38 protein-coding genes and 1 other RNA gene (1 of these 39 running past the window's edge) are annotated in these 57,671 nt (G+C 48.0%); 22 read left to right on the forward strand and 17 right to left on the reverse strand.

The genetic code is table 11. The features are described 5' to 3' along the window. Together KVT36_RS09210 and KVT36_RS09215 are read left to right on the forward strand one after the other, a co-directional pair. On the forward strand, window positions 1-993 hold a 993-nt coding region (locus KVT36_RS09210; protein ID WP_217603207.1), incomplete at its 5' end, for an aldehyde dehydrogenase family protein. A gap of 845 nt (window positions 994-1,838) precedes the next feature. Next, window positions 1,839-3,509: a S8 family peptidase gene (locus KVT36_RS09215; protein ID WP_217603208.1), complete on the forward strand. Its 1,671-nt coding sequence runs from the start codon at window positions 1,839-1,841 to the stop codon at window positions 3,507-3,509. Window positions 3,510-3,587: 78 nt separating this feature from the next. On the opposite strand, the gene KVT36_RS09220 is transcribed toward KVT36_RS09215, so the two are convergent. The 10 genes from KVT36_RS09220 to bioD all read right to left on the reverse strand — a co-directional run bounded on the left by KVT36_RS09220 (window position 3,588) and on the right by bioD (window position 13,700). Beyond that, window positions 3,588-4,001 carry a DUF4870 domain-containing protein gene (locus KVT36_RS09220; RefSeq protein ID WP_217603209.1) on the reverse strand — a complete coding sequence of 138 codons (414 nt, stop codon included), beginning with the start codon at window positions 3,999-4,001 and terminating at the stop codon, window positions 3,588-3,590. 54 nt (window positions 4,002-4,055) lie between these two features. Next, an RNA gene (gene rnpB, locus KVT36_RS09225) (RNase P RNA component class A) lies at window positions 4,056-4,428 on the reverse strand. A 23-nt stretch (window positions 4,429-4,451) separates the two neighbouring features. Beyond that, the gene (locus KVT36_RS09230) at window positions 4,452-5,477 is read right to left on the reverse strand and encodes a Smr/MutS family protein (protein ID WP_217603210.1); all 1,026 of its coding nucleotides are present in this window, start codon (window positions 5,475-5,477) and stop codon (window positions 4,452-4,454) included. A 211-nt stretch (window positions 5,478-5,688) separates the two neighbouring features. After that, the gene (locus KVT36_RS09235; protein WP_217603211.1) at window positions 5,689-6,126 is read right to left on the reverse strand and encodes a DoxX family protein; all 438 of its coding nucleotides are present in this window, start codon (window positions 6,124-6,126) and stop codon (window positions 5,689-5,691) included. 381 nt (window positions 6,127-6,507) lie between these two features. Beyond that, the gene (locus KVT36_RS09240; RefSeq protein WP_217603212.1) at window positions 6,508-8,139 is read right to left on the reverse strand and encodes an amino acid permease; all 1,632 of its coding nucleotides are present in this window, start codon (window positions 8,137-8,139) and stop codon (window positions 6,508-6,510) included. Between the two features lie 47 nt (window positions 8,140-8,186). Next, on the reverse strand, window positions 8,187-9,158 hold the full coding sequence (locus tag KVT36_RS09245) for a polyprenyl synthetase family protein (protein ID WP_217603213.1): 972 nt from the start codon (window positions 9,156-9,158) through the stop codon (window positions 8,187-8,189). A 47-nt stretch (window positions 9,159-9,205) separates the two neighbouring features. After that, window positions 9,206-11,392, reverse strand: coding sequence for a ribonuclease R (gene rnr, locus KVT36_RS09250; RefSeq protein WP_256449956.1), 2,187 nt, complete (start codon window positions 11,390-11,392; stop codon window positions 9,206-9,208). Continuing rightward, window positions 11,392-12,471 carry a tetraacyldisaccharide 4'-kinase gene (lpxK, locus tag KVT36_RS09255; protein ID WP_217603214.1) on the reverse strand — a complete coding sequence of 360 codons (1,080 nt, stop codon included), beginning with the start codon at window positions 12,469-12,471 and terminating at the stop codon, window positions 11,392-11,394. The genes rnr and lpxK overlap by 1 nt, the downstream gene beginning before the upstream one ends. Further along, window positions 12,468-13,052, reverse strand: a complete 585-nt coding sequence (locus KVT36_RS09260) for a 5-formyltetrahydrofolate cyclo-ligase (protein ID WP_217603215.1) — start codon at window positions 13,050-13,052, stop codon at window positions 12,468-12,470. Before KVT36_RS09260 ends, lpxK begins: the two co-directional genes overlap by 4 nt. A 24-nt stretch (window positions 13,053-13,076) precedes the next feature. Further along, entirely contained in the window at window positions 13,077-13,700 is a 624-nt protein-coding gene (gene bioD / locus KVT36_RS09265; RefSeq protein ID WP_217603216.1) for a dethiobiotin synthase, read from the reverse strand. A gap of 100 nt (window positions 13,701-13,800) precedes the next feature. Between bioD and KVT36_RS09270 the strand changes: the two genes are divergently transcribed. The 9 genes from KVT36_RS09270 to KVT36_RS09310 all read left to right on the forward strand — a co-directional run bounded on the left by KVT36_RS09270 (window position 13,801) and on the right by KVT36_RS09310 (window position 24,074). After that, entirely contained in the window at window positions 13,801-15,159 is a 1,359-nt protein-coding gene (locus tag KVT36_RS09270) for a pyridoxal-phosphate dependent enzyme (protein WP_217603217.1), read from the forward strand. 61 nt (window positions 15,160-15,220) lie between these two features. After that, window positions 15,221-16,063 carry a helical backbone metal receptor gene (locus tag KVT36_RS09275; protein ID WP_217603218.1) on the forward strand — a complete coding sequence of 281 codons (843 nt, stop codon included), beginning with the start codon at window positions 15,221-15,223 and terminating at the stop codon, window positions 16,061-16,063. 111 nt (window positions 16,064-16,174) lie between these two features. Further along, the gene (locus KVT36_RS09280; RefSeq protein ID WP_217603219.1) at window positions 16,175-16,576 is read left to right on the forward strand and encodes a ubiquinol-cytochrome c reductase iron-sulfur subunit; all 402 of its coding nucleotides are present in this window, start codon (window positions 16,175-16,177) and stop codon (window positions 16,574-16,576) included. 329 nt (window positions 16,577-16,905) lie between these two features. Beyond that, window positions 16,906-17,973: a class II fructose-bisphosphate aldolase gene (fbaA, locus tag KVT36_RS09285; RefSeq protein ID WP_217603220.1), complete on the forward strand. Its 1,068-nt coding sequence runs from the start codon at window positions 16,906-16,908 to the stop codon at window positions 17,971-17,973. A 340-nt stretch (window positions 17,974-18,313) separates the two neighbouring features. Beyond that, complete coding sequence (accD, locus tag KVT36_RS09290; RefSeq protein ID WP_217603221.1) at window positions 18,314-19,162, forward strand: acetyl-CoA carboxylase, carboxyltransferase subunit beta; 849 nt, start codon at window positions 18,314-18,316, stop codon at window positions 19,160-19,162. Window positions 19,163-19,241: 79 nt separating this feature from the next. Further along, window positions 19,242-19,679, forward strand: a complete 438-nt coding sequence (gene smpB / locus KVT36_RS09295) for an SsrA-binding protein (RefSeq protein WP_089916960.1) — start codon at window positions 19,242-19,244, stop codon at window positions 19,677-19,679. A gap of 33 nt (window positions 19,680-19,712) precedes the next feature. After that, window positions 19,713-20,846: a tetratricopeptide repeat protein gene (locus tag KVT36_RS09300; protein ID WP_217603222.1), complete on the forward strand. Its 1,134-nt coding sequence runs from the start codon at window positions 19,713-19,715 to the stop codon at window positions 20,844-20,846. A 165-nt stretch (window positions 20,847-21,011) separates the two neighbouring features. Beyond that, entirely contained in the window at window positions 21,012-22,475 is a 1,464-nt protein-coding gene (locus KVT36_RS09305; protein WP_217603223.1) for a M48 family metalloprotease, read from the forward strand. Window positions 22,476-22,478: 3 nt separating this feature from the next. Further along, window positions 22,479-24,074, forward strand: a complete 1,596-nt coding sequence (locus KVT36_RS09310) for a DUF6770 family protein (protein ID WP_217603224.1) — start codon at window positions 22,479-22,481, stop codon at window positions 24,072-24,074. Between the two features lie 647 nt (window positions 24,075-24,721). Here the strand turns inward: KVT36_RS09310 and KVT36_RS33150 are convergent. Further along, window positions 24,722-24,880, reverse strand: a complete 159-nt coding sequence (locus KVT36_RS33150; protein ID WP_217603225.1) for a DUF2185 domain-containing protein — start codon at window positions 24,878-24,880, stop codon at window positions 24,722-24,724. Window positions 24,881-25,272: 392 nt separating this feature from the next. Between KVT36_RS33150 and KVT36_RS09320 the strand changes: the two genes are divergently transcribed. From KVT36_RS09320 to KVT36_RS09360, 9 genes are all read left to right on the forward strand, one after another. Further along, entirely contained in the window at window positions 25,273-29,934 is a 4,662-nt protein-coding gene (locus KVT36_RS09320; protein WP_217603226.1) for a hypothetical protein, read from the forward strand. Window positions 29,935-29,953: 19 nt separating this feature from the next. Continuing rightward, complete coding sequence (locus KVT36_RS09325; RefSeq protein ID WP_217603227.1) at window positions 29,954-32,035, forward strand: fibronectin type III domain-containing protein; 2,082 nt, start codon at window positions 29,954-29,956, stop codon at window positions 32,033-32,035. A gap of 99 nt (window positions 32,036-32,134) precedes the next feature. Further along, complete coding sequence (locus KVT36_RS09330) at window positions 32,135-36,952, forward strand: T9SS type A sorting domain-containing protein (protein WP_217603228.1); 4,818 nt, start codon at window positions 32,135-32,137, stop codon at window positions 36,950-36,952. Window positions 36,953-36,969: 17 nt separating this feature from the next. After that, the gene (locus tag KVT36_RS33155; RefSeq protein WP_217603229.1) at window positions 36,970-39,249 is read left to right on the forward strand and encodes a fibronectin type III domain-containing protein; all 2,280 of its coding nucleotides are present in this window, start codon (window positions 36,970-36,972) and stop codon (window positions 39,247-39,249) included. 7 nt (window positions 39,250-39,256) lie between these two features. Beyond that, complete coding sequence (locus KVT36_RS09340; protein WP_217603230.1) at window positions 39,257-43,258, forward strand: hypothetical protein; 4,002 nt, start codon at window positions 39,257-39,259, stop codon at window positions 43,256-43,258. 1 nt (window position 43,259) lies between these two features. Continuing rightward, window positions 43,260-44,291 (forward strand): PQQ-binding-like beta-propeller repeat protein, encoded by a 1,032-nt coding sequence (locus KVT36_RS09345; RefSeq protein ID WP_217603231.1) that lies wholly within the window; start codon window positions 43,260-43,262, stop codon window positions 44,289-44,291. 28 nt (window positions 44,292-44,319) lie between these two features. After that, window positions 44,320-45,669, forward strand: coding sequence for a PKD domain-containing protein (locus tag KVT36_RS09350; RefSeq protein ID WP_217603232.1), 1,350 nt, complete (start codon window positions 44,320-44,322; stop codon window positions 45,667-45,669). After that, window positions 45,662-47,386 (forward strand): hypothetical protein, encoded by a 1,725-nt coding sequence (locus KVT36_RS09355; protein WP_217603233.1) that lies wholly within the window; start codon window positions 45,662-45,664, stop codon window positions 47,384-47,386. Before KVT36_RS09350 ends, KVT36_RS09355 begins: the two co-directional genes overlap by 8 nt. Window positions 47,387-47,443: 57 nt before the next feature. Then, window positions 47,444-47,950 carry a hypothetical protein gene (locus KVT36_RS09360; protein WP_217603234.1) on the forward strand — a complete coding sequence of 169 codons (507 nt, stop codon included), beginning with the start codon at window positions 47,444-47,446 and terminating at the stop codon, window positions 47,948-47,950. A gap of 95 nt (window positions 47,951-48,045) precedes the next feature. Here the strand turns inward: KVT36_RS09360 and rnhA are convergent, their stop codons facing one another. Further along, window positions 48,046-48,504, reverse strand: coding sequence for a ribonuclease HI (gene rnhA, locus KVT36_RS09365; protein ID WP_217603235.1), 459 nt, complete (start codon window positions 48,502-48,504; stop codon window positions 48,046-48,048). A gap of 145 nt (window positions 48,505-48,649) precedes the next feature. Next, complete coding sequence (locus tag KVT36_RS09370; protein ID WP_217603236.1) at window positions 48,650-50,287, reverse strand: acyl-CoA carboxylase subunit beta; 1,638 nt, start codon at window positions 50,285-50,287, stop codon at window positions 48,650-48,652. A gap of 135 nt (window positions 50,288-50,422) precedes the next feature. Between KVT36_RS09370 and KVT36_RS09375 the strand changes: the two genes are divergently transcribed. Beyond that, window positions 50,423-50,893 carry a DinB family protein gene (locus KVT36_RS09375; RefSeq protein WP_217603237.1) on the forward strand — a complete coding sequence of 157 codons (471 nt, stop codon included), beginning with the start codon at window positions 50,423-50,425 and terminating at the stop codon, window positions 50,891-50,893. Between the two features lie 11 nt (window positions 50,894-50,904). Here the strand turns inward: KVT36_RS09375 and KVT36_RS09380 are convergent, their stop codons facing one another. From KVT36_RS09380 to KVT36_RS09390, 3 genes are all read right to left on the reverse strand, one after another. Further along, window positions 50,905-51,477: a dihydrofolate reductase family protein gene (locus KVT36_RS09380; RefSeq protein WP_217603238.1), complete on the reverse strand. Its 573-nt coding sequence runs from the start codon at window positions 51,475-51,477 to the stop codon at window positions 50,905-50,907. 593 nt (window positions 51,478-52,070) lie between these two features. Continuing rightward, on the reverse strand, window positions 52,071-53,009 hold the full coding sequence (locus KVT36_RS09385) for a helix-turn-helix domain-containing GNAT family N-acetyltransferase (protein WP_217603239.1): 939 nt from the start codon (window positions 53,007-53,009) through the stop codon (window positions 52,071-52,073). Window positions 53,010-53,099: 90 nt separating this feature from the next. Continuing rightward, window positions 53,100-53,660 (reverse strand): sugar O-acetyltransferase, encoded by a 561-nt coding sequence (locus KVT36_RS09390; RefSeq protein WP_217603240.1) that lies wholly within the window; start codon window positions 53,658-53,660, stop codon window positions 53,100-53,102. Between the two features lie 69 nt (window positions 53,661-53,729). On the opposite strand from KVT36_RS09390, the gene KVT36_RS09395 reads away from it, so the two are divergent. Beyond that, window positions 53,730-53,984 carry a hypothetical protein gene (locus KVT36_RS09395; RefSeq protein WP_217603241.1) on the forward strand — a complete coding sequence of 85 codons (255 nt, stop codon included), beginning with the start codon at window positions 53,730-53,732 and terminating at the stop codon, window positions 53,982-53,984. Window positions 53,985-54,042: 58 nt separating this feature from the next. On the opposite strand, the gene KVT36_RS09400 is transcribed toward KVT36_RS09395, so the two are convergent. Beyond that, window positions 54,043-57,671, reverse strand: the 3' portion of a protein-coding gene (locus tag KVT36_RS09400; protein WP_217603242.1) for a hypothetical protein. 745 nt of this gene lie beyond the right edge of the window; only the last 3,629 of its 4,374 coding nucleotides appear in the window; the start codon falls outside the window, past its right edge — the gene reads right to left on this strand; it ends in the stop codon at window positions 54,043-54,045.

Raw genomic sequence — 57,671 nt, forward strand, 5'->3', positions numbered from 1 at the left:
GTATGCATCTGGAAGCCATCTGAAAAAACACCGGTTACCGCACTGGTATGCCAGCATATTGTACAAAGCGTATTTGCCGCCAACCAGGTACCGGAAGGGGTTTGTAACCTGGTAACCGGTGGCCGCGAGGTGGGCGAATGGTTAACGCATGATACCCGTATACCGCTGGTATCCGCCACAGGATCTACCCGCATGGGTAAGGCCGTGGGCAGCGCAGTAGGCGCCCGTTTAGGCAGGGCTTTGCTGGAGCTGGGTGGTAACAATGCCATTATTATCTCTGAAGCAGCCGACCTGGATATGTCGCTCATAGGATGTGTATTTGGCGCCGTGGGTACTGCAGGACAACGCTGTACCTCCACCCGCCGCCTCATTATCCATGAAAGCGTATATGATGCTTTTACACAAAAGCTGGTGAATGCCTACAAACAGCTTCGTATAGGCGACCCCTTAAATGAAAATAACCACGTAGGCCCGCTGATAGATAAACAGGCCGTGCAGGCCTACCAGCAGGCCCTGGAACAGGTAACAAAACAGGGCGGCCGTTTCCTGGTAGAAGGCCGCGTGCTGGAAGGCAAAGGTTTTGAATCCGGCTGTTATGTACAGCCTTGCATTGCTGAAGTACAGAACTATTTTGACATTGTGCAGCATGAAACGTTTGCGCCTATATTATACGTGATCAAATATCAAACCCTGGCAGAAGCTATTGATATACAGAATGGTGTACCACAGGGGCTTTCCTCTGCTATTATGACGCTGAACCTGCGGGAGGCGGAGCAGTTCCTTTCCAGCGCAGGTTCTGACTGTGGTATTGCCAATGTAAATATTGGTACTTCTGGTGCGGAAATAGGCGGCGCTTTTGGCGGTGAAAAGGAAACCGGCGGCGGGCGCGAAAGCGGCTCCGATGCCTGGAAGAACTATATGCGCCGGCAAACCAATACGATCAATTATTCCAACAGTTTGCCACTGGCACAGGGTATTTCCTTTGACCTGTAATGATATGTTTTTTAATGGCCTGGCGCCGGGTTATGTGTTGCAAAAGCACCTGACTCCGGCGCCGGGCTTTTATGGAAGCTGTTGTCACAGACTACCGGTAAGCCCTATACGGGAATAAAATGCCCTTCTCTTATCAATATGCTGCTTTGCAACAAAACTGCAATTGCATTAAACTAAATAATATATATAATATTTTTGATTTTGTAAGCTATTTAGCAACAATAGCACAAGCTCAACAATAAAGTAGTGATCCTGGGCGTTTTAGATGTTTGATTTTTTCCCTTTGTATATAAAAAAGAAGCGAGGTTAGAGAACCTCGCTTTTTCGTTAAACGGAAACCATGCTTATGAGAAAAACGTCTGTCAGCCTGAGATGGCTTTCAAACATTCTTCTAGCAATAAATATTATACTTTTTTCCGACAATTCATATTCTACTTTTGTGCTATAATCCTTCCTTGTGGGTTCTATTAATCCTATTTTTTCACCCCGCATTTAATATTAAGTTAGCTGGTAAATCTATCCATCTTTTTAATGCATTGATTATTAACTTTTTGTTTATATCTACCTGAGGTATTGCATGAATTTAACAGCTGCTGATGTGGGAAAAAAAAGCAAGAATTTTTGCAATCAAAAAGCGCTGTTGCAATTCGCTGCTCAGTGATCAGCTTTTTTGAACGCTCGTCAGAATGTTGTCTTGTAGTAATTCCATTTTACATATCTTTAACCAAATATGGTATTTAAATTGTTTATGATAAGACGTTTATTTACCTGTATTATATTACAAGTGTTTTTCATTGAGAACCTGTTTATAATGCAAGGTTCCATCTGACTTAAAATAAATTTAAATGATTGTACGCAGAGCAGTGGCCGTACTGGCGGGAAGTGTTGTGCTAATGACAGCCTCGATCAGCACATTTGCACAAGGCACATCAATTCCCAGGAACTGGCACTTATTAAGCTATGACAAGGACAGTGTGTTGGGGATTAGCGCAGAAAAAGCTTACAAAGAGCTATTAAAAGGCAAAAAGAGCACACCGGTAGTAGTGGCCGTAATAGATTCAGGCATTGATACTACCCATGAGGACCTCAAATCCATACTTTGGACCAATCCAAAGGAAATTCCCGGTAACAACATAGATGATGATGGTAATGGTTATGTGGATGATATTCACGGCTGGAATTTCCTGGGCGGCAAAGATGGCCGCAGCATAAAGGAAGCCTCTGATGAAGCTACCCGCGAATACCTGCGTTACCGCCGCATTTATGGCAACCCGGATTCTACCATGGACCGTACCTCCCGGGAATACGCCTACTGGCAAAAGCTGGTGGAGAAGGTTGTAAAACCTACCAGCCAGTATAAAGCCTCTTACCGCACTATGACCAAGCTGCATGATAACATGCTGAAGTGCGCCAACATCCTGACCACTTACCTGAAACAGGATGACTTTAACGGTCCGCGCCTGGATAGTATAGAAACTACCGACCAGGATGTAATGGTGGCTAAGAACTTCATGACCCGCCTGCTGCAAAGTACCGGCGAGCAGAACGTAGCCTACCTGGACTTTAAATCAGAGTTTGAAGAGTACATTGATGATCTGAAAAAGAAAGCTGAAAGAGCAGACGAAGGCGAAGTAGATAAACGCAAGGAAATTGTAGGCGATAATACAGACGATATTAACGACAAATACTACGGCAATAATGACGTAATGGGCGAATTTGCCTTTCACGGCACCCACGTATCCGGCATTATTGCAGCTGCCCGCAATAACGGCCTGGGTATTGATGGTGTAGCGGATAACGTACGTATTATGGCGGTAAAAGTAGTACCGGACGGTGATGAGCGTGATAAAGATGTAGCCCTGGGTATCCGTTATGCGGTGGACAATGGCGCCAAGGTTATTAACATGAGCTTTGGTAAAGGATTTTCCCCGAATAAGGACTGGGTGGATGATGCTATCAGGTATGCTGAATCAAAAGGCGTATTGCTGATCCATGCAGCAGGTAACGATGCCAGTGATAATGATGTGGTGGACAACTTCCCCAGCGCACATTATAACGATCATAGCCGGGCTACCAACGTGATCACGGTAGGCGCTTCCGGCGCCGGACGCAAGACTTCCAAAGTGGCCAATTTTTCCAACTACGGCAAAACAGAGGTGGACCTGTTTGCACCCGGCGTGCAGATCTACTCTACCGTACCAGGTGGTAATAAATACGGCAGCGCCAGCGGTACCAGCATGGCCGCCCCGGTTGTAACCGGTGTAGCAGCCCTGGTACTCTCCTACTACCCCAGCCTGACTGCACAGCAGCTGAAAATGGTATTGGAAAAAAGCGTATCGCCTTTAACGGACAGCATGGTAACCAAACCCGGTACAGAAGAAAAAGTACCATTCAGCAGCCTGTCTGTAACCGGTGGTATTGTAAATGCTTACAATGCCCTGCAGCTGGCAGACAGCATGGTGAATGGCGATAAAAAGAAGGGCAAGCCAAAGCTGCAGCCCGTGAAGAAAGGATAAACAATTAATAATTAATAAGAGAAGCGCTAAATGCGGTGAGTTGATCACTACATTTAGCGCTTCTCGTTTTATAAAACATTATTTAACGATACGCAGGCAAAGCGGGTACCGGTACCGGATACCTTTATTGGCGCGTACGGCTGCAATAATAGAGAAAATGATATTCAGAAGTGATACAATGCCGTACAAGCTGATGGCGGAACCAAAGCTATGCCAGCCATCAAAATCATGATCGCGCCAGATGGAGCGGAAGGCCCAGATGCCGTGCCGCAGGCTGATCAGCAGGCCAATAGCTACATTTACCAGGCTTAAAGTGATCTGGAAGTTAAGGGCTTCTTTACCCTGATCATCAATGAAGGCGGATTCATTACGTTTAATGAGCCACATTACCAGGGCCCCTATAATATTTCCCACAAACGATAAGATGAACATCCCTATTAGTCCGCCCAGGTGTACCAGGGCGCCCCAGGTTCTTTCTTGATTCTGATCCATAAAAGTATATGCGTTTTAGTTTGGTTGCTGCGGTATAGGTACAAACAAATAACATAAAACTACAAACCTGTAAGCCGGATTCTGTTTCCCGGTTTGCACCGGAACTGCTATCATTTATCTGCGGTAACGCTCACACGTTACCTGTATCTGCCTACCCTCGGTCATCGGGCGGGCAGCCCTCAAACGACCGTATACATGGCATTTCAGCACGCAAGGTTTACCCTTCCAACATGTTGCCATATCAGAACGTGGGCCCTTACCCCACATTTTCACCCTTACCCCGGCAAGCCGTGGCGGTTATTTTCTGTGGCACTGTCTGTATCCCGGCCTGCGCCGGGATCCCACCCGTTAGGTGGTGCGTTGCCCTATGCTGTCCGGACTTTCCTTCCTTCCGTTTAACGGGAAAGACGATAGCACGGTTTGTAGTTTACGTTATTTGCGTTAAAGTTACTAATATTTAAAGGATATCTCCGTGGCCCCATATCCGTACCGGGGATGGTACTCGTTCACAAAATTACCTGCTTCCGGGGTTTGCCGCAGCAGCTGATGAATTTCATCGCGCAGCTTTCCTTTGCCCAGGCCGTGTATCACGATCATGCTTGGTTGTTTGTGCGCAATGGCCAGGTCCAGATAACGCTGAAATTCATTTAACTGAATGGCCAGGATAGCTATATTGCTTAAACCCCTCCACTCGTCAATGAGCTTTTCTATATGCAGATCTACTTCATACTTTGGCTCCAGGGGCGCATCGGGCGCCAGCTGTATCTTACTGTATAAAGGCGATAGTTTGCTGATATCCTCTGCTTCAAAACCGTAACGGGTATCGGGTTGTTTGTCCGGGTACTTCTCAAACAGCGGGAAGCTCAGCATGGCATCCCGGCGTATATGCAGCTCATTGAGCTGCTGGAATAACTGTTTAGGCTTTATTTTCCAGACCTTATTAAATGAAGGCGCCAGCCTGGGATCTTTATCCCTTGGGTAAAAAGTAAATTCAAAACGCGGGCTGTCGTTCAGAGATTCAAATAACAGGTCCGACAGGTAAAAGTGGCTGAAGGGCTGCAGATCATTCTTAATTTCCAGGTCCAGCTGTTGTTTAAGCCACACGCGGAAGTGTAAGGTGTAGCTGCGCTGGGTTTCATTGAGCAAATGGAATTTCAGCAGCTGTATATTTTCCTCATAACCATCTGCCTGGTATACCGGCAGTATGGAAAGGAACATGCCTTTATCTGTTTTGAAAGTTTCGTGCTTTTTCTTCTCTACGGGCAGCTCGTCGCCAGGTATTTTACGGGGTGCTGCTGCAGGCAGCTTCTTTTCCGTAAACCGGTAAAAATAAGGGAAGTCTATCTGGTCAAGGTATACAGGGAAAGTGGTCTTACCAACTTCCACCATTACCATTTCCCGGTTCACAATATCCACTACGGTCCCCTCCTCCTTTGAATGGAGTAAGATGATCTTATCGCCTATTTCATATTTCATGATTGCATTCTCTCCCCTGACAATTTAGATTACGATGTTTTTGGAATGTAAAATGTAAAATTTTAATCTTAAATGTAAAAGTTAAATACACTGATGTGCTGCATATTGACTTTTACATTTGAAATTTTACATTTATGATTTTACATTCTCTTAATCCGAACCTCAAATCTAAATGGTAAAATCGTAAATCTAAAATCGGATTTCCCGTATGTCAGGCAGGATGCCGCCGCATGTATTCATCCACAGAAAGAGGGCCGCTGCCTTCTATCAGGAAAAACACCAGTAATAGCAGCACTGCAATGGAAAGGCCGGGAATGCTGTGTACTGCAAACAGCCCTGTGCGGGAGTGCTCAAAAAACAGGGCTCCTACTAACACCGGTATGTTCACTAATACTGCCAGCCGGGTTAACGAACCTAACATAATGAGCAAGCCCCCGGCCAGGTGGGCAAATACAATGTAATGTGCCAGCGCGAAGGATATTACTGTTAGTGTTGGTTTTTCGTTGATCATTGCTGTTAGCGCATCCCGGTTCTGTACGAACAAAACGCCCATCCAGAATAGAAAAATGCCTAAGCAAATGCGCACAGCATCCAGCCACTTGGGATGATGCCTGTCGCCCCAGATCTCAATTTTCTGTAGCAAAGTCATAACATTCAGTTTTAGGATCAAAGAACTACTATACTGAAGTTACGAAAAAAGGAGCGCATTCAGGGCAGGCTTGGCGGTTGGGGGATAATCTTTGTTTTGCTTGGTTCATTGGATTGTGTTTCCTCCTTGCAGCTCCAACTCCGGACTGCGCCCGCCTGTTTGGATAATGATGAGGCATGAGGAAGCGTGGCAGCGTTGGTGTGTTATGGTGCTTTGTCAAGCGTGTGGCGCCGGGCAAAGGTCCGTCATTTGGACCTGCAAGGAAGAAGCGGATGAAGGCCCACTTAGGGGAACTACGAATTGTCAATTACGGATTACGAGTTGAATGCACCGGATGAACGCCGAAGCCATTGTCCTGCCTTATGCTTTCTGCTTTGCGCTTTATGCTTTAGCCGTGCTGAGTTTACTATTACGGTAGCTGTAGCTGAAATAGATCACCAGGCCGGTGAGGAGCCATATGGCGAAAACGATCCAGTTCTTGAGGCCCATCTCCGTCATGAGATAAAAACAGCTTAAAAGGCCTAAAACCGGTATCAGTGACAGTTTACGGAGGAATGAGAATATAGTGATGAGGATTGCTACGATGGTAAATAAATAGAAAGGTATGTTATGCTTCCAAACATCCCAGCCGCCGGCAAAGGACCACTTATCCCCGATCTGGGTATGGAACAGGATAATGAAAAGCACAATAAGCCCTGGTACTATCCATTGCCCGTTAATATAAGGCAGCTGAAAACGCTGGGTATTACTCTCCTCACGGGGCAGCAGCAATACGCCGCCGCATACCAGTATGAAGGCGAACAAAGTACCAATGCTGGTAAGGTCTGTTACAATAGTAAGGTTCAGGAACAGGGCCGGTACGCCTACCAGTATGCCGGTGATGATGGTGGCAAAAGAAGGCGTTTTAAAGCGCGGGTGTATTTTGCTGAAACGCTTTGGCAGCAGGGCGACGCGGCTCATGCTCATCCAGATGCGGGGCTGCCCGATCTGGAATACCAGCAATACAGTGGTGGTGGCAATTACAGCGCTGACAGAAATAATATAGCTGACCCATTTCAGGTTCACCGCATCAAACACAAAAGCCAGCGGATCCGATACCTTCAGCTGGGTAAAAGGCACCATGCCGGTAAGCACCAGTGAAATAAGAATGTATAGTATGGTACAAATGATCAGAGAGTAGAACATACCCCGGGGCAGATCGCGCTGCGGATTCGTACATTCCTCGGCGGTAGTGCTTACCGCATCAAACCCAATATAGGCAAAGAACACCGCGGACACGCCTTTTAACACACCGGAAAAACCGTTGGGCATAAAGGGATGCCAGTTATCTGTATTCACATAAAAAGCGCCCAGCACTATCACAAAAAGGATAACCAGGATCTTAAACGCCACCATGAAGTTGGCGCTGCGCTTACTTTCCTGTATGCCCACATAGGCCAGCCAGGTAATGAACACCACTATCAGGAAAGCCGGCAGGTTCAATATAATGGGAATGCTACCGATATGCGGGGCTGCCGCCAGGATCTCCGGGGTAGCATTGTCGTAATTGCTGATCAGCCAACCGGGCAGCGGCAAACCTATACCGCTCAATAAATTATTAAAATAGCCGCTCCAGGAAATGGCAACGGCTATGTTTCCAATAGCATATTCCAGTATCAGCGACCACCCGATAACCCAGGCAGCCAGCTCACCAAACGTTACATATGAATAAGTGTATGCGCTGCCGGATACCGGCACACGCGATGCAAATTCCGCATAACAAAGTGCAGAGAAACCACAGGTTATAGCCGTGATAATGAACAGGACAGATACGCCAGGTCCGCCATGGAAGGAGGCCTCCCCAATGGTGGAGAAGATGCCTGCGCCAATTACGGCGGCAATACCCATAGCGGTGAGGTCTTTTACTTTTAGTACCCTGTGCAGAGATCCTGTTCCATGCGCGTCTGTTAACCCTTCCCTTGCATCCTTCAGTATAGTGGATAATGACTTCCTGCGGAATAACGACTTAGACAAAGCAAGTTCAATTTTGGTGATCTGCGAATATAATGAGATTTACGATGTTAATGCTGGCGGCTTAAAAGGAAATCAGCCAGCTCCATCAGGGGCTTTTTACGGGAGGATAATACGGCGATGCTTTCCAGGTTATCAAATGCCTTTTGCTGAAAACGTTCTTTTTCCTTTTCAGCCCAGCTATCAATACTACAGTCGTGGAAGAGCTCCAGCACCTGCGCTACCTTATCGTCCGGGGCGGTATCCAGCAGCTGCTGCAGGCGGGTACGCTGTGCAGGGTTGCACAGCTCCAGTGCTTTCAGCAGCAGGAAGGTTTTTTTATTGGCCAGGATATCGCCGCCCTGCTGTTTGCCAAACTTTTCCGGATCGCCAAAAGCATCCAGGTAATCGTCCTGGATCTGGAAGGCAATACCTATGTTCTTACCAAACTCATATAAATAACCCTGGTTGCCTTCGCTGCCACCGCCAATAATGGCGCCCATTTGCAGGGAAGCAGCCAGCAGCACGGAAGTTTTCAGGGCTATCATGCTTACATAATCATCATACTTCACCTGCGAAGGATCCATGCCTTCCATATCCATATCCAGCTGCTGCCCTTCGCATACCTGTATGGCTGCACGGTTAAATACGGATACGATCTTTTGTTTGTAGCGCGACTGCACCCGGTTCAGGCATTCATACACATATATAAGCATGGCATCGCCCGCCAGGATAGCGGCCGGTTCGCCATAAAGAGTGTGCACGGTAGGGTTGTTCCTGCGCAGCGGGGCCTTGTCCATAATATCATCGTGAATGAGGGTGAAATTATGGAACAGCTCTACGGCATTGCCTACCTGCCAGGCATCTGCATGAATGGTATCAAACAGCTCATTGCCCATAAGGGCCAGTACCGGGCGTATGCGCTTACCTCCTATTTTCAGTATGTGGGAGGCTGCGTTGTACAGCGTAGAAGGCTGGTCCGGGAAATGTTGCTGATCAAATTGCTGGATAAATTGTGCTATAAGTTCCTGAAAAGAGTGCATGGTATAAAATGAAGTCTGAAGTCGGATATACTTTGATCAAAGCAAAATTATAATTCCTTTTTACGGGAACGTGGTTTGGCTTTAGCAGGTTTGTTGGCGTTATTATTATCGGCAGCTGCTTTAGGTTTAGGTTTGGACCCGGGCTTATTAGGCTTAGGTTTTTTACCTGGTCCCTGCTGCACCCGCTCCCCTCTTTCCTTTTCTTTCTCTTTGCGTTTGGGCTTGCCGATGTTTCCGGGCCTGGAGGTTGGCTGTTCTTCCAGATCTTCTACCAGGTCATAATCCAGCTGGCGTTTGGTGAGGTTGGCCGACATTACGCGGATCTTCACCTTATCGCCTATACGGAACCGGCGGCCGGTGTGCAGGCCTACCAGGGCATATTCGCTTTCATCATGCTTAAACTCATCACGGGCGGTCATGTTGTGAATGCTTACCAGACCTTCGCACTTGGTATCAATGGTCTCTACCCAGAAACCAAAGTGCGCAACACCGCTGATAACGCCGTCAAAAGTATCGCCAATAAATTGCTGCATATACTCCACCTGCTTGTATTTGTTGGCAGCGCGCTCTGCTTCCATGGCCTTACGTTCCATTTCTGAGCAGTGGCGGCACTTCTTTTCCATATACTTATCAGGGTGTATATCTTCAGCCAGGCATTGCGCCAGCACACGGTGTACCAGCACATCCGGGTAGCGGCGTATGGGGGAGGTAAAGTGGCAGTAATGCGCAAATCCTAACCCATAGTGGCCAATGTTATCCGGTGTGTAAATGGCTTTGGCCATGGTACGGATGCCGATGGTTTCCAGCACATGCTGCTCCGGTTTACCCCTGGCCAGCTGCAGCATCTCGTTAAAAGAGCGGGCAATATGGTCCGGGTTATCCAGGTCAAACTTATGTCCGAACTTGCGGGCAAAGATGGAGAACACCTGCAGCTTTTCCTCGTCCGGCGTGTCGTGCACGCGGTAAGGGAAAGGCACGGATTGTTTGTTAACCTTTATCTTAGATACATACTCCGCCACCGTACGGTTGGCCAGCAGCATGAATTCTTCTATCAGCTGGTGCGCTTCCTTGCTTTCTTTAATAACAATGCCAATGGGCTTGCCATCAGGATCCAGCTGGAAGCGTACTTCCTGTGAGGAGAAATTAATAGCACCTTCATCAAACCGGCCTTTACGCAGAATGCGGGCTATTTTATTCAGCAGCATCACTTCTTCTTTATGCGGCCCTTCGCTGTTACCTTCAATGATCTCCTGCACCTCTTCATACGTAAAGCGGTGATCGGAATGGATCACTGTGCGGCCCAGCCAGTGCTGTTTGATCTCGCCTTTTTCATTCATATGGAAAACGGCGGAGAAAGTGAGCTTATCCTCATTCGGGCGCAGGGAGCACAGCTCATTGGAGATCTTTTCCGGCAGCATAGGCAATACACGGTCCGGCAGGTATACGGAGGTAGCGCGTTTATCGGCTTCCTTATCCAGCGCGGTATCCGGCAGCACATAATGGCTTACGTCGGCAATGTGCACGCCTATCTCATAACTACCGCCTTTTATTTTGCGGATGGAAATGGCATCGTCAAAGTCCTTGGCATCTACGGGGTCAATAGTAAAGGTGAGCTGTTTGCGGAAATCTTTTCTTTTTCGTACTTCCGCGGCCGTTATCTTCTCCTTGATCTCTGCCAGCTCCGCTATCACCTCATCCGGGAACGACAACGGGAAACCGCTTTCCACCAGTATTTCCTTCATGGCCAGATCGTTGGTATCGCTGGCGTCCAGTATTTCTATGATCTCACCTACCGGCTTGCGGGTCTTTTCGCCCCAGGCTACTACGCGTACCACGGCTTTATCGCCGGTTTTGGCTTCGCCCAGTGAATTGGCAGGAATATAAATATCCGGTAAAAAAGCGCCTTTTTCAGGTACCAGGAAGGCAAAGCCTTTATTAACCTGCAGGGTGCCTGTAAATTCTGTTTTCTTTCGTTTAAGGATGTCCGTTACCACGCCTTCCATACGGCCGTTATTCTTATTGGAGTGGTCTTTAAGCACATCCAGCAGCACTTCATCGCCATCCAGCGCGGTATTCAGGTTCTTCTGTTTTACCAGTATATCTTTTGTTAATCCTTCTACTATTACAAAGGCCATTCCCGAACGTGTCACTTCAATCATCCCGCGAAAAGTCTTCTTCGGGCCACTATGACTGCCTTTTTTTTGTTTTTTCTTTTTATTCATCTCATGTCCCATTAAGTTCTAATATATGATGTTCCAGTCCCCACGATATAGTCAAAAATATAATTATTAAATGAATTCCCTTCCCCGAAGAGCAAAGATATTTCCACGGGTATCACCGCTATGCGCAGGTTCAGCTCCTGCAAACGCTCCTGTAACAGGTGCAGGCGCACGGCATCCTTTTCTGTGGTGATCACCACCTTTTCCGCACCGGGTAAGTCTTTCAGCTCTTTGTTTATCTTTTCCAGGTCGTTATTGCTATAGTAATAATGATCCGGGAAAGGCAGCAGGAACACCTCTTTAAAACCCTCTTTTAAATGTTGCACCAGGGGGGCCGGGCGGGCAATACCGCATACCAGCAGCAAAGTAGCATCCGGGCTTATGAGCATGGGCGCCTGGGTAAACAGGTCATAGGGCTGCCCGTATTGCAGGCTGGTAAAGAAAAGGCGCTGGTGTGGCAGAGGGTTTATTTCCTGCTGCAGGGCCTGTTTTTCCGTTTCTGACATATCAGGCGGGCATTTGGATACAATAATGCAGCTGGCCCGCTCATAACCTTTACGCCCCTCACGCAGGCGGCCAAAAGGCACCACATGGTCGCGGGTAAAGGGGCGGTTGTATTCAGTAACCAGGACGTTAAAGCCGGGTTTAATGGAGCGGTGCTGAAAGGCATCGTCCAGCAAAATGACCTGGGTTTCCGGTTTTTCGCCTAACAGCTGGGGAATGGCCAGCATACGCTCTTCGCCCACGCATACGCTGATATCCGGGAACTTCTGGTGGAATTGCATGGGCTCATCGCCCAGCTGCGCGGCTGTGCTGTTCTCATTGGCCAGCTGGTAGCCCCTGGAACGGCGGTTATACCCGCGGCTAAGGGTGGCTATAGTAAAATGTTCTTTCAGCAGGCGTATGAGGTATTCCACATGCGGGGTTTTACCGGTACCGCCTACAGACAGGTTGCCCACAGCAATAATAGGCAGGTCAAAACTTACAGCGGTAAGGGTGCCGGCATCGTATAGGCGGTTCCGTATCCACATTACCAGGCCGTATAACAGGGAAAAGGGATATAGCAGGAATTTCAGGTATCGAAGTACTTTCATCGTTTTTCAATAAATTGATAGATAGTAACGGGTGTAATAACGGTTTGCAGCGGTACATCGTGGATATCGGCATCCATGATCACATCTACCGGCTCAAACAGGGAAAGGCCGATGGTGCGCACATCCGGCCGGCATTGTTTCAGAAAGCGGTCATACATGCCTTTGCCGTAACCTACGCGGTGGCCGGTAAGGTCAAAGGCCAGCAGCGGCACAAATACCAGGTCCAGCGTATGGGGTTCCACAGGTATGCCGCCGGCGGGTTCCGGTATGCCATAGCTGCTTTTAACCAGGGGGGTATGCGTTTCCCACAGAAAATGCTCCATGTTGGCGGTAGCCAGGGAAGCCTTGCCCAGCACCCATTGCAGGGCCGGATAGGTTTGGCGCATCCATTCTACTATGGGCCAGGTATTCACCTCCTTTTTCTCTGTAATGGGAAGAAAGATGTGCGCCCAGTGAACGCGGCTATAATTCACCTTTTGACAGTTTTCCAGCAGGTGCTGGTTAAGCGCTGCGGCTTCCTGTGCCGGCATGTTAAGACGGCGTTCCAGGAACTGTTTTCGTATATCCGTTTTAGTGAACAATCAGTTTACTTTGTGTGTGTCCGTTCAGAACATGAGCTGTTTGGCCTGTAAAGCAATAAAGTTAGCATCTACTACAGTGGCGTGCGGTATGCGGCCCAGCTTAGGATAACCGCTCCAGCGCACAATATCCTCTTCGTTGGTATGATGATCACCATTGAAGATCCAGCCCAGCACCGGTATATCACTTGCCTGTAATACCCGGGCGGTAAGCAGGGAGTGGTTAATGCTGCCCAGGTAGTTCTGCGCCACAATAATCACTTTAGCCTGCAGCTGGCGGATGAGCTCCAGCGTAAATACTTCCTCATTCAGCGGCACCATTAACCCGCCGGCGCCTTCTATTACCAGCGTGCGGTGAGGCGGTTGTATAATGGACACCTGCTGCAGGATACGGGCCGGATCAATGGTCACCTTTTCCAGCCGCGCAGCCAGGTGCGGTGATGCAGGCTCCTGCAGGCAATATACCTCTTTATGGCATACAGAGGTGGTATTGGACAGCAGCGCACGCACAGTTTGCGTATCTGTGCCTTCCAGCAATCCTGTTTGTACAGGTTTCCAGTAATCAGCCCGCAGGGCTTGTGTAACACAGGCCGCGGTAATGGTTTTTCCCACACCGGTGCCTATGCCTGTAATGAATATCCGGTTACTCATAACGCGCAAAGATAACGGATGATTGTTGTTTAATGCGCCACGCCCTGCATTCCTGCCCCGATTTTTTCCCTTATTTTCGCTGCAATATTAATATCACGCTATGCAATTCTGTAACAACATACTGGAAACGATAGGCCATACCCCCTTAGTTAAACTGAACCGTGTAACGGCAGCGCTGCCCTGCCCCGTAATGGCAAAGGTTGAATTTTTTAACCCCGGCAACTCCATTAAGGACCGTATGGCGGTAAAAATGGTAGAGGTAGCAGAACAGCAGGGCCGGTTAAAACCCGGCGGCACCATTATTGTAGGCACCTCCGGCAATACCGGTATGGGCCTGGCGCTGGCTGCGGTTATAAAAGGCTATAAATGTATTTTTACTACTACGGATAAACAGTCCAAAGAAAAAATGGACATCCTGAAGGCTGTGGGCGCTGAAGTGATCGTATGCCCCACAAATGTAGAGCCGGAAGATCCCCGCTCCTACTACTCCGTGGCCCGGCGCTTATCCAAAGAAATACCGAACTCTTTTTACGTAAACCAATATGATAACCTGGCTAACCGGGATGCGCATTATGAGCAAACCGGCCCGGAAATATGGGAGCAAACCGATGGTAAGGTTACCCACCTGGTGGTAGCTACAGGTACCGGCGGCACTGTTACCGGCGCAGGGCAGTTCCTGAAAGAAAAGAACCCGGCCATTAAAGTATGGGCTATTGACAGCTATGGCTCCCTGCTGAAAAAATACCATGAAACCGGTGAAATTGATATGAGCGAAGTATACCCGTACATTACCGAAGGTATTGGCGAGGATTTTGTGCCGCAGAACTACGACATGCAGTACATTGATCACTTTGAAAAAGTAACGGATAAAGACGGCGCTATTATGGCCCGCCGCATTGCCAAGGAAGAAGGCATTTTTGTGGGTTACTCCGCCGGTTCTGCCGTGGCAGGCCTGCTGCAGCTGAAAGCGCAGCTTAAACCAACGGACCTGGTAGTAGTGGTGTTCCACGATCATGGCAGCCGTTATGTAGGCAAGATCTATAATGATCAGTGGATGATGGTGCGTGGTTTCCTGGATGTAAAAACCGTGAAAGATGTGGTGAACGGCCGCCGCAACCTCCCACTGGTTACCATTGGCGGCGAAGAGAAAGTTAGCGATGCCATAGCTAAAATGAAGAAGTTTGAAATTGAGCATATTCCCGTACTGCATAACAGTGATATCATAGGCGCTATTTCCGAAGGCGGTTTATTTAATAAGCTGATGGATGATGTGAACCTGAAAGATGCACCGGTGAAACAGGTAATGCATGCGGCTTTCCCGGAAGTGAGCATGGATACGCCTATTGAAAAACTGGCCGTGTATATTAATAAAGAGAATGGCGCAGTGCTAACAAAGGATGATAGCGGCAGCTGGCATATTGTTACGAAGTATGATATTATTCAGGCACTGGGGAGTTAATTAATAATGATGGAGAAGGTAGTTAGCAGGATTGTGGGTTGACTTCTTTATTAGTTATAGAGTGGAAAAACGAACTTTCATAGATCAATTGCACAACCATGTGAGTGTTCCTGCGCGGCCGCGGCGGATCATATCGGTTGTGCCATCCCAAACGGAGCTGTTGTATCATTTGGGATTGGAGGAAGAAGTGGTGGGGATCACTAAGTTTTGTGTACACCCGGAAGAGTGGTTCCGCAACAAAACACGCATTGGCGGCACCAAAACGCTGGACCTGGATAAGATACGCGCATTACAGCCCGATCTGATCATCGCCAATAAAGAAGAAAACCAGCAGGAGCAGATCACTGCCCTGCAGATGGAGTTTCCCGTGTGGGTAAGTGATATTCATACCCTGGATGAGGCCCTGCAAATGATACAGCGGGTAGGCGAAATAACCGGCTGTGCAAAACAGGGGCAGGCATTGAGCACACAGATACAGGAACAGTTTAAGGGATTGCATGAAGCCTTACCTGCTACGGAATTGCATACTGCTTATTTCATTTGGCGTAATCCCTGGATGGTGGCAGGCGGAGACACCTTCATTCATCACATGCTGGCTGCCTGTGGTTTGCGTAATGTGCTGGCAGATTCCCCACGATACCCGGCAATTACACTGGAAGAGCTAACGGCCCTTTTTAAAAATGTGCCCCTGGCACAGCAGCTAATATTACTTTCTTCAGAGCCCTACCCTTTTAAGGAGCAGCATATAGCGGAAATACAAGCCGTGCTGCCCGGCGCACAAATACGGCTGGTAGATGGAGAAATGTTCTCCTGGTATGGCAGCCGCTTACTGGAAGCACCGGGGTATTTCCGGAAGCTGCTGCACTCCTCCTCATATCCTGGCTCAACAGGCAACCTTTTATGATCACTCCACGTAACTATATATAAACACATTTATTCCTATTCATTCACGCTTTATTCTTTCACTAAACGTACGACCAAAATGGAAAGAAGGGACTTCGTAAGCAATCTTAGTATGGCTGTGGCACTCGCATGTGCCGGAGGGTTAGCCGCCTGTACCAAACACATGGCCGATGCGCCGGATAATAATAACGGTGGCGGAGACGCCAAGCTCACCGCAGACCTGGGCACAGAACTGTTAAACACTGGTAATTTTAAGATAGGCGGCGGGGTGATCCTGATCCGTATTGCAGCCGGCAATACACCATCGGCCTTCTCTGCCCTGTCCAGCACCTGCACCCACGAGGGCTGCACCGTTTCTACCTTTAACACCGGCAGCGACCTGATAGAATGTAATGCGCCCTGCGGCCATGGCAGCCGGTATACCGCTACCGGCGCTGTGCAGACAGGCCCTGCTACTGCTGCACTTGCAAAAATGACGGTATCTATTAACGGGAACACGTTAAGCGTTAGCTGATAAATTCTTTGCACGACAAACCAGCCACATATAAAAAGCCCGGCAGGCTTCTGCCTGCGGCTTTTTTTTATCGGAAAGCTGAAGGCAGAAAGCTAAAAGCTGATCACGTTTTGCTTTAACACGCTGAATGCTGAATGCGGAACGCTTTTGGCGTTTTATTACAGGCTTGTCTTTTGATATGCCTGTTTTGCCTCCCACTACCCGGTCTTCAGCGTTAAGCGTTCGGCTTTTAGCTTTCAGCCTAATTTCGGGCTTTCTGCTTTATGCATTGCGCTTTCTGCTTTTTCCCACTATATTTGCCCTCCGTAAACAGTAAACAATCATAAAATATGGGAAAATACAGAGCCGGCGTGTTATTCGGCGAAGAGCTGGAAGCGCTGTACAAAGATGCTAAGGACAACGCATTTGCTATGCCTGCCGTGAACGTGGTAGGTACCAACTCCGTGAACGCAGTACTGGAAACCGCTGCCAAGGTGAACTCTCCGGTAATTATCCAGTTCTCCAACGGTGGTGCGCAGTTCTTTGCTGGTAAAGGCATGCCGAATGACAAATTGCAGGCTAACATTGCCGGTGGTATATCCGGCGCCAAACACGTACATGAAGTAGCTAAATACTACGGCGTACCGGTGGTTTTACATACCGATCACGCTGCAAAAAAATGGCTGCCCTGGATAGACGGCCTGCTGGATGCTGGTGAAGTTTTCATGAAACAAACCGGCCAGCCCCTGTACAGCTCCCATATGCTGGACCTGTCTGAAGAGCCCATCCACGAGAACATCGAGATCTCCAAGAAATACTTTGAGCGCATGAATAAGCTGGGTATGTCCATCGAAATTGAGCTGGGCGTAACCGGTGGTGAAGAAGACGGTGTGGACAACTCCGGCATCGACAATTCCAAATTATATACCCAGCCGGAAGATGTGGCTTTTGCCTACGAAACCCTGCTGCAGGTAGGCCCCCGCTTTACCGTGGCAGCTGCCTTTGGTAACGTGCATGGCGTTTACACCCCCGGTAACGTGGAGCTGCGCCCTGAGATCCTGAAGAACAGCCAGGACTTTATCCAGCGGAAATATAAAACGCCTGCCAAGCCCGTGTACTACGTGTTCCATGGCGGTTCCGGCTCTCCCAAACACCAGATTGCCGAAGCCCTGGGTTACGGCGTGATCAAAATGAACCTTGATACGGATATGCAATGGGCGTTCTGGGAAGGCATCCACGACTACTACGAAGCTAAAAAAGGCTACCTGCAGGCTCAGCTGGGCAATCCCGAAGGCGCAGATAAGCCGAACAAAAAATACTACGATCCCCGCGTATGGCTGCGCAAAGGTGAAGAAACCTTTGTAAAACGCCTGGAAGAAGCATTTGCTGATCTGAACTGTATCAACAAGAACGCTTAATTCACGTCCATCAGGGATTAAATTATCGTAGGGTGAAGGGTTTCAGGCCTTTCACCCTTTTTTTATACCAGCGGTGGAGCCGGGAAAATGTCTCCATCCCCTGGTATTGTAGAACCTTGCCACCGGGCCGCAACGGCCTGTCCGGGCCGTTTTTCCCTCTCTCAGACACCCTTTTAACCCCGGCGCACCACCCCTTGTTTTATTAAATAAAGAAAATATATAATTTTATAGGGTAAGCTATTGGGAACCAGTTTCTTTTCCTGTAATATTGCGAACTGAAAAAGTGCGTGTGATTTTAATTCGTATCTTGCACCACTATTTTTTAACCTAACAGAAAAATATGTCAAGCTGGTTTAAACGCATTAAACAGGGTATCAATACCACTACCAGTGAAAAGAAGGAAGCACCGGACGGATTATGGCATAAATGTCCTAATTGTAAAAAAACCACTACTGTAAAGGACCTGCGGGAACATTACTACGTTTGCGATAAGTGTAATTACCACAACCGTATCAACTCTGCAGAATATTTCGAAATTATTTTTGACAATAATCAATACGAAGAGCTGTTTCCCAACATCTATCCCAAGGATATGCTGGGCTTCCAGGACCTGAAACCTTATGGCGAGCGTTTAAAGGATGCGCAAAAGCGCTCCGGGCTCAAAGATGCCATGCGCGTAGGCGTAGGCAAGGTATTGGGTAACAACCTGGTAATAGCCTGTATGGATTTTGCTTTTATAGGTGGTTCTATGGGTTCCGTTGTTGGTGAAAAGATTGCCCGTGCCATTGATTACTGTATTGCGCACAAGATGCCGCTGATGGTGATCTCCAAATCCGGCGGCGCGCGTATGATGGAAAGCGCATTTTCACTGATGCAGATGGCTAAAACATCGGCCAAGCTTACCCAGCTGGCCAGTGCAAGGCAGCCCTATATTTCCATGATGACAGACCCCACTACCGGCGGTGTAACAGCCTCCTATGCTATGCTGGGTGACCTGAACATTGCGGAGCCTAATGCCCTGATCGGGTTTGCCGGTCCGCGCGTAATTAAAGAAACAATTAAAAAAGACCTGCCGGAAGGTTTTCAGAGCGCAGAGTTCCTATTGGAGCACGGTTTCCTGGACCTTATTATAGACCGGAAGGAATTAAAACAACAGCTGGCGACATTGCTGCAGCTGTTTAAAAACTAAATTCATTTACGATCTTAGATCTACGATTTTATGATCCGCTCTAAAGTCGTAAATCTAAGATTGTAGATCTAAAATAGAGATGGCGGAATTAAAGAACAGATCGGCCTATTTTGAATATGCAATAGAGGATAAATTTATTGCAGGAATGGTATTGACAGGAACGGAGATAAAATCCATCAGGGCCAGTAAAGTGAGCTTTAATGATGCTTTCTGTTATTTTTCCAAGGGGGAGCTGTATGTAAAAAGTTTGCACATAGCTGTTTACTCCCATGGGACCTATGCCAACCATGATCCGCTGCGGGAACGCAAGCTGCTGCTTACAAAACGCGAGCTGCGGAAAATGGAGAACAAGCTAAAAGAAAGGGGTTATACCATTGTACCCCTGCGTATCTTTCTCTCAGAAAAGGGACTGGCCAAAATGGAAATTGGCCTTGGGAAAGGGAAAAAACTGCATGATAAACGGGAAAGCATTAAAGAACGTGAAACAGACCGCGAGCTCCGGCGCTTTGTAAAATAATAAGCCGGAACCGCATACTATAAACACCACCGCATGCGCAACTATTTAAGGCTGTTAACAGCCGCTATCCTGTTATTCCTTATATCTTCCTGTAAATCGGGCGAAAAACTCTATAACAAAGGCCGCTATGATGAAGCAGTAGCCGCATTTGTAAAGAAGCTGCAAAAAAAGCCGAATGATCCCATTGCCCTGCAGCTGCTCCCTAAAGCATACCAGCAGTCACAGTTAAGACATGAGGATAAAGTGAATGGTTACCTGGCTTCCGATAATCCCCTGAAATGGGAATATGTACGGAAAGAGTACCGCTCACTGCAAAGCCTATACGATATTATTTATGCCTCACCGGCAGCGCAAAAAGTAGTACAGCCTAAAGACTACCGCAACGCTATTACCGGTGCGCAGGAAAATGCTGCACAGGTGCGTTACGACCGTGGCATGGAGCTGCTGAACCGTGGCGACAAACCCAGCGCCCGCGAGGCTTACAGCGAGTTTGCTGCATCACTGAAGCTGGTGAATAACTACCGGGATGCCAAACAAAAAATGGATGAATCTTATCAACAGGGATTGGTGAATGTGATGATCAGCCAGATCGCTATCCGCAGCCCGTATTTCCAGTTCAGCGCTGACCAGTTCCGCGACGCCCTGGTGCGTAACCTGCAGAACCGTAACATCAACTTCTTTGTAAAATTCACCGATGAAAAATTAGCCCGTAATGATCAGGAGCAGCCGGACCAATACCTGGAAATGCAGTTCTATGATTTTGAAGTAGGGCAAACCTATATAGACCGTACCTCCCGTGATGTATCTCGTGAGATAGAGGACCGCCCGCTGAAAGATACCAGCGGTAAGGAAATTAAACGGTACATGACGGTGAAGGCCACCATTTATACTATCCGCAAAACAGTGGTATCCCGCGGTGTGCTGGATTACCGTATCATAGATGTAGCCAACAACCAGGTGCTGCGCCAGGACCGTATTCCCGGCAGTTATACCTGGGTGAACCAGGTAGGTACTTTTAAAGGCGATGAACGGGCGCTGAGTGACGAAGATAAACGCCTGATAGGCGGTGTGGATGCGCCTCCGCCCCCGCCGCAGGATCTGTTTATGTTATTTACAAGGCCTATTTATGATCAGCTGGCGAGTAATTTGCATGATTTTTATAATTAGGGGGTAAGCCGCAATAACCAGGATTATCATTGCTCAAATCAGGAATACTACATGGGCAGCGTAAGCATATTGCCTCATCCTTTGTACCTCATATCATAACACAGATTTTTTATTTTTTTAATATTTAAAATTTTAACTTTGTGCCCTTAACCCAAGGGGACAATTATGATACCTATACCTAAGCATTTACTGGTGCTAGTATTCCTATGCCTGGCAGGGAGCAGCACGCTGAAAAGTCAGCAAAAAGAACTTTCCACTTACCAGGACCTATCAGCCTTCTATTACAAAAAACAAATGGACTCCCTAAAAAAAACATGGGTCTGCCCTTCTGTTTACAAGGAAAGGCTTACACAAAAGCAGTTTAAGGAGATCTGGGATGGCCGCACTACTTTCTTTACGGCTGCCATTAACGACAACAATTATGTTTATGACAAGGAAATTTGTGCCTACCTGGATGATGTAGTATCCGAGATCCAGGAGGCAAACAGGGAATACCTGCCTGTGAAACCACTAGTAGTACTGGACAGAAGTTCTTCCGTAAATGCCTATGCTTTAGGAAGCAATATACTGGCCATTAACCTGGGGTTATTATCTTTTGCGAAAACCCGGGAGGAGATTGCCCTGACCATTGCACATGAGTTATCCCATAATATTTTACAACACCCGGAGCATGGCATGAAAGAAAGAGCGGAATGGCTTACGTCCACTGAATATAAGGAATCCATGGGCCAGGTGCTGCAATCAGATTACGGACGTCTCACGCGTCTGAAAAAAGTTTATGAAAGCTATTCATTCAGCCGTGGCAGACACCAGCGCTATCATGAAGGAGATGCAGATTCAATGGCTATTGTTTTGCTAAAAAATAGTCATATCAGCTTTATCCCTGAATTTTTCCTACGGATGGACAGTGCTGATGTGCAGTATAGCCAGCCTCTCCGGCAGCCACTGAATACTTATTTTGCTGCTTATAACATCACACTGGAAGATAGCTGGATAAAAAAACGATCCAGGGGATTATCTACCCGCGACTATGATTTTCAAAAGAATCACAGCATGGCTGATTCACTTAAAACACATCCGGATTGCGTAGTCAGGTACAACAATACCACCGGGCGCCGTTCGGCCAATGCCGTTTCAACACCGGTTCCTGCATATATCAGTACCAGGGTGAACAGGATGCTGATATGGAATATGTATTGTAACAGTGATCTTACCCCTTGTTTATATCGCATACTACAGGAGAAGGATAAAGGTAATACTGATGCCTGGTACGACTTTATGTTTAATAATGTAATGTTGAGTCTTTACAAGGCCGATAAAGACCTGCACCGTTCCAGTACAATTGATATACAACGCAAGGAATATATCTCCAAACAGTACTACGAACTACAAACTATGCTGGAACAGATACCCCGCGATAAACTGGCTGAAGACTGCAAATTATTACAAGGTGCGGCATTCTGGAACAATGTGTCTGCCTCTGAGAAGGCCATGCAACGTTTTCAAAAAGCCCTGATACTATCTGATAATATGGAGGTGTATGCTAGTCAGCAAATGGCTAAACATTTTATGGAGTCAAACCAAACCAGTCTTTATTGCGAATATGTTCACTCCTTTGAAAAAAAATAACACATGAAAAAACTCAACTTAATAATATTACTGGGATGCCTTTGTGCTACCGCATTTTCACAAACAAAGATATTCCGGGAGGTGGGACAGGATATATCTACTTCCGTAAAACCCATTATGGAGAATGATGTATTGGTTGGTTACCTGGCCTTTACGCAGCTGGAAAAGCTGGATAAAGACTCATTCAGTTACAGGATCACCATAATGGATGAAAATCTGAACGATATTGGGGTTGTTAATTTTCATGAGCAAAAGCTGCGTCTTGAGGATGTGATGATTGAAGATAATATACTTTGCCTTGCCTATGTGAAAAGTAATGTGCTGGGATATACTTATGAACACCGCGCTACTAGGAAAAAAGCATTCCGGAGTGGAAAAGCCTGGATGTTGACCCAGTTTATTAACCTGAAAGGTGAAATTATAAAAACAGCGCAGTTATCATTAGACGTTAATATCGCGGGAAACTGGAATCCGGACTTCATACCGGGATCAGTACTAAAAGAACCGGTGAGGGTACAAAATATCAGTGGTAAGGGGTTTGTTTGTTTTTATGGTGATGATTCCAGGAAGAATATGGTATTCTATGATATGAATGGTGAAAACACCTGGGAAAAGAAAGTTTCAGAAGCTGGTGATATCGTGCAGTTCATGACCTCTGACCATGACGTTTATCTCATAACGAAGAAAGAAGAAAGCGCCGGAAAGAATCAATACACTGTTCATTCTTATAATGCCGATGATAAAAGCACGTATCCAAAATATATACTGAAAGATAAGAAGGGGAACAACCTGCTGGCGCTTGGCTTTGAGAACGATCCTGTTTCCGGGAAACCTGATATTTCCGGGTTAATATACAATCCGAAATTCAGGAAACCCATGAACAAGGATGAAGGGTTAAAAATACGGAGGGGAATGTATGGCGGCGTGTTTAATATTCAATTGAATGGTCATAAAAAAGGAGAGATAAAAGAGCAGTTCACTTACTGGTATGATGAATCAAAATCCAATGTAACTGCTAAGGGATATTTTGAATCCGGGGATGGCTATATTACGCCAAATAAGTCTTTCAGGGATTTCTACGGTAATACTTATTATACAGGGAGTGTTATCAATTCAAAGGTAAGAGGTAGTTCTATTGCATGGAATGTAATAGGCTGGGGACTGATCGGTGCGCGTTTGGCATTATTTGCCTCAAATCCTTTAGTGGGCGCCGCTGTTGCGCCGGGACTGGCACTTTCAAAATACAGAAGCTTTCCGGCAGGAAGCGCACTGGTAATGAAAATGGATTCGATCGGAAAACTGAAGTACGAAAACACCTTACCTGTGAAGGGCCGCATCCAGAGAGGCAGCTATAGTTATTATCTTGGCGCTTATTGTTTTACAGTTGTGTCACCGGTAGACCGGCGGACTTACCTTATAATGGCAGATGAAAAGGCATATGTTATTTATAGCATGGAACAAAAGAAAGTGATCCGTACCATAAAACGCGATGACAATGGAAAATCGGTAACGGTATTACCTGCTAAAGAAGGTTCCATTATTGTTTCCACTGTGAATGCAAAAGAGAAATATACAATGATGTCTGTTGAATCGATATAAGATACGGCTCTAAACTACCACTAACCAGTTACGCAAGTATGAGACGGCGATACGACCACCGTACCTGTTTCTTTTGCGTAACTGGCTGCGGTGGGCCTAATGACCCCAAAAAAGTACTTCCTCCCTCTGTTAAAGCAGCTAGTGATACCTGGCTAATCTCTATTATGCTTTTTGCGCAAATACTTTTTTACGATGCGAATATTTTTCCCGGAAACGGTAACTTTTTCTGAATACGAGCAGGTATAAACATAAAACTTATTATCTTTTTTAAATGCAAATAACAGGTAGGTCTCATCCGGATCAAAGGAGAACGTACAGTTACTATCATCTATTGCGTCAAACTCTAACTCTTACCCTGGAAGCACCTGCCCCTTAAGCATTTCAACCACTTCAACAGTAGCTCTATGTCCTTTATAGTAGCTGATCTCTTCCTTATGTACATTTCTCACTTTTACAGTAAAAATAAACGCTGAGGTAGGAATATATGAAGTAACGGGATGCATAATACAATCACATGCCATCGTCTTCTGGCAGAATAGATTTAAAGTTATTACCAGACAAAGAGCTAATATCTGCGCTTTAAATGTTCGATTGCGGATCATTGATGTTCTATTTTTTTAATTGTGGTAAGGGACAATGAAAATGCGCTATTCATTTACCAATCTGTATTTATTTGTATTGGATATTCTTTCTAATTGACTGCCAACAGGCAGCTCTAAACACTGAATGATTGCGGGGTCATAATTCGCAATGGTATTAACATCATAAAAATCAGTGTTGTTATTATCAGCAGTTTTCAAATCCATTTCCGTCTCTCTCTGTTTTATCTAATTTGATATATTGTAAAGAAAGATATATAATCCTTATTATAGTCCCACAGATTTCCGCATCCACCCTCCCATTTTTTCTTCCTTAACCTAAAAAAAACATCCCCCCATTAACAACCCATTTACATTTGATTAACAACCCATTAACCATCCTCTCACCTCCCCCGGGTACGTATCTCAATGGTTATAAGCCCCTTCGCTCCCCCGCACAAGACAAATAAATTTTTTCTTTAATTAATATAAAATTGTAATATTGCGTAAACTTACAATAGAAAACCGGTAATGTCCGGGGGAGACAAGTAGCATAAGTACATTTGTTAACTAAGAGATGAAACCCCTCCCCTTATCATAACCTACACCCTATTTGGCCTATGGTAAAACTTTACCTGCGTAACTTTTATTGCCGATCCCTAAGCCTTGCCTTTCTATTACTAGGCAGCGCCTCTATTGCAATGGCCGGTGATACGGATTCCCTTAAAACGCCAGCACCCGCGGTGCCAACGGTAGCTATTATGAATACCGTTGCAGAAACCCGCAGTTTCCCGGAAATAGACCGGCAGCTCTTAGCCAATAACATTCCTGTACCAGCCGAAGGCTTGTTCACCGATGCTTATTTGCAGGCTGCCTACGGCAACGATACTACGAATCCTTACCGGGAACAGGCCAAAGCGGAGTTCCTGAAAATGGATAAGGATAACCGTTATACTTCCTCTCTTTCACCGGATGACCTGAACGAGCTGCCCATAGGGCTTTTCCGCAAGGTGAACAACACTTCCGTGAAGATCGCTATCAGCAATGCTATCTTTTACCCTACCTATGCGGAGCTAACGGTATTTGCCAAGCTGGAAATACCACAGGAGCCGCATGAGATCTTTTTTGGTATTAAAGGCATTAAGCTCTCCTATAACGGCGGCATCCTGGGCGATGCCAAGCTGGTATTACTGGGCGACCTACCCATACGCATAAACGGAGGTACCGCCGCATTGATCCTGAAAGGCGGCATGAACATGGAAACCGGGCAGGGCCTGGATCTTACCTATGTAACCATGGACTGTAACGGGTTTAAAGAGCTGGGCATCTCTGCCGAAGTAGCTTTTCCGCGCAGCATGCTGGTACCTTTAAAAGCCGATGGAGAACGTAATGAAGACCCTAAAGCGCAGGTAACTGCCGCGTTTAAAACCGTAGTAGCTGACTGGAATGATATATTGGTGAGCCTGAGCCTTCCAGCCTTTGAAATAGCGCCTTTAAAAGGCGTTGGTTTTCATATAGGCAAGGCCGTATTTGACGGCAGTGACATCCGCAATACGCCGGATATTATTTATCCCACAGGGTATGAGCAGCGTTACATGCCGGCCGATAATCCCAATACCTGGCGGGGCGTGTACGTGGAGGACCTGGAAGTCATACTACCCAAACAATTTGCCAAGCGGGAACAGTCAGGTAAGCGCGTAAGCTTTGGCGCTACGCATATGATCATTGATAACAATGGTTTAACCGGCTCTTTCTTTGCCAATAACATATTACCGGATGGCACCGCCTCCGGCTGGAAATTCACAGTAGATCATTTTAATATAGACCTGGAAGCCAACCACTTGGTAGGCGCGGGTTTCAGCGGTATGGTGGGCCTGCCGGTAGCCAAAGATCCATTAGGTTATACAGCGGTTATTACAGCAGATAATGAATACATCCTTAAGCTCAGTACTATTAATGAGCTGAGCTTTAATGTATGGCAGGCCAAGTGTGTGCTGGAACCTAACTCCTGGGTGCAGCTGAAGCTGGCGGACGGGCGTTTTCAGCCGGAAGCCATGCTGCACGGCAGTTTGGGCATCTCGGCCACTACCAAGGGGGATGATGGTAAACCTCTTGCCACTTTCAAAGGCATTATATTCAAAGACCTTCATCTTGAAACCAACCCGCCTTATTTAACTACTTCTTATTTCGGCTATCAGAATACCAACACGGTTTCCAACTTCCCGGTATCTATTAATGAAATATCGCTACGCGCCCAGGATGGGGAAGCCACGCTTACCTTCGGCATCCGCCTGAACCTGATGGAAGGGAACTTTGGCGGTGACACCAAGATAGGGCTGGTAGGCAAGTTCAATGAACAGGAAGGCATACAAACCTGGAAGTTTCAAAAGCTGAAGCTGGAAGAAATTGGCATTAACGCCAAAATTGGCGGTTCGCTGAAAATTAACGGCCGCATTAAGTTCTATGATGATGATCCCATATATGGCAATGCCGTAAGCGGCATGGTGGCAGCGGATTTCATGGATGATAAGGTGAAGATAGAAGCGCGCGCCATGTTTGGCTGTAAGGATTTCCGCTACTGGTATGTGGATGCCAAAGCCGATCTGGGCCTGGGTATTCCGCTGGTGCCTCCTATTAACATACAGGGTTTTGGCGGCGGCGCTTACTACCGCATGAAAAAACAGGGCTCGGATATGCTGGCCTCTCCTACCGGTGTAAATTATGTGCCGGATGAGAATACAGGCCTGGGTATTAAAGCCGCCGTGTTATTCAGCATTGTGAAAAAGCAGGTGGTGAACGGGGAAGTATCTTTTGAAGTAGCCTTCAACAAAAGCGGTGGCATTAACTTCATTGGTTTCTATGGTTATGCCAAAATATTAGGCGTACTGCCCAATGTAGCGGGCAACATGGGCGATCAGATGAGTAAGGCATTCAGCAAGATGGAAGCCGCGGAACAAAAAGCGGTGAGCAAGCTGGGAGGCTTAGGTGAAAAACTGCAGGGCCTCAAAGTATCCAACCCCTCTGCCGCAGCAGAAAGCCTGAGCGGCGATGATTTCAAGACCGGTGAAAGCGGCCTCTCTGCCTATGTAGGCATTCAATATGATTTTACACAATCTACTTTCCACGCCAACTTTGATGTGTACCTGAATGTAGCCGGTGGTTTACTTACCGGTACAGCCAGCGGCAACCGTGCCGGCTGGGCGGTGATACATATTGCGCCGGGTGAGTGGTACTTCCATATGGGTACGCCCACCAATCGTTTAGGCGTTAAGTTTGCCCTGGGCAGCATAGCTATTAAAACAGGCGCCTACATCATGGTAGGCGATAAAATACCCGGCTCTCCCCCGCCCCCGCAGGAAGTTGCGGACATATTGGGTGTGGACATGGAGGAGCTGGATTACATGCGCGACCTGAATGCATTGGGCGATGGACGAGGGTTTGCCTTTGGCGCCAATCTCTCCGTAGAAACCGGCGACCTTACTTTCCTGATCCTGTACGCCAACTTCAAATGCGGTGTAGGGTTTGACATTATGCTGAAAGATTACGGCGATGCACACTGCGCCGGTAAAACAGAAAAAATTGGTATTGACGGATGGTATGCTAACGGGCAGGCCTATGTGTATTTGCAGGGCGAGGTAGGCGTAAAAGTGAACCTGGCATTTATTAAAGGACGCTTCCCCATTATATCGGGCGCAGCCGCTGTGCTTATGCAGGCCAAGCTGCCCAATCCCACGTGGTTAAAGGGTTACATGGCCGTGAAGTTTGAGATCCTGGGCGGTTTGGTAAGCGGTAACATGCGAATGAAAGTAACCATAGGCGATGAATGTGAGATTGTAACCGGCAGCAGCAGCCCGGTAGATGTGAAGATGATTGCAGACGTTACGCCTGCAGACAATACAGCGGATGTAGATGTATTTGCCGCACCCCAGGCAGCGTTTAACATGCGTGTTGGACAGCCCTTTGATGTGGAGGATGACAAAGGCACCAAAACCTATCGTACCAAGCTGGAAGCCTTTACCGTAATGGATAACGGGCAACCGGTACCCGGCAGAGTAGAGTGGAACGCCAATAATGACGTAGCTACCTATTACTCCAAAGAAGTACTACCTACCAAACATACCTTAAAGGCCACAGTGAAAGTGATCTTTGAAGAATTGCAGAACGGCAGCTGGCAAACGCTGTATATGAACGGGCAGCAAAGTACAGAAGAAAAGGTAGTGACCTTTACCACCGGCACTGCACCTGATTTTATACCGCTTACCAACATTGCACACTGTTACCCGGTAATAGACCAGCGTAATATGTTCCGCGATGAGCTGAACCGCGGTTACATAGTACTGCAGCGCGGCCAGAGCTATCTGTTTGATGCGCGCTGGAAATACCAGCTGCAGTTTGCTACTAACGGTGCTGTATTTGCCACACAGGCTATGCAGTACGATAGCGTGAACCAGCGTATAGACTTCCCCATGCCGGCTATACAACCAAATACGGATTACACCTATGATGTGGTGGCCATTCCGCCGGGCGGCGACGCTTCCAAAGATGCGATCGTAAGTTATGCCAAGCAGGATAACGGGGAAGACGGCGACTATACCGTAAAAGCAAATAAATCCAATGCAGTAAGCCGGGGCGATGTAACCAAATCACTGCTGGGTTATGGCTTCCATACCAGCCGTTATAAGACCTTTGCAGCCAAGCTGAATGCCATGCCGCTGAAACGGGGTATTGCCAGCATTGTAACCTTTGAGGTATTAAGCCTGCAGGCAGAAGTAGGCAACTATGAGCTGTTTGATGTACCGGAGCTGCAGGGTACTGCCTTTACAGGTTACACACCGCTGATCAGTGTAAGCGCCATTACAGATGATGCTTACTTCCAGGAAGATGTGAACCCGTTGTTATACCGTAACTACCCGATAGAACAGGAAATTTTCATTACCCACCGTAATCCGGACGACCTGGGACTGGTGCCCACCAAGGCTATGACCCTGATGAGCGATTACCTGGCCAGCATTACCAGCAAACAGCCATTACCATCAGAGCTGGCCGTGCGCCTGCCCTACGTGTATGACTTGCCGTTAGTGTACCGCGAGGACCTGGATGATATACAATACCAGGTGGTGAACAAATACCTGGACACACCGCTGCAAAGCAAGTACCTGTATATGATCAATGGTTATTACCCGCTGATACGTAATGGCAAGTACAAAGTAGCCTACCAGTATATGCTACCGGGTGGTATTAAAGGCACATCAGTTACCTATGAATACTCGAAAACCTATTAAAAACCTGTGATAAAGATATATGCGCGCTAAGATCATTCTTCGTCTTGTACTGTTCTTCCTGTTGCTCTCAGGCAGCCTCTCCGCACAGCGGAAAGATACCGCCCGCATACAGGTAATGGCAAGGGCACAGCAGCACAGCGTATTACTGCGCTGGGCAGTTACCAAAGCCAGCGCCTGGAAGCTGTGCAACCAGTACGGTTTTGAGCTGTGGCGTTTTACCGTGCTGCGTGATGGCAAGGTGCTGGCCAAACCGGAATCACAGCTGCTAAACACACAGCCCATCAAACCACAGCCCCTGCTGGCCTGGCAGGAGATCTGTAAAAAAGATAATTATGCCGTAATCATTGCACAGGCCATTTATGGAAAAGACTTTGAAGTAAGTGGTGGTGGTAACAATGGCATTGCACAGCTGATCAATCAGTCGCAGGAGCTGGAACAACGTTTTGCATTATCATTATACGCAGCAGATAATAGTTTTGAAGCCGCTAAAATGGCCGGCTGGGCTTATGAGGATAATACAGTAAGGCCCAATGAAAAATACCTGTACCGCGTACGTTCACTGGCGCCTGCCGGCCGTATGCGCATTGATTCTTCCGGCGCTTTCATTGGCCTGGCCGACCGGAAGGAGCTGCCTAAACCGGCTAACATAGGCGCTGTGTTTGGCGATAAGAATGTGATCCTGAGCTGGGATTACAGCCTGCTGAAACATTATTACAACTCCTGGTTTATAGAGCGCTCAAAAGACGGTGTGAACTACGAACGCGCCTCTTCCCTCCCGGTGACCAATTTCAACGGCAAAGAGAAAAAGCCTTCGCCGCGTATGTATTTCATTGACTCGCTGCAGGATAATAATACCGTGTACCGCTACCGTGTGCGGGGCGTATCGCCCTTTGGAGAGCCTGGCCCGCCGTCTGATCCGGTAACGGGCAAGGGTAAACATTTGCTGGTGTACACGCCCAACATCCGCAGCAATGCTATCAATGAGAAAGGCGTGCTGGAGCTGGGCTGGGAATTTGAAACCGCGGGTAATAAGCTCATTAAAGGATTTACACTGAACCAGGCAGAAAAAGCAGACGGGCCTTATAAAGCTGTGATGAGCAATATTACGCCGGACCAACGTACACTCCTATACGATCACCTGGAGCCCAGCAATTATTTTACCATTACAGCCGTAGCGCTGGAAGGCGAATCCTCCACCTCTTTCCCGGTGCTGGTGCAGCCTGTAGATTCCATACCACCGGCAGCGCCAACAGGCCTCACCGGTATCATAGACAGCACCGGCGTGGTAAAGCTCTCCTGGGCGGCCAATAGTGAAAAAGACATTTTAGGTTATAAAGTATTCCGCGCCAACATGGCCGGTGAGGAAGCCGCATCGCTGGTGGATTCTGTGTGGAAGCATAATACCTTCCGCGATTCCGTGGGCATACAATCACTTAACAGTAAGGTGTATTACCAGGTAAGGGCGCTGGATAAACGATATAACCAGTCGGACTACTCTGCGGTGTTTGAGCTTAAAAAACCGGATGTGATACCGCCTACCTCTCCTGTGCTTACCGGTTATAAGGTAGCCAAGGATATTGTGTACCTGTCGTGGATACCCAGTACCGATGCGGATGTGGCGCAGCAGCTCTTATACCGCAAAACCGTAACAGCCACCAATACCAGCTGGGAAGCCATACAGAAGCTAACGCCGCCCGTTAACAATTTTGCAGATAATACCGTAACACCCGGTGTTACCTATGCCTACCTCTTGCTGGCCAAAGACAGCAGCGGGCTGGAATCCAAGCCTATGCAGCCGCTAACGGTAAGTATTCCATACAATCCTTCCAAAGGTATGGTACGCTCATTCAATGCACAGGTGAACCGCCAGGAGCGTTACATAGAGCTGTTCTGGAAAGATGACCTGGCCGATGTGGTGGAATACCAGCTATATAAAGGAGAAAAAGGCAAGCCTGTTACGTTGTGGAAAGTGCTGAAACCAGGCACCAACCGTTTTGTGGACGATCAGCCCCGGGTGAATACCGAATATCAGTACAGCATACGGGCCGTGTTAAACAGTGGGGCTACCGGCAGCTCAAAAATGATCAATGTACAATATTAAGCCCCCATGCGAACGGGGTGTTTGCTATAAATATTACCGGCTGCAACCAGGCGTAATTGCCGGCTGCTACTGGTCCCTCATAAAATTAAATTGTAACGGATGAAAAAAATTATACCCCTGTTTTTTTTCATTTTAGTGTATACGGTAGCCCGTGGCCAGCAATACGAAGTGGCCATGGACCTTTCCGTTTATTATAACGGAAATGCGGATAAAGCAGATTGTAGCAGCCGGTTTGAGATCACTGCGTATTACAGTGATGGTACCAATGTAAGAGTATGGACAGAATCGCTGGATGGCTTACATGAAAATGATGTAAGAACTTTCCCTACCCACTATTTTACATTTACCAATACCAAACGGCTGGTGCGCTTTCACATTTTCGGGAGAAGAAGCTGGGACCGCGGTTTTCCGGCCGGTTGTAAAAAGAATGATGTAGAGGCTTCGCAGGATGTATATTTAACGCCATCGCAGCCTTGTTTTAGTTATAATCACGGTAACTTCATTCCCAGGTACACCGGTAACCTGAACATGCGTATCTATCCTAAAACGGTCAGTATAACACCTACAACTGCTACGCTGCCGGATGAAACAAGCGTTACCCTGAATGCCACGGCAAATTTCCCGGCCAGCACTTACCAATGGCAGTACCGTACTACTTCTACAGGCTGGAACAATTTCCCCTCCAACTTTCCCATGCAGCGGACCATCACGTTCACGGGTAATGACCTGCCTAATAACTTTTTCCTGGATGCTATTGAACGCAGGGAAAACATATTGGTGCGCGTTGCCTATCCATGCGGCGCGGGTGAAAGCAATACCGTGATCCTTACCCCCAGGTTTGTTGCGCCTAAGATATTATCTGTAACACCTGTACCGCCTACCTGTTATGGCGATCAGAATGGCAGCTTTATTGTAAAATTCAGCCGCCCGTTAAGACCGCGTGAAGGGCTGGTGATGCAGCTGGACAAACAGGAAATAGCTGCTGGTAACCCGGCCGCCTTTATTGACGACCGCCAGATAACCATGGATGGTAATAACAGCTATACATGGTCCAGTGACCGTGGTGCGCGTAAATACCGTATTCTGCTGCGCGGCAGCTACCCTACTGATATTGCCAACCCGGTACCTATTTATACGGGTACTGCGCAGCACAGGGCTAATTTTGAGATCGTACAGCCCGGGCCTATTACCTTCAGCAGCAGCAAACAGAATGATGTAAGGTGCCACAACGGCGCTGATGGCGCTATTAACATTACCACCAGCGGCGGTAACGGCGGTAATATACTTTACTATAAAAATGCAGCAGATGGTATTACCCGGCAGGTATCCATTGGTAACGTTACGGCATATACGCTGGGTGGCCTGAATGCAGGTACTTACAGCCTGTGGCTGCGCGATAGCAAAGGCTGTATGCCAAAAGATGCCAGCAACAATGAGATCATACGCCCGGAAACCATTACGGAACCGGCAGCCAGCCTGGTGATAGATGCAGCTACGCCTACTGATCCCAAGGCCTTTGGCTATTCAGACGGTAGGGTTGTGGTACGTGTTAAAGGCGGCACACCTAATGCAGACGGGTCCTATAATATCACCTGGACCAACGCAGGCGGCACCACGCTGCCGCAGACCGGTATGGTAGGCAGCGGCGTATATACCACTACGTTAGATAATGTACCGGATGGTGCCTATACCCTGAGGGTAACGGATGCCAACCACTCATCTGCCGGCAGCGGCAGTGAGCAGGGCTGTATTGTTACAGCTACCTATCCCCTTACACAACCGCCTTTGCTGGAAGTTACACCCACTATTACAGACAGTATCAATTGCCATGGAGATGGCAATGGCATCCTGAGCGCACTGGCTACAGGCGGTAAGCGAATGAGTACAGCGCCTTATTATACTTATGAATGGTACCAGCTGGTGGGCGGCACACTCACGCCACTCGGCCAAACCGGTACGCAAGCTAATGGTTTAACCGCCGGCCAGTACCAGGTAAAAGTGACAGATGCAAACAATATAGAGAAACTGTCCGATGTGATAAACCTGATTGATCCTGATCCGCTGAACATACAATTCACCACTACCCCTGTAAGCTGTTACAGTGGCAGCAATGGCGTTTTAACCACTGTGGTAACAGGCGGCACACCGGCTTATGCGTATAGCTGGAGTAACAGCGCCCAGTCCGCAGATATTTATGCACTCCCAACAGGAACGTATACGCTTCACATAAAAGATTATCATGGCTGTGAGCTTACGGATGTGGCTTATGTACCACAACCTGCAGAGCCATTACAGATCGTAACGCCCACGCTCATTTACCCAAGAGCTTTCGGGTATACGGACGGCAGCATTAAAGTGCTGCTGAAAGGCGGTACTGCCTTAGCCGGCGGCGCATATAATGTAACCTGGCAAAAACCCGATGGCACCGTATTAACCAGCCATACCGGCCAGGTAGTGAATGGTGTTTATGAAGACTCGCTGGCCAACCTAGGCGCGGGCGATTATAATATTACCGTAACAGATGCTAACTACACCGGCCCTGACCCTAATATGCAAAGCTGTATTGTAACGGGCAGCTTTACCCTCACAGAGCCCCCGGCACTGGTGGTGAACATTGCTGAAAAACATTACGTATCCTGTAAAGGCGATATGGACGGTGTGCTGTTTGCAACTGCCAGCGGTGGCGTACCTATCTCCGCCCCGCTGCCTTACCAGTTTGAATGGTATAAGGCTGATAACAGCGGCGTGTATCACGCCATAGGGGAAACGAATGATACTGCACACTGGCTGAACACCGGCTTTTATAAGGTGATCATTACAGACTGGAACGGTATCACCAAAGAATCGGATTCCTTTCACCTGGTAGAGCCGGACCTGTTACAGGTAGCGCTCACTACCCGCAATGTAAGCTGTAATGGCGGTAACGATGGTTTTATAAGATCAACGGTTACCGGCGGCACCCTGCCCTACGCCTGGGCATGGAGCAATAGCGAAACCACGCAGGATATCCTGGATCAGCCCTCCGGCCATTACACCCTGTTACTGACAGATGCTCATGGTTGTGAGCAGCAACCGGATACTGTTATCACACAACCGGCTGCGCCGCTGGCAGTGGTAAATGTTACTACCATTGACCCTAAGGCCTATACGTATACAGATGGCAGCATCAGCATTACGCTGAATGGCGGCACACCTGCTGCAGACGGCTCTTACAGCGTACAATGGCTGAACAGCAATAACCAGGTATTAAGCACCCATACAGAGCAGATACAGCCCGGCCAGTACACCACTACCTTACAAAATATTGGCGACGGCACTTATACCTTACAGGTAAAAGATGCGCAGTTCAGCATTTGTACCAATAACAGCACCAGCGGCTGTTATGTATCTGTAGCCAATACATTGCATGAGCCGCCCTTATTAAAAGCCAGCATTGCAGAGCACCGCTATGTAGCCTGTAAAGACGATAGCGACGGGGAGATGGTAGCACATGCTGACGGCGGCATCCCCTTCAGCAGCGGGCTGCCCTATACCTACCATTGGTTTAAGGTGGTGAATGGCAGCTTGCAGCCTGTTCCGCAAACAGACAGCATTATAACGGGCATGCCTAGTGGAAAATACCTGGTGCAGGTAACAGATTACAATAACATTACCCGCAGCTCAGATACTTTTCATTTAGTGGAGCCGGATAAATTAACCGTAGCGCTGAATGCAACTGCAGTAACCTGCGCTTCCGGGCAGGATGGCAGCATTACAGCCCTGGTAAGCGGTGGTACGGCCCCCTTCCATTATGAATGGACCACCGGCGATACTACCAGCACCCTTCACAGCTTAACAGAAGGCGCTTACCTGCTGTTTGTGAAAGATGGGCATAACTGCGAAACACAGAACAACGTAGACATTTTTATACCCGGCGGCATTACCATAGATGCAGATATTAAAGCGCCTACCTGCCATAGCGACTGTGACGGTTATATCAAAACCACCATCAGCGGCGGGGTAGCCCCTTACCGCTACCAGTGGAGCACCGGGCAAACCGGCACTGCGCTGGATAAGCTGTGCGCCGGCAAATACACCCTTACCGTTACAGATGCCAACAATTGCAAACGCATTCAAACCTTTAATCTGGCCGATCCTGCACCGCTGCAGGTACAGCTGGGACCTGATAAAACTTTGTGTAATGATCAAACCTGGCTGGTAGATGCCGCTATTGCAGACCCGCAAGCTAAGTATGTATGGGGCGGTAACCCTGCGCTGCAGGCCCTTACGCCGCAGGTAACGCTTAGCCAAACCGGCCAGTACTGGGTGAATGTTACAGACAGCAAAGGTTGTAAAGGTTCGGATACCATTAACATACAGCAGAATAAGGTAGCCATCTCCGCAGAGTTTGTGGCAGCTACGCAGATCTTCCAGAATGAGGATGTTTCTTTTGTGAACATCAGCAACCCGCTGCCGGAAAAAATTGAATGGGTAATACCTGCTAACCGCAACATTACCGTAGTACAAAACTCGCCGCTGCTGGCAGAGCTGCGCTTTGCGGATACCGGTGTGTACCGGATACAGCTGCGTACCCGTGTGGGAGATTGTGAGAAATTGTTCAGCAAGGATATTGCCGTGCTTGAAAAACAAACCTTCACGCAACCCGGCGGCGCAGCAGAACCTTTCATTAAAACCTTTGAAATATTGCCAAATCCCAATACGGGACAGTTCAATGTGCGCATAGCGCTGGACAAGGCATCCGACATACGTTTACGCCTGTTTAACATTATCAGCAACCAGCTGGTGAACGACCGGAAAGAAAGTCCGGCCGTACAGTTCAACGTGGGTTACCAGCTGAACATCACCGCAGGTACTTACCTGCTGCTGCTGGAAACGCCTATGGGTAATGCTATCAGGAAGATCATCATCAGTCAATAATCATTAAATAAGATACGGTGACAGCTACACGTTTTATTCAAATAGCAGTCAGCATACTACTACTGTTCGTTCTGTGCCGGCCGCTGGCAGCGCAGCAGTACCCCGTGCGGGTACAGGTGCAAACGCTGCAGCCGGTATCAGCACAGCTCAGTAACCTGTATAGCGGTACGCAGGCGCGCATGATTGTTACCCTGCTGAACACCGACCTGCAAAAGCCGGTGCTGCAGGTACGACTGCGGCTGAATATCAAAGGCACCACGGTGGCGCTGCGCAACCGCGACTATGGCTCTTACCCGCTTATAGCGCTGGAAGCTGGCATACCGGTGCAGCTATCGCTGAACGACCTGGCGCCGTATTTTAACATTGATAACATGGAGGTTTCCGGTGTACCGCGGCAGCAATTGCAGCAAAGCGGCAAGCTACCGGATGGCTTTTATAACTTTTGTATAGAAGTAGTGGAATTGAACAGCGGACAGCTGGTAAGCAATGATAAGCTGGGCTGTGCCCCGCCGGTATGGATCAGCACCAGCGAACCGCCCCTGCTAAACCTGCCCCGCAAAGGAGAAGCCGTATCGTTCCGTGATCCGCTGAACATTGTTTTTAACTGGACGCCCCGGCATATGGGCAGTCCTAATGCCGCTTTCCAGACAGAATATGAATTTACGCTGGTAGAGATCTGGGACACCGGCATTTTACCGGAAGCTGCTTTTAGCACCACCCCTCCCCTGTACCAGACCACTACGGCCAGCACTACGCTGTTATATGGTCCTGCAGAACCTCCCTTGCTGCCCGGCAAACGTTATGCCTGGCGCATACGTGCCAAAGCCAAACAGGGCATGGATGAATTTGACGTATTTACCAATAACGGCTATACGGAGATCTTCTATTTCACCCTGCAGGAAGATTGTGCGCCCCCGCAGCAGCCCGTGGCCACGGTACAGGATGGCCGCATTACCATTACCTGGCTGCCGCAGCCTAAAATGTTTGAATACCTGGTAGAATACCGGGAGCAGGGCAAGGATAACGCAGAATGGTTCAACGTAAAAACCACCAGCAGCGAAGTAACTATTTATGATGCAGTACCCGGCCGCAAATATGATTACCGCGTAGGCGGCTATTGCACCCTGGGCAACAAAACCCTGGGCGACGTGCATGGCTTCACCGTACCCTCCCGCGACACAATCTCCAACAGGAACTGCGGCCTGCTGCCGGATATTAAGCTGGCCAACCAAACGGCGCTACAGGAGCTGCAGCCCGATGACCAGATCATGGCCGGCGACTTCCCGGTGCGCTTATTACAGGTACGCGGCGCAGGTTCATTTACCGGTTACGGTTATATCACCATCCCCTTCCTGGGCTACAACCGCTTAAAGGTGAAGTTTGACAATATAAAAGTGAACACAGACCGGCAGCTGATGAGCGGGGTGATCATGAGCACCTTTGATTCTTTGGGCACACAGATCGTGGATGTAGATAAGGCAGTGCAGGCCATTAAAGATTTTGCAAGCGTGATCAACGACCTGGCGCATTTGGCCATAGATGAGGATTACCTGGCCATTAAAGAGCTGACGGAACAGATCAAAGAAATGGCTGAAGCAGAACTGCCGGAAGAGCTGAAGGACCGTATGAATACTGCTGCCGATAACATGGAGCAATCCAAGAAAGAATACGACGAGGCGAAGAAAGAGTACGATGCAGCGCAAACACCGGAAGAAAAAACCGCCGCCAAGAAGAAGATGGATACCGCAGAGAAGAAGTTTGAAGATGCCAAGAAGGAAGTAGCTGCAGTGAATAAGGAGAAGGAAGAGCTGGTGAAAGATGTGGCAGATGTGCTGGTAAAAGCCATTAAAGCGCTGAAAGCAGAAGCAGACAAATCATCCAGTGGCACCAGCACCGGCTTTGCAACGCAGCAGCGCCTGATCAAAGAAGCGGTGTTTGATAAGCAGGGTATTACCACGGACACTACCGCCAATACCCAGATAGAAGCGTTGGGCGGCTTTGATGAAACACTGACAGAAAGCGATATACCGGCCAGCTCCAAAGAATTTGCCGCACTGGTAAAAGATTATAACCAAAAACGTAAGCTGTTGATCACAATGAAGTTAATATTTGCCGCTTCCGATTTCTACAAAGATGAAGCAGCCGTGAATAATGACTTTAAAGATGATGTTGCGCTGGATGGCAAAACCCTTATTAAGGAGATCATGAGCATGCAAATGAAAGATGCCAGCAAACAGGATATGATCAAATACGCAACAGAACAGCTGAAACTTAAAATTGACAACTTACTTAAATAACAGGAAAATGATCCGGTTACTGAAAAGGATACTGATTTGTATAAGTGTACTGTTAGGATACATACCGTTGTACGCGTCGTCTTCATCGGCCGACAGCCTGGTAGACCGGTATGTGAACCGTTTAACCAAAGCCGTTAATAGTAAGATAAGGGCCGACAGGAACAAGGCTGAGAAAGATTACCTGCTGATGTACGACGATCCTGCCCAGACCTTTTATGCGGATTATGTAAATAACGGGCAGTACTTCTGGTTCAACGGCAATACCACATTGGAATCACAGGTACGTTCCCTGGTGAATACCGTGCAGGCGCAAACCGGAACAGAGCACCTGTACGTAGTGCTGGCATCTATTTACAACTATGCGGCCCCTGAAGATGTATCTGATATTAAATGGTCCAGTGTAAAGGCGCAGAATAAATATGAAGTAGCCGACATTAACGCCAGCGAATCCATATGGAAAAGTGTTATTCCGAAAATAAGGCAGAACACAAAGTTGTTATCTACCAACTCCGTATTATACATCATTTCTTATTTCACTAACATAAACGGCACCTATAAAGTAAGCCACCGTTGCTTTTACCATGGATCATCCTCTCTGATGGTAAACGGATTCCAGATCAGCGCCACCGATTATGTAAGCAAAACCAACAACGCCAAAAGCGATCAGAACAGCCTGCGCATAGGCTTTTTAAAACAAACTATACAAGCGGCCGCCAACAGCATTGCCAAGTTCAATGCCGACTTCAAGCAGGTGAACGAAGACTTTGCCAAGCTGGCGTCGGATAGCCGGGGCATGAAGTTCTACAATGATTATAAAGACCTGTGCGAGGATCAGCTGATCCTGAAAAAACTGGCGCTGCTGATCAACAGTATGGACTATGATGCCTATGTGGCTTATCTGAGCGACAAAAAAACCGGGGATGGTTATTACCCGGCTGTGTTCCGTGGTTTTTATGATAACCTGTATAAGTTCAATGAGAATTTTAAAGAGATCACTAAACTATTGCCCGAGATCACCTCACCATCCCAGCTTGTAAAAGCGCTGGATGTGTTTAGCGAGGGTGAATTAGCTGTGCTGAAATACCCGGGGCGCATTCGCGCTATAACGATCCTGAATAAACTGGAAGAGCTGAATGATAATTCCTGGTGGCAGGTGCTCAATACCAGCCGCTGGGTGAACATTCTGAAGAGCGAAAGCGGCCAAACCATTGTAAGCTCTGAAGATTTAATGATAGCGCTGATATCCACTACCCCGGACGACCAGCAGCCATCGCTGATGGAAGACCTGAAGGGTACGGACAAGAAGTACAAGCTGCTGAAAGACATTTTCAAGAAAATGGATGATGAGCCGGTAGGCGAAGGTAACTATTCAAAACTCATGGGCGTGTTAGCGCCGATGGTAGTGAAGAACGCCACTGATAAAGCGCTGGATGACCTGTATACCAGGAACAGGATCTTCTCCTGGGAAAATGGTAAAATGCAGAACATCATCCAGGATGAAACCAAAGCAACATCTGCTACTGTTACTATCAATGGGCAAAGCATCACCCTAAATCCCCAGTTCGCATTTTATCAGTACACTCCAAAGTATGATGAGGAACTGGGCACCACCTTACAAAAATACGGTGTTGGTAAGCCAAAGTGGGACATGAAAGAGAATGGCATCTTCCAGCCGCCGCCGGCCCCCGCCGGGTGTACCACCTGTGCCGATATCCCCACCCGCATTATCGGGGAAGACGATGCATTGGAGCCTTTTGACCTGATAGCCATTATACCTACCAGTGAAATAAATTTCGGCACCGGCTTTAGCGTAGAGCCGGACCAGATCACCTTGTTGCCAAGCTTTTTTATTCAATGGTACCTGAAAAAAGTTGATAATAAAGAGATCAAGCATAATGTGAACATGACGCTGGCCGCTGTGTCGCTGGCTACAGGTGTAGGCGGTTTTGTTTCTGCTGCCACCCTGGGGGCCAGGATCCTGATCGTTGCGGAAACCTTCTTTGCCCTTACTGCTATAGCGGGTGAGGAATATCCCGGCTTTAACAACTTCATGAAAGAAAATCTGGGAACTACCGGTTACCAGATCTTTAAGGCAGTAGAATTTGGTGTGAACCTGTTTGCGGCCGGGAGGGGTGCGGCCGCCCTGGGTAAAGGTGTAATTAACACAGCTAAAAAGCTAAGTACCAGCTTTCTTAATCTTATAAAGAACAACCCAGCCTTTCTTGCCAAACTACGCGCAGCCTATCCGCTACGTTTTCAACAGCTGGCGGCATGGATGAAGAACCCGGACCTCGGCGCAGTTGATCTTGCGGCCATTGCCAATACCGCCACCAATGTGGCTAAGAGCGCATCTAAAACGTTCAGTGAAGTAATGGCAAAGTATAAGATCAAATTCCAGGTTGTTAATGAGACCACGGTTGCCCGGGCATCCCGCCTGACAAAAGAAGGAGAAGCATTCAGTGATCCTGAAGCCCTTTTCCTGGACGATCTTGATGACCTGGATGGTATTGGAAGCGGCGGCAATAATGGCGGCGGCACCTCACCCGGAGGTAACGGCGGTAACGGCAGCAGCGGCGGTGGAGGAACCAGCGGTAGTAGTGGCGGCGGCGTGCAAACAGCTACAGCGCCTAAGCTGGTGGTAGCAGGACGTTCTGGAAAATTTATTTTGAACAGCGCGGAAAGTAAGAACCTGATGAAGGAGCTGGCCCTGCGGCAGCTCGTGGAAGCCACTGTAGAAGGACAAATGAGCTTTCAGCAAATACCTGAGTTTGCGCCGGACCTGCTGGAAGCCCTGAAAGCGCCGACCTTGCCGGCGAAAGCTGCTTCTGTGAAAGTATTCCAGAGCCCTACCGCCCAGGCAGTAGTAGTAACAGCTGGTGAAGAAGTGCATTTGGTGTATGCGGAAGGTGAAGCCCAGCCAATAGTAAGCGCTCTTATAAGAGCCAGGCAGTCACCAGGCCAAACAGACACCAAAAAAGATGAGGACGAATGCGAGCTGTGTAAACAACAACCACTTATATGCAGACTGGATGCAAAAGCCAGCTATGGCAGGAAGAATGAGGCATTTGCAAAATTATGTAACCTGCCCGAGCCAACACGCTTACAGGTTTGCGCAAGGCTTGACATGTTACCGCCTACTGACCTGGATGTGTTCCTGCAGGACCTTGTAGTACCAAAACCGCCCGAAGCAATAACCTGCAACGGCGTTAATACATACCTGGCCGATAATACAGGCGTGCTGACAGCCGCCATCGTGGAAGCCTGGACCATTTATAAAGAAGCAGGGCGCACCTGCCTGCGCGTGAGCCCTGAGCACCTGAGAAGTTTGGCAAGCGCATGGACAAACGCACGGTTGAAAGAAGCACCTTACGTATTTACCCGTGCCGAATTTGTTGGCATTGCACGGGCGGGCGCCTCCGCAAGAAGTTTTGCTGAAAAGTATGACAGAACCGTGTTTGATAATCTGCAGCGGGTATGTAACAACCTTACAGCAACTTTTGTGAACATGAATAAGCTGAAAGCCAAGCTGCAGCAGGTGAACAGCGGTGCTACGCTGGAAGGCTTCAACTTTAACATGAAGTTCCTGGGTGAGTATGCAACAGCCATGAACGGCGGCACGCTGCAGTTTGAAGATACCCAGCCCAGCCCCGGCAGGTCCATAGACATGACAGACGCAAGGAACCAACAGCGCAAAACATTCTACGAATTCAAAAGCGTACAGGATATAGGCAGCGATTTCGCAGAACAGTTTACAAAAGACCTGATCGCAGCAGCAGTGATAGAACAGATAAAATGGGTGTTTGACCGGACAAAATTGGATTCGGCAACAATCAGAACACAGGTATTAAACAAATTGCTGGCCACCGACGGCCTGGCGCAGCTGAATACATTAACAGCGGCAAAGAAAACATTGTATTTTAGCGGCTACGATCCTTTGGTAGGTATTACGGACGACGATGTACGTGCGTTCATTAATGCCAATTTTGAAACCATATTTTTAGTCAGATAATATGATGCAATTAATCCGCCGGTTAAACCAGGTAACAGAACCGCTTATTACAGCAACAGGCATTGTTTATAAGAACAGCGATAATGCCATTGTGCGCATAGACAACAACCTTTCAGTAACTGAAAGTGCGCCAGATGCAGCACCTTTTGTGCTGGCAGCAATGGTGAACGGGGAAGTGATCACCCGCACAAAGGATAAGATCATTGCCTGGGATACTAACAGCAACGTCCGGAATGAATACCCGTTCAATTATACCGGCAGCCTGCAGATCAAGCTGCTGTATGATGATCACATGATCATCCGCAATAAAACAGCGGCCGGCTGGAAACTGAGCAAATATAATTTCCGGAGCTCCAACATAATCTGGGAAGCAGATGGTACCTATGCCCACCTTTTCAGCAGGAACGGCGATCAGCTGGTAACCACGCATACTGAGAAAAAGGATGTGCTTACCTGTTTCAGCGAAACAAACGGCAGCCTTCTGTGGGAAGTGAATATCAATGAGCTGGGCTTGCCTGCAGGCAGCTATGAGATCATTGCCCGCCCGCAGTTTGCAGGAGGCCGTATATACGTTGGTGTTACCGGCGGCCAATCGGACTATTTGCTTTGCCTGCATGCCGCCAACGGTCAGTTACACTGGCAGCTGAAAGGTGCAGGTATGAGATTCCAGGTAATGGAGCAGGCCATACTATGTTTTGTAAATACGGAAATATGGCAGATCAATGCCGGGGATGGCACACGCCTTCATAGTGCAGACCTGTCAGCCCATATTAAGTCAGCAGGTATTGATCCTTATGCCAACGTAATATTCAGGGATAACAAAATGTACCTGGCAGGGATCCTGGATACTATTATCAGCGAATGGAATATACAAACCGGCGAGCTGTTATGGCATTACCGGATCCACGATACCGATAAAACAGGCCGCAGGGGTGTTATGATCCCCGCAGCCGAAGATGTATTTTATGTATTTGATAACCGCATGTATGTGCTGGATTCAGAACAGACCTTACATGTATTTGAAAAGGGATAAACGTTTGTAAGTCCCTTCCTATACACCTATGATCCGAACTATACCCTATACCCTATTCCTCCTGGCCCTTCTTTTCAGCGCCTGCTATAAAGAAGTGGACCGGCCGTTGACCGCCGACTTTACTTTTGTGCTGGCAGACAGCTCGCACACCGTGCCTGCCACTGTGAACTTTTCTAACCGCAGCGTGGGCGCTACCGGTTTTAAATGGACCTTCGAAGGCGGGGAGCCCGGCACCTCTGACTATGAGAATCCAGGTAGCGTTACCTTTAAACAGGCCGGTAATTATAAGATCACGCTGGAAGCCTGGAATGATGATACCCGCCAGAGCAAAACCATTGATATACACCTGGACAGCGCCGTGCAGGTAGCTTTTGATGCAGAGATACAGGTGAATGATTTTTCGCCGGTGCAGGTAAAATTCACCAACCGCACAATAGGCGCCAGCACTTACCACTGGACCTTTGAAGATGGTACGCCCGCTACTGCGGATGCAGCAGCCCCTCCCCTGGTTACATTCACCACACCGGGCCCGCATAACATTACCCTGCAGGTAGGCAATGGCGGACAACAATTTTCCATCAGCAAGACCATTACTGTAAAACCAGCCCTGCATGCGGCTTTTGAGATAACGCCCTCTTTCCAGGACGATGACCTGGAAGCACCGCTAACGGCTATACTAAAAGGCGGCAGCAGCAGCTACCTGGTTCAAAAATGGCAGTCGTCCGGTGGCGGAGTGCTGGCCAGCGATACATCTTCCAATACCACCGTATATTTTAAAGACCCCGGTACCTATACCATTACTTTAACCAACGGCAACAATAAAGACAATCAAACCGTTACCAAAAATATTACCGTAAAACCCAATACTAAGCTGCGTACACTTACAGATGTGCAGCTGGGCATCAGCACCGCCCACACGGATGTTGGCTGCTTTTATTCCACACGGTTAAGAAAAGTGTTTAAAAAAGGGGACGATCTTTCTGCGGCAGGTAAAGAAATTGACATTGTTTTCTTTGGGCTGAACAGGAGCTTCACCTTTAACAAATTCATTACGCCGGATTCGGCCAGCAGTTATACATTCCCGGCCATACCCGGCGCCACGGCCACCCGGTTCATTAACAAACAGGAGCTGTGTAACTGTACTACGCCATTTACCGTTGCAGATTTTGACAATATGCTGAACGACGCGCCCCTGCAACCCCTGCAGGTACCGGCCAATGCTACAGGCACCATACAGTTCAACAGCGACCTGCTGCCCCGCATAATATTGTTCCAAACAGCAGACGGACGTAAAGGCGCCATTAAAATAAAGGATTACGTACTGGAAGGCAGCACCGCCTACATATTAGCGGACATTAAAATACAGAAGTATGAATAAGGGCCGCATCCTGTCCCTCTGTGTGGGATTGTTATTACCCATGTGCACATTTGCCCAGAGCTTTGACCTGGAACACATTGGTGATATGTTTGGTAAAGGCAAACCCATTAAAGTGAACGGCGGCCTGAATGCCAGCACAGTATTGAACAGCGGCGGCGGATACAGCCGGCAGCCCTTTACCTGGTTCCTGAACGGCAACCTGAATGCGAACCTGTTTGGCCAGCTTAACCTGCCCTTTTCCTTTAACCTTACCAATGCCGGCGCAGGTTATGCCTACCCCAACATGCCTAACCGTTTAAGCCTGCACCCTACCTATAAAGGAGTAACCGCGCATATAGGCGATGTATCTATGTCGTTCTCGCCCTATACTTTGAACGGGCACCAGTTTACCGGGGTAGGCATTGACGTTATGCCGGAAAGCGAGTGGAGCGTAAGTCTAATGTATGGCCGTTTATTACGCGCCGTGGATTATGACAGCACCAACCGCAGCGTGCTGCCCAGCTACAAACGTATGGGTTATGGCGCCAAGCTGGGGCTTATGAAGGAGAAATATGCGCTGGGCCTCAGCTTTATACGTGCAGAGGATAAGGTAGACCCGATGCAGTACCTGCCGGATACCTTACACATTTTTCCCAAAGCCAACCTGGCGGTAAGCTTAACGGCTATGATCCGCCCGCGGAAAGGTTTGGAGTTCACTGCGGAATATGCCAACAGCGCTATGAAGCTGGACAAACGTGATAATGCCGGCGTATCCAAAGCATCCGGCGGCAATATACTGGGAAGCATTTTTATGTATGACCAGCGCCGTACCTATTTCTTTAAAGCCATTAAGGCCGGTATGAACTACTCGTTCTACAAAAGCACCATTGGCATTGGTTATGAGCGTGTGGATCCCGGTTACCAGACCCTGGGCGCTTATTATATGAACAACGACCTGGAAAATATTACCGTTAACTTTTCACAGCCTTTCCTGAAAGATAAGGCCAATATATCCGCCAGCGTTGGCTACCAGCGGGATGATCTGAACCATACCAAGTCAGGCGCCACTTCGCGCATGGTAAGCTCCCTGAACGCCAATTATATGCCGAATGAAAAGTTCACCGCCAATTTCACCTACTCTAACTTCCAAACCTATACGCACATAAAACCGCAGTTTGAATATATTAACCAAACCGGCCCCTATGTGGATATGGATACCCTGAATTTTAAACAGATCTCCCAGAACGCAGGCCTGAACCTTAATTACAGCCTGCGGGTGAATAAAACGAAAAGCCATAACATTAACATGAACCTCAGTGTGCAGGATGCAGCCGACATTCAGAACGGGGTGTTATGGAAAGGTAATGGCTCCCGCTTTTATAATAGCAGCACCGCCTATACGCTGTTGCTGATACCTCAGCAGATCAGCTTTACCAGCGCATTTAACCTAAGTTATAATACTATTGGCCGCAGCGACTTCCTGACGCTGGGCCCTACCCTGGGCCTTAATGCCAAGCTATTTCATAAGAAGGTAACGGGCGGTTTCAGCACCTCCTATAATACCAGCACAAACGACGGGCAGCAACAGGGACAGGTGCTGAACCTGCGCATGAATGCGGCTTACCTGTTCATGAAAAAGCACAACTTTAACATGAATGCGGTACACCAAACCCGCTGGACGCCCAAAGGCAATAACAGCAATCTGACCGCTACACTGGGATATAATTATAATTTTTAAGGAAAAAACCCTTACTTTATATTATTAAAATTTTAACTATCAGAAAAACCTGCACCTATGAAAAAATTCCTCCCGGGCATAGCTGCCATAGCTATGCTGTTAATGGCATGTGGTAAGGATAGTAAAATGCCTACCTCCAATTACTTTAGCATTAATGGTCAAAGCTTTAGCATTACCTATGGGCTGTTACAGAATTACAGGACCGATATGGGCGAGCTGTGGCTGTCCAGCATTCCGCTCAATGATTCTGCTTCAGGGAAAGTAGACCTGATCTATTTTGAAATAGACACCCTTATCTCCGGCCGTACCTATACTTTTTACCCGGAAGATTCTACCGGTTTTGACCGTACGAAATACTTCTCGGAAGCCGGGTATGTGTACAACGGGGAGATCAAAAGAGGCGAGATAGATAAAAGCATCGGCACTGTGAACCTGGATATCAGGTCCGGCAAGCTAACAGTGAGCAAACAAGGCGATGAGTACCTGTTTGATTATAGCCTTCAGTTTGGGAATGAGCAGATGGTGAATGGGAATTACAGGGGGAAGATTACGGCAACGGAGTAATGATGCGGAACGCTGAATGCTAAAATGCAGCGTAAATATAGAAAAGGCCTGTACGTGTTAGCATGTACAGGCCTTTTTATTTAGCGTAACTTATTTTATGCGCCTTGTTCAAAACCTTCATCTATCAGCCAGGGGCCATTATCCGCGGCATAAGTGGCTAATTCATCGCAACGGTTATTATAAGGGTTGCTGGCATGGCCTTTTACCCATACCATTTTTACCTTCTGTTTTTTGAAGGCAGGGATGAAGCGCATCCACAGATCTTTGTTCTTTTTATCCTTGAAACCGGTCTTCACCCAGTTCCACAACCAGCCTTTTTCTATGCTGTTCACCAGGTATTGGCTATCTGTATATATAGTGATATCCTGTCCCTCTTTTTTCATCGCTTCCAGGGCCACAATAACGCCCATCAGCTCCATACGGTTATTGGTAGTATGTTTGTATCCTTGTGAAAGCTCCTTGCGTATTGTGCCCCACATCAATATGGCGCCATAACCGCCTTTTCCGGGATTGCCCCGGGCTGCGCCGTCTGTGTAGATGGTAATTTCCGACATAAGGCGCAATATTAATTAATAATTGAGAATGAATAATTAATAATTTAGGTAAGTACTCCGCTGAATCATTATCATAACGCTATGAGCTTCATAATTCCACGAACAATTTCCCTACGATTATTAATTCTTAATCATTCATTATTAATTACACCTGGAACACGCCTAACTTAAAAGCATCTTCGAGGGGCGCCTGGTTGGCTGCCGTGATGCCTTCAGAAATTACGCGGCGGGTATCTGCGGGATCAATGATCTCATCTACCCATAAACGGGCAGCAGCATAATAGGGTGTGGTTTGGCTGTTATATTTTTCTGTGATGGCGGACAGCAGCTTGTTCTCTTCTTCCGGCGTTATTTCCTGCCCTTTAGCTTTCAGGGAAGCCACCTGGATCTGCAGCAGGGTTTTGGCTGCCTGCTCCCCTCCCATTACAGCTATTTTTGCGCTGGGCCATGCATAAATAAAACGTGGGCCATAGGCCTTGCCGCACATGGCATAGTTACCGGCGCCGTAAGAGTTACCTACTATAATGGTGATCTTGGGTACAACGGAATTGGCTACTGCATTCACCAGCTTAGCGCCATCCTTAATAATACCGGCATGCTCACTACGGCTGCCTACCATAAAACCGGTTACATCCTGCAGGAACACCAAAGGAATTTTCTTCTGGTTACAGTTCATGATAAAACGGGCTGCCTTGTCGGCGCTATCATTATAGATCACGCCACCCATCTGCATTTCACCGCGTTTGTTTTTAATGATCTTACGCTGATTGGCAACAATACCCACGGCCCATCCATCAATGCGGGCATAACCGCATAAAATGCTTTTACCGTAATCCTGTTTATACTGTTCAAATTCAGAATTATCGGTGAGGTGGGCAATGAGGTCCAGCATTTCGTATGGCTTGGTGCTATCGGAAGGCAGCACGCTATATAAGGTGCTGATGTCCCTGGCCGGGGCTACGGGGGTAATACGGTCAAAGCCTGCATTGGCCGGAGCGCCCAGCTTACTCATGATCTTGCGGATATGATCCAGGCATTCTTGATCTGTTTTGAACTTATAGTCTGCAATACCGGAGATCTCCGTATGGGTTACTGCGCCGCCTAACGTTTCCGCATCAACGGTTTCGCCAATAGCGGCTTTTACCAGGTATGGGCCTGCCAGGAAAATAGAGCCGTTGCCTTCTACCATCAGCACTTCATCGCTCATAATAGGCAGGTATGCACCACCAGCTACACAGCTGCCCATTACAGCAGCTATCTGCGTAATGCCCATGGCGCTCATGCGGGCGTTGTTATAAAAAATGCGGCCAAAATGTTCTTTATCCGGGAAGATCTCGTCCTGCATGGGCAGGTATACACCGGCGCTATCCACTAAATAAATAATGGGCAGGCGGTTTTCCATAGCTATTTCCTGCAGGCGCAGGTTCTTTTTGCCGGTAAGCGGAAACCAGGCCCCTGCTTTTACCGTCATATCATTGGCTACGATCATGCACTGGCGGCCGCTTACATAACCTATACCTGCTACAGTGCCTGCGGCGGGGCAGCCTCCATGTTCCGTGTACATTCCATATGCTGCAAAAGCGCCGATCTCTGTAAATGGCGTGTCTTTATCTGCCAGGTAAGCAATACGCTCCCGTGGGGTTAGCTTACCTCTTTGTTTTACTTTTTCCAGGTTCTTTTTACCACCTCCCTGCTCAATCACTGCCAGGCGCTGCTTTAATGTGCTAACGGCCATGCGCATGGCATCTTCATTCCGGTTGATCTCCAACTGTTGTTGATCCATAGCTCTGTTTATTTTGCTAAATGTAACGAAGAATACAGACATGATGAAAAAAGGAAGGATGCCGGAATGATATTTGATGGATCAGCTGAAATAATTTAAATTTAAAAAGACGGTCACCTATAAACTGCATGTAACATGTCGCACCTGCAATTCCTGGCGCAATCGCTGCAAAACCTGTATGACGGTACTCCCTGGATAGATGTTATTTATGCGGAACACCTGAAGCGGGTAAATGCCCACCAGTCCGTACAGAGCTTTAACGGGTCCAATAACATCTGGCAGCTGGTAAATCACATTATTTACTGGAATCAGCGGGTACTCCGCTATATCCAGAATGAACAACCCGAACAGGACGGCGACCTGCCTGATTTTTACCTGCCGGAAAACCATGGGGAAGAAAACTGGCAAGCCACCCGGCACCGCCTGCAACATTCTGTAGAACAGCTGGTAGCGGCTATCCGCGCATTCCCGGAAGATAAGCTATATGAGAACTTCCCCGGCACCAACCAGCCTGCCGCTTATTATTTTCATGGCGTGATTGAGCATTCGGCTTATCATTTAGGGCAGATAGTTTTGTTGGAGAAGTATGCCGCTCCGCTTAATTAATAATTAACTGCCTAAAGGGGCACGGGCAGGTATTTATTGAGTATTTTACCATTCTTGTAAGTGGTTGAACTTTCTAATTCCAGAATTTTTCTCTCCTTAAAAATTGAAAGTCCGTCCCCGATTGCAACCGGGTTACTGAAAATATAATATTCATCAATAAGGTTCAGGCTGATCAGCGAGCTTGCAAAATTGGCGCCGCCATAAACCATAATATCCTTGCCCGGTTCTTTTTTCAGCGCCTGTATTGCAGTAGCCAGGACTCCGTTTTCCACTGCTAAGTTCCTGCCGGCGATGGCTGTTTGTGTGCGGCTGAAAGCAATCTTACGCATATTTACCATCCGTTGCGCCAAAGATTGGTCCGGGCTGTCAGGCTGGTTGTCAACTACATTTTCCCAGTGATCGATGAATTCCCGGGTCATCTTGCGTCCCAGCAAAATGATATCGCAACTGTCAGCCAGATCAATTACGTACTGCATAAGGGATTCATCCCTTTTGCCGGATATCCACATCCAGTCCAGCTGGCCATCCGGCCCGGCTACAAACCCGTCAAGGGTCATTTGTACCTGTAATTTTAATTTTCGCATGGAAATCGTTTTTAAAAGTAATAGTGTTTATTTCTATCACAAAGATCAGCAGACGGGCAATGATATTGCGGGTGTAATCGCGCCAAAACAGGAGGGTGATTCGTCATTGTAAAATCACCGCTGAGGAATTATATTGTGTTATACATTTTATATAACTTATTAAATAAAAGGCCATGATTTCAGTGAACCCTTATTTAGTTTACAGAGGAAATTGTGAAGAAGCGTTCAATTATTACAAAACAGTGTTTGGCGGGGAGAGCCTATACATAGGCCGCTACAAGGATGTACCGGAGGAAGCAAGGAAGTTTTTTTCCAAACGCACCCGACGAAAATGTGATGCATGCTACGCTGCAAATTGATGAAAGAACGGTTGTAGATACCTCCAAAGAGGCTATCCGGATATACAATGAACTATCGGCCGGCGGGAACAAAATAGTGCCTATTGCCCAAACCTTCTGGAGCCCTTGTTATGGGGTAGTTACTGATAAATTTGGGATCCATTGGAAAATTACATCTCATGGCTGAGAAATAGATTACCTTTTCATAAACCTGCATAACTTACTTTAATTGAAATAACTTCACTCCGATTATTATTATTCATTCTTCATTATTAATTCGTAGCGTACTTCGCTTAAACGGTGGCCCCACATCTCCTGCGGCACTTCTTCTGTTTTAATAAAGCCGTGTTGTGTATATAATTTGGCCGCTGTGGTTTGCTGATCAGTAGTGAGCAGGTATACCTTTTTGTACTGCTGCTCACGGCAAAAGGCCATGGCATCATCCACCAGCTTTTTACCCAAACCGATACCCCGCATATCCGGATGCACCAGCAGCCAGCGCAGCTGACCCAGCTCTTTGGAATGTCCTAAAATGGCCGCTGCGCCTACAATGCGGTTCTTATAAGTAGCCAGGAATACACGGTCTTTGGAAGGATGATAGTTTTGCAGGAAGTCGTAAAACGTTTTGCATACATAACCTTCAAACTCCAGGTTGTAGCCGGTTTCTTTGGCATATATTTCACCATGCAAATAAATAAGATATCCCACATCACCGGGTAATAATTCATGCCGGAAAACAAGATCCGATAAGCGGAGCGGCTGCGGTTCAGACAAAACCTGCTGAATAGTTTCCATGCTTTCTATTACGGCTTGTTGCTGACCGGCTGCAAGCGGCTGCAGCACATCGGCTATTTGCTGGTTAGAGCGTGCCTCCAGGGTTTGCAGCAGCTTTTTACCTTTAGCCGTGAGCTGTAAATACCAGGTACGCCCGTCTGTAGCAGACTGACGGCGGCTCATGATCTTATCTCTTTCAAAAACTTTTAAAATGCGGCTCAGGTAACCACCGTCTATTACCAGGCTTTCTGTCAGATGGCCGGCCGTACAGTTGTCTGTATTGCCTATTTCATATAATACCCGTACTTCTGATAAAGAGAAATTGCTGTCCAGGATGTGCTGGTCCAGCAGGCCGATCTGCCGGGTATAAAAACGGTTGAACTGCCGGATGGTTTTAACCTTTTCCATAATGGCTGACATAGATCACTTGAATTGGAAAGCTAATTTCCGGATAATATTTGACTTTGTCAAATAAATTATTTGACTGAGGCAAATATCTACAAGAGATCTTTATTCATTGCCAATGGCACGAATGATCCGCGCAGGATTTCCGCCAACAAGGGTATTTGAAGGAACATCCCGGGTAACTACAGCACCCGCAGCCACTATTGAGTTTTCGCCAACAGTTACGCCGCCAATGATCGTTGCGCCGGCTGCGATCCAGACATTTCTCTCAATCACGATGGGCTTTCCGATTGTAACAGCGCGCCGTTGTGCAGGATCAAGGGGATGGCCTGTTGTGATGATGTTTACATTCGGCCCGATCATCACATCGTCCCCGATATCGAGGCCGCCAAGGTCATAAAAAGTGCAGTTCTGGTTTATGAATACATTATGCCCGACGCGGATCTCGGCTCCGCCGGCAGTATAGAATGGTGGGATCAATGAAAAGTTGTCGTCTACCTTTCTGCCAATAAGTTCGCTGAACAAAGCCCGTATTTCATCAGCATCATCGTACGTTAAACGGTTAAGTTTGGCGGTGATTGCCATTGCCCGTTTAACGCTTGCTACCATGGCCGCCGATTCCGGCGTTCTTCTGTGAATTATCCTGGTGTGATCGTTATTCATCATTTGTTAAGATAGCAATTCTACCCTTTATTTGTAAAACCGGTTCACAACCTTTAACTTTAAAAGTAACTTATGCAAACACCGGAACTACCATACCAGCCCATTGATTGCAACTACTACGACCGCCTGGAAGCCTGGGCTACCCTGCGTACCGTTTGCTGCATCCTGTACCGGGATGAAAATGAGCAGCAAAAGGAAGTTTCAGCTATTATTGAAGATGTGTATACCGCGCTTAAGGTGGAGTATATGCGGCTGGATAACGGACTGGTAATAAGGCTGGATAAGCTGGTGGCAGTGAATGACATACCAGTGCCGGACCACTGTTAAGAGCATGCAATAAATGTGTGCCACACCTTTGAGGCGTGGCACACGCATAATTATATAATTAATCCGCACACGTAGGGCAGCACACAAACGGCACCTCCGTTAACGGCGATGTACGCAAGATCCTGTACTTACCCAGCGCATTTGTTAGCGCATACTGGCTTTGCAGCTGCCGGGATTCAATAGCGGCATATACCTGCGGGTTATTGGCCGTTAGCTTCTTGATCTCCGGCAGAGATAACCCAATATGCTCATACAGGCTGGTGATGTTGCCAAACACTTCTACCGTAAGCACACTTAATGGCGAATCTTCCGGCAGGCCCAGGCCTATGAGCAGCGCAGCTATTTCCTTATTTTCCCAGGTGATGGTGGCTGTTTTTACCTGGTCTTTAAAAATAGCGACCAGCGCGCCAGCAACCAGTGAAGCTGTGGTAAAGCTTTGTGCGGCCAGCGGCGTTACTTTCAACGGCGCATCCTGCAGCGCATCATAAGCCTTTAATAGCTTGCGGGAGGTATCCCGGTCGAGGTCAACTACTTTACCTGCTGCACGTTCCTGGATCACCTGGTCCAGCTTACGCTGAGTTACGGGATCTAAGCGCAGGGTATTCACTTCATTCAGCATGGTGAGGTTAGTAAGCAGCACACCTGCACGCGCAGGTTCATCGGTTTGCTCTACTGTCCAGCGGTTCAGCTCCTGGCGGCCGACGTTGTACAACAGGCCAAAATCGCGGTCAGGTATTTTCACTACCGGCGGCAGTGATAGCTGCATCAGCTTTTCATCCAGCAGAATATTGCGGTATGCCAGTCCATCGGCTTGTTTTACCTGTGCATATAATACAGCGTGCATTTGCGTACGGGGCGGGTCCGGGGTTACGTCTTTACCTTTCCACACTGCTTTTGCATAAGGCGCATTTACATACACACGATCCTTATCACGGTCTACATTGCACAGCAAAGTAGGCGCAGGGTGTTGTATACCCGTTACACGCAATGGGCGGCCAAAGCGGCCCTGGGCAGTGCTCCACAGGTTTTCCTTATCATCTTCCGCATTACTCCAATGCCCGTGTCCCATACGAAACTCGTATGTAAAGAAGCCGAACAGCTCAGCGCTTTCTGCATGCAGGCCCGGGGGCAGTGGCAACAGGTAGTGTACCTGGTCATTATCGCTGGCTTTTTCCATTGCCTGCATGGCGCTCAGGCCGGCCATATCATCTGTTTGGTTAGGCGTAATGCTGCGGGTATATTCCGGGTCAACGGGCAGCGGCGGATCTTCCGTTACGTCATTGGCAATACCTATGTTGTTGCTCAGCATCTGGTCCGGCGTATATTGCAGCAGGCGGCAGAATACCGTATCATGGGGGTCTGCAACCGGTTCTTCCAGCTCTACCCACAAATAACGCTGCCGCGGTTCTGTGGCGCTGTATTTTTCATTTTTACGGTAAGGTGAAAATGCTATACCCACACTGGCGATCTTTGGCACCTGTGCCGGTATCACGGTTGCCGGCAGGTCCAGCTGTTCCTGCACAAAGGTGGCAGGTGCGCCGTGGTTAGGTTTAAAGTTGGGCGTAATGGTATACGTTACCTGCAGCTCATCCGGGAAGCGCAGCTGCCCGTTGGATTGTTTAAGCGCGGTTTTAGGTTCAATAGCATCAATAAACACCAGCGTGGTGCTGTTGCGGTTCACAATCCCAAACTCATCCGGGATCAGGGATTCAAAGGAGGCGTAGTGTTTCATCTCTATATCGCCCAGCACATCCAGCACTTCAGCTTCTGCATCCGTATCATGCTTGAACTTCTTTTTACGGCTAATGGTAAACCCTGCATCCTGCATGGCATCCCAGCTCCAGTCGCGGTTAAGGCGGTACACCACGCAGCCTATCCAGTGGTTAGACAGATCCCCTTTAGATGAGAACGTAATGCTGCTATGATCCGGCGCCAGGTGGTGGCGGATCTTGTTATTACAGCCAAATACAACCCGCTCTCCTTTTTTGCCTACCAGCGTAAGATTGCGGGATACCACGCCCAGCTGCTGCGCCAGGCGCTGCACCATATCCGGCATACGGTCCACACTTTCACGGATAAAGAACAGGGAAGCAATGGTGCCATCATTCACATAAGGCGGATCAGGCTGCAGGTACACACCCTGTACCGGTGTTACATTGGCTTTGGGCAGCAGCAGATTTGCTTCTGTGCCGGATTCCTTGTAAAAACGGAACTGCGTGGTTTTGCCGTAACGGCTGTCCAGGTCGGGATTAGCATCATTAATAAAGCCATAATAAGTGCTGTCCCCTTCGCATACGCCACGTACGGTTACGCGTATACGCCTTGCTGTGGGTAAGGGAATATCCGTCATGGCATCAATGGCCGGCTTATTCAGCGTAGCGTCATTAAACGGATCATCCAGGTTACCCAGGTTCAGGGAAGTTATATCATGGAAAACAACAGGCAGTGTTAATTCATCGTCAAAGCCGGCGGGAAAAGCGCGCGTGGTGCGGTACAAGGTTACATAGTTCTCTTCACCGCTGTCGCTTAAAAGATTGTCCAGGCGAAGGGTTTCCACTTCTACCTTTATCTCTGCCTTTACTACATCCGGATCGGCAATGGCAGGGGTTTTACTTTCGCCCTGCGCTGCATTGGATTGTATAAGCAGCTGCACGGGGTCCTGCCCGGCGGCCTGGTATTTACCGGTAAATACTACTGCGGGATAGTTCAGCAGCGGGCGGCGTATGTGCAATACCGGGCTGGCATCAAAAGTATGTACCTTAGCTTCATCAACAGATTCATTGAAATAATCAACCTGTGTGCTGATCAGCTGCGCGGGTTTATCCATACGGCAAAGGCCGGGCGCTATGTATCTTTTAAAAAGGCGTTTAGCCGTTGGCGATGCTGCGTTGTTAAACAGCTCCTCTCCTATGGCCGGGCCGCCGCCGCTAATGTCCTGCATACGCACGCGGAACTCGTAGGTATTGCCGTATAAGAGTTTGGCGGCGGTAGCTACTTCATCAAACAAATTATCCGGCGGCACATTTTGCTGCGCTATTATCTCACCACCATCATCTTTTATTACGCCTTGCTCATTCTGGTAAATGAGCACTGCGTCATGATCTTTCAGCACCAGGCTTTTGCCTATCCAGTTAGTGAAATACATAGGCAGCCAGTAAGCACCGGCAGTATTGTTATCAGGCTGAGTAGGAAATACCTGGAAGGGCAGCTCCACTTCTTCATTGGCTGCATTGCCTACACCGGCGCCGCCTATACTATAGGATTGTTTGCTTCTCACCAGGTTCAGACTGTTCCAGGCATCCACGCCTTCCTGTTTCACATCTATCCGGTAACCGAAAACGCCTAAAGGCGCATCTACCCTTTTGCCCGGCTCCAGCGGGTTCTGGGCCAGCTGGCGGATGTACCAGATCAGGATCTGCTCATCGTCCCAGGCCAGGCGTATGCCTGCATCCTTTACCGGGTGTGCACCGTCCTGCTGTTCGCTTAGCAGGTTGCTGCTCACCGGTTGTGTTACATGCACGATCTTGGCAAAACCATCATTGTATTCATTCAGCTCTGCAAAAATTTTGTCCCACTCTCCTTTGGGCTCAGGGTCTACTGCATCAATAGTTTTGCGGTACAGCACCGGGAATAATAACGGCGCAAATACGGGCCGGGGCGTATCTACCTTCAGCTTGGGAATGCGGG

It is taken from the genome of Chitinophaga sp. GbtcB8 (assembly GCF_019091455.1).
GTDB lineage: Bacteria > Bacteroidota > Bacteroidia > Chitinophagales > Chitinophagaceae > Chitinophaga.

Coding starts and splice junctions, on each gene's coding strand:
- KVT36_RS09215 (WP_217603208.1), top strand. CDS start 1,839: ATGATTGTACGCAGAGCAGTGGCCGTACTGGCGGGAAGTGTTGTGCTA.
- KVT36_RS09220 (WP_217603209.1), bottom strand. CDS start 4,001: ATGGATCAGAATCAAGAAAGAACCTGGGGCGCCCTGGTACACCTGGGC.
- KVT36_RS09230 (WP_217603210.1), bottom strand. CDS start 5,477: ATGAAATATGAAATAGGCGATAAGATCATCTTACTCCATTCAAAGGAG.
- KVT36_RS09235 (WP_217603211.1), bottom strand. CDS start 6,126: ATGACTTTGCTACAGAAAATTGAGATCTGGGGCGACAGGCATCATCCC.
- KVT36_RS09245 (WP_217603213.1), bottom strand. CDS start 9,158: ATGCACTCTTTTCAGGAACTTATAGCACAATTTATCCAGCAATTTGAT.
- rnr (WP_256449956.1), bottom strand. CDS start 11,392: ATGGGACATGAGATGAATAAAAAGAAAAAACAAAAAAAAGGCAGTCAT.
- lpxK (WP_217603214.1), bottom strand. CDS start 12,471: ATGAAAGTACTTCGATACCTGAAATTCCTGCTATATCCCTTTTCCCTG.
- bioD (WP_217603216.1), bottom strand. CDS start 13,700: ATGAGTAACCGGATATTCATTACAGGCATAGGCACCGGTGTGGGAAAA.
- KVT36_RS09270 (WP_217603217.1), top strand. CDS start 13,801: ATGCAATTCTGTAACAACATACTGGAAACGATAGGCCATACCCCCTTA.
- KVT36_RS09280 (WP_217603219.1), top strand. CDS start 16,175: ATGGCTGTGGCACTCGCATGTGCCGGAGGGTTAGCCGCCTGTACCAAA.
- fbaA (WP_217603220.1), top strand. CDS start 16,906: ATGGGAAAATACAGAGCCGGCGTGTTATTCGGCGAAGAGCTGGAAGCG.
- accD (WP_217603221.1), top strand. CDS start 18,314: ATGTCAAGCTGGTTTAAACGCATTAAACAGGGTATCAATACCACTACC.
- smpB (WP_089916960.1), top strand. CDS start 19,242: ATGGCGGAATTAAAGAACAGATCGGCCTATTTTGAATATGCAATAGAG.
- KVT36_RS09300 (WP_217603222.1), top strand. CDS start 19,713: ATGCGCAACTATTTAAGGCTGTTAACAGCCGCTATCCTGTTATTCCTT.
- KVT36_RS09305 (WP_217603223.1), top strand. CDS start 21,012: ATGATACCTATACCTAAGCATTTACTGGTGCTAGTATTCCTATGCCTG.
- KVT36_RS09310 (WP_217603224.1), top strand. CDS start 22,479: ATGAAAAAACTCAACTTAATAATATTACTGGGATGCCTTTGTGCTACC.
- KVT36_RS33150 (WP_217603225.1), bottom strand. CDS start 24,880: ATGGATTTGAAAACTGCTGATAATAACAACACTGATTTTTATGATGTT.
- KVT36_RS09320 (WP_217603226.1), top strand. CDS start 25,273: ATGGTAAAACTTTACCTGCGTAACTTTTATTGCCGATCCCTAAGCCTT.
- KVT36_RS09325 (WP_217603227.1), top strand. CDS start 29,954: ATGCGCGCTAAGATCATTCTTCGTCTTGTACTGTTCTTCCTGTTGCTC.
- KVT36_RS09330 (WP_217603228.1), top strand. CDS start 32,135: ATGAAAAAAATTATACCCCTGTTTTTTTTCATTTTAGTGTATACGGTA.
- KVT36_RS09340 (WP_217603230.1), top strand. CDS start 39,257: ATGATCCGGTTACTGAAAAGGATACTGATTTGTATAAGTGTACTGTTA.
- KVT36_RS09345 (WP_217603231.1), top strand. CDS start 43,260: ATGATGCAATTAATCCGCCGGTTAAACCAGGTAACAGAACCGCTTATT.
- KVT36_RS09350 (WP_217603232.1), top strand. CDS start 44,320: ATGATCCGAACTATACCCTATACCCTATTCCTCCTGGCCCTTCTTTTC.
- KVT36_RS09355 (WP_217603233.1), top strand. CDS start 45,662: ATGAATAAGGGCCGCATCCTGTCCCTCTGTGTGGGATTGTTATTACCC.
- KVT36_RS09360 (WP_217603234.1), top strand. CDS start 47,444: ATGAAAAAATTCCTCCCGGGCATAGCTGCCATAGCTATGCTGTTAATG.
- rnhA (WP_217603235.1), bottom strand. CDS start 48,504: ATGTCGGAAATTACCATCTACACAGACGGCGCAGCCCGGGGCAATCCC.
- KVT36_RS09370 (WP_217603236.1), bottom strand. CDS start 50,287: ATGGATCAACAACAGTTGGAGATCAACCGGAATGAAGATGCCATGCGC.
- KVT36_RS09375 (WP_217603237.1), top strand. CDS start 50,423: ATGTCGCACCTGCAATTCCTGGCGCAATCGCTGCAAAACCTGTATGAC.
- KVT36_RS09380 (WP_217603238.1), bottom strand. CDS start 51,477: ATGCGAAAATTAAAATTACAGGTACAAATGACCCTTGACGGGTTTGTA.
- KVT36_RS09385 (WP_217603239.1), bottom strand. CDS start 53,009: ATGTCAGCCATTATGGAAAAGGTTAAAACCATCCGGCAGTTCAACCGT.
- KVT36_RS09390 (WP_217603240.1), bottom strand. CDS start 53,660: ATGATGAATAACGATCACACCAGGATAATTCACAGAAGAACGCCGGAA.
- KVT36_RS09395 (WP_217603241.1), top strand. CDS start 53,730: ATGCAAACACCGGAACTACCATACCAGCCCATTGATTGCAACTACTAC.